Source organism: Mycobacterium colombiense, from assembly GCF_001665835.1.
GTDB classification, from domain to species: Bacteria; Actinomycetota; Actinomycetes; order Mycobacteriales; family Mycobacteriaceae; genus Mycobacterium; species Mycobacterium colombiense_A.
Map to the genome: position 1 here is coordinate 1 of NZ_LZSX01000036.1, position 45838 is coordinate 45838.

Annotated in this window: 56 protein-coding genes; 21 read left to right on the forward strand and 35 right to left on the reverse strand. The window is 68.2% G+C overall.

Annotation, left to right across the window (positions count from 1 at the left end):
- Together A5760_RS09015 and A5760_RS09020 are read left to right on the forward strand one after the other, a co-directional pair.
- Window positions 1–286: DUF350 domain-containing protein (locus tag A5760_RS09015; protein WP_155764269.1), on the forward strand; the 286-nt coding region annotated here is incomplete at its 5' end.
- Window positions 283–1872 carry a polyamine aminopropyltransferase gene (locus A5760_RS09020; RefSeq protein WP_064879821.1) on the forward strand — a complete coding sequence of 530 codons (1590 nt, stop codon included), beginning with the start codon at window positions 283–285 and terminating at the stop codon, window positions 1870–1872. The genes A5760_RS09015 and A5760_RS09020, both read left to right, overlap by 4 nt.
- Here the strand turns inward: A5760_RS09020 and A5760_RS09025 are convergent, their stop codons facing one another.
- From A5760_RS09025 to ygiD, 14 genes are all read right to left on the reverse strand, one after another.
- On the reverse strand, window positions 1873–2628 hold the full coding sequence (locus A5760_RS09025; RefSeq protein ID WP_064879823.1) for a YebC/PmpR family DNA-binding transcriptional regulator: 756 nt from the start codon (window positions 2626–2628) through the stop codon (window positions 1873–1875).
- Window positions 2629–2788: 160 nt separating this feature from the next.
- The gene (pdxT, locus tag A5760_RS09030; protein ID WP_064879825.1) at window positions 2789–3379 is read right to left on the reverse strand and encodes a pyridoxal 5'-phosphate synthase glutaminase subunit PdxT; all 591 of its coding nucleotides are present in this window, start codon (window positions 3377–3379) and stop codon (window positions 2789–2791) included.
- A complete protein-coding gene (gene tesB, locus A5760_RS09035; RefSeq protein ID WP_064879826.1) occupies window positions 3376–4221 on the reverse strand; it encodes an acyl-CoA thioesterase II in 846 nt (281 codons plus the stop codon). Before tesB ends, pdxT begins: the two co-directional genes overlap by 4 nt.
- A gap of 9 nt (window positions 4222–4230) precedes the next feature.
- On the reverse strand, window positions 4231–5142 hold the full coding sequence (pdxS, locus tag A5760_RS09040; protein ID WP_064879828.1) for a pyridoxal 5'-phosphate synthase lyase subunit PdxS: 912 nt from the start codon (window positions 5140–5142) through the stop codon (window positions 4231–4233).
- 69 nt (window positions 5143–5211) lie between these two features.
- Complete coding sequence (locus tag A5760_RS09045) at window positions 5212–6246, reverse strand: NUDIX hydrolase (RefSeq protein WP_064879830.1); 1035 nt, start codon at window positions 6244–6246, stop codon at window positions 5212–5214.
- On the reverse strand, window positions 6246–7370 hold the full coding sequence (locus A5760_RS09050) for a glycosyltransferase family 4 protein (RefSeq protein ID WP_064879832.1): 1125 nt from the start codon (window positions 7368–7370) through the stop codon (window positions 6246–6248). The genes A5760_RS09045 and A5760_RS09050 overlap by 1 nt, the downstream gene beginning before the upstream one ends.
- A complete protein-coding gene (locus A5760_RS09055; RefSeq protein WP_064879834.1) occupies window positions 7370–8308 on the reverse strand; it encodes a phosphatidylinositol mannoside acyltransferase in 939 nt (312 codons plus the stop codon). The genes A5760_RS09050 and A5760_RS09055 overlap by 1 nt, the downstream gene beginning before the upstream one ends.
- 44 nt (window positions 8309–8352) lie before the next feature.
- Window positions 8353–8994 (reverse strand): phosphatidylinositol phosphate synthase, encoded by a 642-nt coding sequence (pgsA, locus tag A5760_RS09060; protein ID WP_064879920.1) that lies wholly within the window; start codon window positions 8992–8994, stop codon window positions 8353–8355.
- Window positions 8991–9566, reverse strand: coding sequence for an HIT family protein (locus A5760_RS09065; RefSeq protein ID WP_064879836.1), 576 nt, complete (start codon window positions 9564–9566; stop codon window positions 8991–8993). The genes pgsA and A5760_RS09065 overlap by 4 nt, the downstream gene beginning before the upstream one ends.
- 2 nt (window positions 9567–9568) lie before the next feature.
- A complete protein-coding gene (thrS, locus tag A5760_RS09070) occupies window positions 9569–11623 on the reverse strand; it encodes a threonine--tRNA ligase (protein WP_064879838.1) in 2055 nt (684 codons plus the stop codon).
- Window positions 11624–11812: 189 nt separating this feature from the next.
- Window positions 11813–12184 (reverse strand): general stress protein, encoded by a 372-nt coding sequence (locus tag A5760_RS09075; protein WP_231122587.1) that lies wholly within the window; start codon window positions 12182–12184, stop codon window positions 11813–11815.
- Between the two features lie 447 nt (window positions 12185–12631).
- Entirely contained in the window at window positions 12632–13201 is a 570-nt protein-coding gene (locus A5760_RS09080) for an NADPH-dependent FMN reductase (protein WP_064879842.1), read from the reverse strand.
- A gap of 153 nt (window positions 13202–13354) precedes the next feature.
- Window positions 13355–14116, reverse strand: a complete 762-nt coding sequence (locus A5760_RS09085) for an SPW repeat domain-containing protein (RefSeq protein WP_064879844.1) — start codon at window positions 14114–14116, stop codon at window positions 13355–13357.
- A gap of 132 nt (window positions 14117–14248) precedes the next feature.
- The gene (gene ygiD / locus A5760_RS09090; RefSeq protein ID WP_064879846.1) at window positions 14249–15103 is read right to left on the reverse strand and encodes a 4,5-DOPA dioxygenase extradiol; all 855 of its coding nucleotides are present in this window, start codon (window positions 15101–15103) and stop codon (window positions 14249–14251) included.
- Between the two features lie 55 nt (window positions 15104–15158).
- Between ygiD and A5760_RS09095 the strand changes: the two genes are divergently transcribed.
- Entirely contained in the window at window positions 15159–16862 is a 1704-nt protein-coding gene (locus A5760_RS09095; protein WP_064879848.1) for a Na+/H+ antiporter, read from the forward strand.
- Between the two features lie 22 nt (window positions 16863–16884).
- Here the strand turns inward: A5760_RS09095 and A5760_RS09100 are convergent, their stop codons facing one another.
- Genes A5760_RS09100 through A5760_RS09115 form a run of 4 tightly spaced genes read right to left on the reverse strand, consistent with a single transcriptional unit; the run spans window position 16885 to window position 20411 of the window.
- A complete protein-coding gene (locus tag A5760_RS09100) occupies window positions 16885–18141 on the reverse strand; it encodes an amidohydrolase (protein ID WP_064879850.1) in 1257 nt (418 codons plus the stop codon).
- Entirely contained in the window at window positions 18131–18841 is a 711-nt protein-coding gene (locus A5760_RS09105; protein ID WP_231122588.1) for a trimeric intracellular cation channel family protein, read from the reverse strand. The genes A5760_RS09100 and A5760_RS09105 overlap by 11 nt, the downstream gene beginning before the upstream one ends.
- Window positions 18842–18854: 13 nt before the next feature.
- Window positions 18855–19478 carry a PaaI family thioesterase gene (locus tag A5760_RS09110; protein ID WP_064879853.1) on the reverse strand — a complete coding sequence of 208 codons (624 nt, stop codon included), beginning with the start codon at window positions 19476–19478 and terminating at the stop codon, window positions 18855–18857.
- A 39-nt stretch (window positions 19479–19517) separates the two neighbouring features.
- The gene (locus A5760_RS09115; RefSeq protein ID WP_064879855.1) at window positions 19518–20411 is read right to left on the reverse strand and encodes an aldo/keto reductase; all 894 of its coding nucleotides are present in this window, start codon (window positions 20409–20411) and stop codon (window positions 19518–19520) included.
- Between the two features lie 57 nt (window positions 20412–20468).
- Between A5760_RS09115 and A5760_RS09120 the strand changes: the two genes are divergently transcribed.
- Window positions 20469–20969, forward strand: a complete 501-nt coding sequence (locus A5760_RS09120) for a DUF1990 family protein (protein WP_064879921.1) — start codon at window positions 20469–20471, stop codon at window positions 20967–20969.
- 9 nt (window positions 20970–20978) lie between these two features.
- Here the strand turns inward: A5760_RS09120 and A5760_RS09125 are convergent, their stop codons facing one another.
- From A5760_RS09125 to fdxA, 5 genes are all read right to left on the reverse strand, one after another.
- Complete coding sequence (locus A5760_RS09125) at window positions 20979–21920, reverse strand: NAD(P)H-dependent flavin oxidoreductase (RefSeq protein WP_064879857.1); 942 nt, start codon at window positions 21918–21920, stop codon at window positions 20979–20981.
- Window positions 21921–21926: 6 nt separating this feature from the next.
- Window positions 21927–22271, reverse strand: a complete 345-nt coding sequence (locus A5760_RS09130) for a cupin domain-containing protein (protein WP_064879859.1) — start codon at window positions 22269–22271, stop codon at window positions 21927–21929.
- A 49-nt stretch (window positions 22272–22320) separates the two neighbouring features.
- Entirely contained in the window at window positions 22321–22746 is a 426-nt protein-coding gene (locus A5760_RS09135; RefSeq protein WP_064879861.1) for a hypothetical protein, read from the reverse strand.
- Entirely contained in the window at window positions 22743–23369 is a 627-nt protein-coding gene (locus tag A5760_RS09140) for a helix-turn-helix transcriptional regulator (RefSeq protein WP_231122591.1), read from the reverse strand. Before A5760_RS09140 ends, A5760_RS09135 begins: the two co-directional genes overlap by 4 nt.
- A 96-nt stretch (window positions 23370–23465) precedes the next feature.
- The gene (fdxA, locus tag A5760_RS09145) at window positions 23466–23822 is read right to left on the reverse strand and encodes a ferredoxin (protein WP_064879865.1); all 357 of its coding nucleotides are present in this window, start codon (window positions 23820–23822) and stop codon (window positions 23466–23468) included.
- Between the two features lie 56 nt (window positions 23823–23878).
- Between fdxA and A5760_RS09150 the strand changes: the two genes are divergently transcribed.
- The 5 genes from A5760_RS09150 to A5760_RS09170 all read left to right on the forward strand — a co-directional run bounded on the left by A5760_RS09150 (window position 23879) and on the right by A5760_RS09170 (window position 26587).
- On the forward strand, window positions 23879–24190 hold the full coding sequence (locus A5760_RS09150) for a DUF2249 domain-containing protein (protein ID WP_064879867.1): 312 nt from the start codon (window positions 23879–23881) through the stop codon (window positions 24188–24190).
- Complete coding sequence (locus A5760_RS09155; protein ID WP_064879869.1) at window positions 24190–25029, forward strand: class I SAM-dependent methyltransferase; 840 nt, start codon at window positions 24190–24192, stop codon at window positions 25027–25029. The genes A5760_RS09150 and A5760_RS09155 overlap by 1 nt, the downstream gene beginning before the upstream one ends.
- Window positions 25030–25193: 164 nt before the next feature.
- Window positions 25194–25403, forward strand: coding sequence for a hypothetical protein (locus tag A5760_RS09160; RefSeq protein WP_196772041.1), 210 nt, complete (start codon window positions 25194–25196; stop codon window positions 25401–25403).
- A 171-nt stretch (window positions 25404–25574) separates the two neighbouring features.
- On the forward strand, window positions 25575–25838 hold the full coding sequence (locus tag A5760_RS09165; protein ID WP_064879873.1) for a hypothetical protein: 264 nt from the start codon (window positions 25575–25577) through the stop codon (window positions 25836–25838).
- A 101-nt stretch (window positions 25839–25939) separates the two neighbouring features.
- Complete coding sequence (locus A5760_RS09170; protein WP_064879875.1) at window positions 25940–26587, forward strand: TetR/AcrR family transcriptional regulator; 648 nt, start codon at window positions 25940–25942, stop codon at window positions 26585–26587.
- Here the strand turns inward: A5760_RS09170 and A5760_RS09175 are convergent.
- The 5 genes from A5760_RS09175 to A5760_RS09195 are packed head-to-tail and all read right to left on the reverse strand — an operon-like array spanning window position 26578 to window position 30639.
- Window positions 26578–27804, reverse strand: a complete 1227-nt coding sequence (locus A5760_RS09175) for a lyase family protein (protein ID WP_064879877.1) — start codon at window positions 27802–27804, stop codon at window positions 26578–26580. The genes A5760_RS09170 and A5760_RS09175 overlap by 10 nt on opposite strands.
- Window positions 27801–28364 carry a protocatechuate 3,4-dioxygenase subunit alpha gene (gene pcaG, locus A5760_RS09180; RefSeq protein ID WP_064879879.1) on the reverse strand — a complete coding sequence of 188 codons (564 nt, stop codon included), beginning with the start codon at window positions 28362–28364 and terminating at the stop codon, window positions 27801–27803. Before pcaG ends, A5760_RS09175 begins: the two co-directional genes overlap by 4 nt.
- Entirely contained in the window at window positions 28357–29127 is a 771-nt protein-coding gene (pcaH, locus tag A5760_RS09185; RefSeq protein WP_064879881.1) for a protocatechuate 3,4-dioxygenase subunit beta, read from the reverse strand. The genes pcaG and pcaH overlap by 8 nt, the downstream gene beginning before the upstream one ends.
- A 58-nt stretch (window positions 29128–29185) precedes the next feature.
- Window positions 29186–29671 carry a hemerythrin domain-containing protein gene (locus A5760_RS09190; RefSeq protein WP_064879883.1) on the reverse strand — a complete coding sequence of 162 codons (486 nt, stop codon included), beginning with the start codon at window positions 29669–29671 and terminating at the stop codon, window positions 29186–29188.
- Window positions 29668–30639 (reverse strand): Rieske 2Fe-2S domain-containing protein, encoded by a 972-nt coding sequence (locus A5760_RS09195; RefSeq protein ID WP_064879885.1) that lies wholly within the window; start codon window positions 30637–30639, stop codon window positions 29668–29670. The genes A5760_RS09190 and A5760_RS09195 overlap by 4 nt, the downstream gene beginning before the upstream one ends.
- 283 nt (window positions 30640–30922) lie before the next feature.
- On the opposite strand from A5760_RS09195, the gene A5760_RS09200 reads away from it, so the two are divergent.
- From A5760_RS09200 to A5760_RS09220, 5 genes are read left to right on the forward strand one after another with little or no spacing between them, the layout of a single operon-like run.
- Window positions 30923–32269 carry an aromatic ring-hydroxylating dioxygenase subunit alpha gene (locus A5760_RS09200; protein ID WP_064879887.1) on the forward strand — a complete coding sequence of 449 codons (1347 nt, stop codon included), beginning with the start codon at window positions 30923–30925 and terminating at the stop codon, window positions 32267–32269.
- Window positions 32266–32805 carry a 3-phenylpropionate/cinnamic acid dioxygenase subunit beta gene (locus tag A5760_RS09205; protein ID WP_064879889.1) on the forward strand — a complete coding sequence of 180 codons (540 nt, stop codon included), beginning with the start codon at window positions 32266–32268 and terminating at the stop codon, window positions 32803–32805. Before A5760_RS09200 ends, A5760_RS09205 begins: the two co-directional genes overlap by 4 nt.
- Entirely contained in the window at window positions 32802–33068 is a 267-nt protein-coding gene (locus A5760_RS09210; protein WP_064879891.1) for a hypothetical protein, read from the forward strand. Before A5760_RS09205 ends, A5760_RS09210 begins: the two co-directional genes overlap by 4 nt.
- Entirely contained in the window at window positions 33065–33856 is a 792-nt protein-coding gene (gene hcaB, locus A5760_RS09215; protein WP_064879893.1) for a 3-(cis-5,6-dihydroxycyclohexa-1,3-dien-1-yl)propanoate dehydrogenase, read from the forward strand. Before A5760_RS09210 ends, hcaB begins: the two co-directional genes overlap by 4 nt.
- Complete coding sequence (locus A5760_RS09220; protein WP_064879895.1) at window positions 33853–34581, forward strand: class II aldolase/adducin family protein; 729 nt, start codon at window positions 33853–33855, stop codon at window positions 34579–34581. Before hcaB ends, A5760_RS09220 begins: the two co-directional genes overlap by 4 nt.
- On the opposite strand, the gene A5760_RS09225 is transcribed toward A5760_RS09220, so the two are convergent.
- Window positions 34569–35384 carry an IclR family transcriptional regulator gene (locus A5760_RS09225; RefSeq protein ID WP_064879897.1) on the reverse strand — a complete coding sequence of 272 codons (816 nt, stop codon included), beginning with the start codon at window positions 35382–35384 and terminating at the stop codon, window positions 34569–34571. The genes A5760_RS09220 and A5760_RS09225 overlap by 13 nt on opposite strands.
- 50 nt (window positions 35385–35434) lie before the next feature.
- Between A5760_RS09225 and A5760_RS09230 the strand changes: the two genes are divergently transcribed.
- Complete coding sequence (locus tag A5760_RS09230) at window positions 35435–36244, forward strand: SGNH/GDSL hydrolase family protein (protein ID WP_064879899.1); 810 nt, start codon at window positions 35435–35437, stop codon at window positions 36242–36244.
- 36 nt (window positions 36245–36280) lie between these two features.
- Window positions 36281–36946, forward strand: a complete 666-nt coding sequence (locus tag A5760_RS09235; protein ID WP_064879901.1) for a DedA family protein — start codon at window positions 36281–36283, stop codon at window positions 36944–36946.
- Here A5760_RS09235 and A5760_RS09240 read toward each other — a convergent pair whose 3' ends face one another.
- Entirely contained in the window at window positions 36947–37564 is a 618-nt protein-coding gene (locus A5760_RS09240; RefSeq protein WP_064879903.1) for a TetR/AcrR family transcriptional regulator, read from the reverse strand.
- Between the two features lie 159 nt (window positions 37565–37723).
- Here A5760_RS09240 and A5760_RS09245 point away from each other — a divergent pair, with 159 nt between their 5' ends.
- Both A5760_RS09245 and A5760_RS09250 read left to right on the forward strand, forming a co-directional pair.
- Window positions 37724–38161, forward strand: a complete 438-nt coding sequence (locus A5760_RS09245; protein ID WP_064879905.1) for an anti-sigma factor antagonist — start codon at window positions 37724–37726, stop codon at window positions 38159–38161.
- Window positions 38162–38183: 22 nt separating this feature from the next.
- A complete protein-coding gene (locus A5760_RS09250) occupies window positions 38184–39269 on the forward strand; it encodes a glutamate--cysteine ligase (protein WP_064879907.1) in 1086 nt (361 codons plus the stop codon).
- Window positions 39270–39311: 42 nt separating this feature from the next.
- Here A5760_RS09250 and A5760_RS09255 read toward each other — a convergent pair whose 3' ends face one another.
- From A5760_RS09255 to A5760_RS09265, 3 genes are all read right to left on the reverse strand, one after another.
- On the reverse strand, window positions 39312–40097 hold the full coding sequence (locus A5760_RS09255) for a sulfite exporter TauE/SafE family protein (protein ID WP_064879909.1): 786 nt from the start codon (window positions 40095–40097) through the stop codon (window positions 39312–39314).
- Window positions 40098–40163: 66 nt separating this feature from the next.
- Entirely contained in the window at window positions 40164–41105 is a 942-nt protein-coding gene (locus tag A5760_RS09260; protein WP_064879911.1) for a catalase family peroxidase, read from the reverse strand.
- A gap of 18 nt (window positions 41106–41123) precedes the next feature.
- Complete coding sequence (locus A5760_RS09265) at window positions 41124–41915, reverse strand: SDR family NAD(P)-dependent oxidoreductase (RefSeq protein ID WP_064879913.1); 792 nt, start codon at window positions 41913–41915, stop codon at window positions 41124–41126.
- Window positions 41916–42167: 252 nt separating this feature from the next.
- Between A5760_RS09265 and A5760_RS09270 the strand changes: the two genes are divergently transcribed.
- Window positions 42168–42725 carry a hypothetical protein gene (locus tag A5760_RS09270; RefSeq protein ID WP_419538231.1) on the forward strand — a complete coding sequence of 186 codons (558 nt, stop codon included), beginning with the start codon at window positions 42168–42170 and terminating at the stop codon, window positions 42723–42725.
- A gap of 93 nt (window positions 42726–42818) precedes the next feature.
- The gene (locus tag A5760_RS09275) at window positions 42819–44378 is read left to right on the forward strand and encodes a long-chain-fatty-acid--CoA ligase (RefSeq protein WP_064879915.1); all 1560 of its coding nucleotides are present in this window, start codon (window positions 42819–42821) and stop codon (window positions 44376–44378) included.
- An 18-nt stretch (window positions 44379–44396) separates the two neighbouring features.
- Here A5760_RS09275 and A5760_RS09280 read toward each other — a convergent pair whose 3' ends face one another.
- Both A5760_RS09280 and A5760_RS09285 read right to left on the reverse strand, forming a co-directional pair.
- The gene (locus tag A5760_RS09280; protein ID WP_064879917.1) at window positions 44397–45227 is read right to left on the reverse strand and encodes an enoyl-CoA hydratase/isomerase family protein; all 831 of its coding nucleotides are present in this window, start codon (window positions 45225–45227) and stop codon (window positions 44397–44399) included.
- 88 nt (window positions 45228–45315) lie between these two features.
- Window positions 45316–45609 (reverse strand): hypothetical protein, encoded by a 294-nt coding sequence (locus A5760_RS09285; RefSeq protein WP_064879919.1) that lies wholly within the window; start codon window positions 45607–45609, stop codon window positions 45316–45318.
- 17 nt (window positions 45610–45626) lie between these two features.
- On the opposite strand from A5760_RS09285, the gene A5760_RS27285 reads away from it, so the two are divergent.
- Window positions 45627–45838: hypothetical protein (locus A5760_RS27285; protein WP_231122589.1), on the forward strand; the 212-nt coding region annotated here is incomplete at its 3' end.

A 45838-nucleotide genomic window follows, 5' to 3' on the forward strand; every position in this document is an offset into this window, starting at 1 on the left:
GCTCAACGCCGTGGTGGTCGCGGGCGCGATGTACATCGCCCTGACCGTCGTCATCATCACGGCCATCGCCAACAGCTACAGCCAGCTGGGCCAGGGACTCGTCGGCGTGGCGGTGTACGGGCTGATGGGCGTGGTCCTGCTGGGCGTCGCGCTGTTGGCGATGCACCTGCTGATCCCGGGCAGTTTTCACGAGCACATCGACGAGCCGGAGCTGCATCCGGGATCGTTCGCGGTGGCGCTGATACTGCTCGCCGTGGGAGGGGTGACCGCCGCGGCGGTGTCATGAGCGTTGTCGGGTCGGCGGGCGAGGTGCGGGCGCCCGAAGCGACGCCGCCCACGGCGGTGTCAGGGCGGTGGCGGGCGCTGTTGCTGGCCGCCGTGGCGGCATGCGCGGCGTGCGGCATCATCTACGAACTCGCGCTGCTGACGCTGTCGGCCAGTTTGGACGGCGGCGGGATCGTCGCAACCTCGCTGATCGTCGCGGGCTACATTGCCGCGCTGGGCGTGGGCGCGCTGGTGGTCAAGCCGCTGCTGGCGCACGCGGCGATCACCTTCATCGCCGTCGAGGCGCTGCTGGGCATCATCGGTGGGCTGTCGGCTGCGGCGCTGTACGTGGTGTTCGCGTTCCTGGACGGGTCCGTCGGGTCGACGTGGGTGCTGGCGGCGAGCACGGCGCTGATCGGTGGCCTGGTCGGTGCCGAGGTTCCGCTGTTGATGACGCTGCTGCAGCAGGGGCGGACGTCGGCAGCCGCCGATGCCGGACGCACGCTGGCTAACCTGAACGCCGCCGATTACCTGGGCGCACTGCTGGGCGGGCTGGTGTGGCCGTTCCTGCTGCTGCCGCAGCTGGGAATGATCCGGGGCGCGGCGGCCACCGGCATGATCAACCTGGCGGCCGCCGCCGTCGTGGCGATTTTCCTGTTGCGCCAAGTGGTTTCGCCTCGGCAGCTGGCGCTGGCGCTGTGCGCGCTGGCCGCCGCCGTCGGGCTGCTCGCCAGCCTGCTGCTGCGTTCGGCCGACGTCGAAACAACAAGCAGGCAAAGGCTTTACGCCGACCCGATCGTCGTCTACCGGCACACGGCCTATCAGGAGATCGTGGTGACCCGCCGCGGCAACGACACCCGGCTGTATCTCGACGGGGGACTGCAGTTCTCTACCCGCGACGAATACCGCTACACCGAAAGCCTCGTCTACCCCGCCCTCGGCAACGGTGCCCATTCGGTGCTGGTGCTCGGCGGCGGCGACGGCCTGGCGGCCCGCGAATTGCTGCGCCAGCCCGGCATTTCCAAGATCGTGCAGGTCGAGCTCGACCCCGCGGTGATCGACATCGCGCGCACCACGCTGCGCGGCGCCAACGGCGGTTCGCTGGACAACCCGCGGGTGGCCGTGCTGACCGAGGACGCGATGAACTGGTTGCGCGGACCGAACGTGGACCGCTTCGACGCGGTCATCGTCGACCTTCCCGATCCCGACACCCCGGTACTGGGGCGGCTGTACTCAACGGAGTTCTACGCGCTGGTCGCCCACGCGCTGGCTCCCGGTGGGTTGATGGTGGTGCAGGCGGGCAGCCCGTTCTCCACCCCGACGGCGTATTGGCGCACGGTTTCGACGATCCGGGCCGCCGGCTACGCGGTCACGCCCTATCACGTGCACGTTCCCACGTTCGGTGACTGGGGATTCGCCCTGGCGCAGCGCGCGGACGCCGCGCCCACCCCGAAGGTGCCCACCGATGCGCCCCCGCTGCGTTACCTCAACCAGCAGGTGCTCGACGCCGCCGGCGTCTTCGGCGGCGACATCGGCCCGCGCCCGGTGGAGCCGTCGACACTGGACAATCCGCGCATCGTCGAGGACATGCGGCGCGGATACGACTAGTTACTCGTCGTCGAGCGCCGCGAGCACCTCGTCGGACAGGTCGACGTTGGTCCAGACGTTCTGCACGTCGTCGCTCTCCTCCAGCGCGTCGACCAGCTTGAACACCTTGCGAGCGCCGTCGACGTCGACCGGCACGCTGACCGACGGCTGGAAGCTGGCCTCGGCCGATTCGTAGTCGATGCCGGCGTCCTGCAGCGCGGTGCGCACCGCCACCAGGTCGGTCGGCTCGGAGATGACCTCGAAGCTCTCACCGAGATCGTTGACGTCCTCGGCGCCCGCGTCCAGCACGGCGGTGAGCACGTCGTCTTCGGTCAGGCCGTTCTTCTCCAGCGTGACGACGCCCTTGCGGGTGAACAGGTAGGAAACCGATCCGGGATCGGCCATGTTGCCGCCGTTGCGGGTCACCGCCACCCGGACCTCGCCGGCCGCGCGGTTGCGGTTGTCGGTGAGGCACTCGATCAGCACTGCCACGCCGTTGGGTCCGTAGCCCTCGTACATGATCGTCTGGTAGTCGGCGCCGCCGGCTTCCTCGCCCGCGCCGCGCTTGCGGGCGCGCTCGATGTTGTCGTTGGGCACCGAGGTCTTCTTCGCCTTCTGGATGGCGTCGTAGAGCGTCGGGTTGCCCGCCGGGTCACCGCCGCCGGTACGGGCGGCGACCTCGATGTTCTTGATCAGCCGGGCAAACTCCTTGCCACGCCGCGCGTCTTTGACGGCCTTCTGGTGCTTGGTGGTGGCCCACTTGGAATGGCCGCTCATCGGTGTCCTATCTGAAAAGTCCTCTTGTTTTTGTGGCCAGACGAGTCTACGTGGGCGGTTGGGGTGGGCCGCCCGGCGACTATCCGGCCGTCTCAGCGGCCCCAGGAGTCACAGCGCGGCGGGGCTATGCGGTGCGGCCGGTGCGCAAACCGGCCGATCGTCAACCGGTGACGATGTCGACGAACAGGTGGTGGATGCGCCGGTCGCCGGTCATCTCCGGATGAAACGCCGTGGCCAGCTTGCGGCCCTGCTTCACCGCGACGACGTGCCCGGCCGCGCTGGCCAGCACCTCCACACCGTCACCGGCGCGCTCGACCCAGGGCGCGCGGATGAACACCGCGCGCACCGGGTCGCTGAGCCCCGCGAACGGAATGTCACCCTCAAACGAATCGACCTGACGTCCAAAAGCGTTGCGCCGCACCGTCATATCGATCGCCCGCAGCGGCAGTGCCTCGCGTCCGCCCGCGCCGGCGTCCAGGATCTCGCTGGCCAGCAGGATCATCCCGGCGCAGGCGCCGTAGGCGGGCAGCCCGTCGGCCAGCAGCCCTCGCAAGGGCTCCAGCAGGCCGAGGTCGAGCAGCAGGTGGCTCATGGTGGTCGATTCCCCACCGGGAATGACCAGCCCGTCGATCGCCTCGAGCTCGCTGCGCCGGCGCACCGGCATCGACTCGGCTCCGGCCTCACGCAGGGCCGCAAGGTGCTCACGGGTGTCGCCCTGCAGCGCCAGGACCCCGATCCGCGGGGCGCTCACTGGCTGGTCGGCTGATGTCCGCGTTTGAAACGGGTCAGCCCCTCCTGCATGACCGCCGCGACCATCTCGCCGGACTGGGTGAAGATCTTGCCCTGGCACAGCGAACGGCCGCCGTGAGCCGACGGCGAGCTCTGGTCGTACAGCAGCCACTCGTCGGCCCGGAACGCCCGCATGAACCACATCGCGTGGTCCAGCGACGCCACCTGCAGGTGCTCCCGCACGTCGAGATGGGTGACCTGCGCCGATCCCAGCAGCGTCAGGTCGCTCATGTAGGCCAGCGCGCAGATGTGCAGGACCGGGTCGTCCGGCAACGGGTCACGGTGGCGGAACCACACCTGCTGCTGGGCTGCCTTGCCCGGCAACAGCTGCAGGCGCTCGCGCGGCACGATGCAGACGTCCCATTCCTCGAACTGTTTGAATCCGGCGTCGTCGAACACCTTGATCGAGTCCAGCCCGGGCAGGCCGTCGGGCGGCGGCGCGGCCGGCATCGGGTCCTGATGGTGGATGCCTTCCTGATCGGTCTGGAAGGACGCACCCATGCTGAAGATGATTTCCCCGTGCTGGATGGCGTTGACCCGACGGGTGGCGAACGAGCCGCCGTCGCGGGTGCGCTCGACGATGAAAACCGTGCGCTCCTTGGCGTCCCCGGGCCGCAGGAAATAGCCGTGCAGCGAATGCACCTGATAGCGCGGGTCGACGGTGCGCACCGCCGACACCAGCGACTGGCCGGCTACATGGCCCCCGAAGGTGCGCTGCAAAAATCCCGACTCTGGGCTGAAGATGCTGCCACGGTAGATGTTGAACTCGAGTTGCTCGAGATCAAGGATCTCTTCGATCGCCACGAACTGTTTTTACCAGCCGCGTTCGGCCAGGCGATGCGGCTGCGCGATCTCCTCCACGTTGATGCCCACCATCGCCTCGCCCAGCCCGCGTGACACCTTGGCCAGCACGTCAGGGTCGTCGTAGAAGGTGGTGGCCTTGACGATCGCGGCGGCGCGGTGCTCGGGGGCGCCGGACTTGAAGATGCCCGAGCCCACGAACACGCCCTCGGCGCCGAGCTGCATCATCATCGCCGCATCGGCCGGGGTGGCGATGCCGCCCGCGGTGAACAGCGTGACCGGCAGCTTGCCCGCCCGGGCCACCTCGACGACGAGGTCGTGGGGAGCCTGCAATTCCTTTGCCGCGACGTACAATTCGTCTTCGGACAGCGAAGCCAGGCGGCGGATCTCGCCGCCGATCGCCCGCATGTGCGTGGTCGCGTTGGAGACGTCGCCGGTCCCGGCTTCACCTTTGGAGCGGATCATGGCCGCGCCCTCGCTGATGCGCCGCAGCGCCTCGCCGAGGTTGGTCGCCCCGCACACGAACGGCACGGTGAACTTCCACTTGTCGATGTGGTGGGTGTAGTCGGCGGGCGTGAGCACCTCGGACTCGTCGACGTAGTCCACGCCGAGGCTTTGCAGGATCTGCGCCTCGACGAAGTGGCCGATGCGGGCTTTGGCCATCACCGGGATGGTCACCGCCGCGATGATGCCCTCGATCATGTCCGGGTCGCTCATCCGCGACACCCCGCCCTGGGCACGGATGTCGGCGGGCACCCGCTCCAGCGCCATGACGGCGACGGCGCCGGCGGCCTCGGCGATCTTGGCCTGCTCGGGGGTGACGACGTCCATGATGACGCCGCCCTTGAGCATCTCGGCCATGCCACGTTTGACGCGCGCCGTTCCGGTTCGCCCGTTGCCGTTCGGTGGGTGGGCGGTACTCACTGCATGATCTCCTTCAACCGTTGTCGACCCAGTCTAATGAGGCGCTTTGGCCCGCGTTGACCGACGGAGTCAGCGGATGGACAGCAGCGGCCCGGGGGTGCGGCCGCTGGCGAGCGCGGCCGCGTCGGTGAGCAGTCCGGATAGTTGCATGGGATACACCGTCTCCCCCGCCGCGACCAGCGCAGCGATGTCAGCAGCGTCACACCAGCGATGGCCGTGGATGTAGCTGCGTTCCAGCTCTGTTCGGCCCGTGCGCGACGGCTCGAACCGCTGGGTGCGGTAGACGAAGTAGAACTCCTCGCTGTCGATCAGCGAGCCGTTGAACTCGAAGACCTCGTCGCGCCGCCACACCGGCCCGACCATCTCGCCCGGCGCGACCCGCAGACCGGTTTCTTCGGCCAGCTCCCGCGCGGCCGCCTCGGCCAGCCGCTCCCCCTGCTGCACCTCGCCGCCCACCGTGAACCACCACTTCGGCGCGTGCTGCTTGGCGAGAGCGGGATCCGACCCGCACAGCAGCAGCACCGCGCCGGTGTCGTCGAGCAGCACGATGCGCGCCGAGGTGCGGTGGTTGAGGACACCTTCAAAGCCCAAGGCGCCGTGGGCCAGCGCGTGCGGCCGCTCGACGATCTCGAAATAGCTGGGCAGCGCGGCGGTTCCGCCGAGGTGGAACAGCCGCACCAAGGGCCGCTCGGCCAGCGCCAGGGTGTCCCGGACCGCGTCGTTGTGGAAGCGTCGGGCCAGCACCACCCGGGCCTCGGCGTCGGCCAGCTCGGCGATCAGCCCGGCCGGCAGCGACGCCGGACCGACGACGGCCAGCGCAGCGGACAGCTCGTTCTCGGCGTTCTCCCGCGCGGACCGGGGCGCCCCCTCAGCGGCGTCGGCCAGCGCCGCCAGCCGCCGCCCTTCGGACGCACCGCCATAGGCGTCGATGGCGACGGCGCGCGACACCACCGCGCGCCGTGCCAGTGCGCCGTCGAGCGCCTGCCACGACAGGTCGTAGCGGACGTGCAGCCGGTCCAGCCGGTTGGCCGTCCGGTACGCCCACGCGCCGAATACCGCCAGGACCGCGACCAAGACCGCGATGGCGACAATCAGCCATGTCATCAACTGGCCACCTCAACCTTGGCGCCTGACGCGGCGACCGTCTCGTACACCCGCATGATCTGGCTGGCCACCACCGACCAGTCGTAGCGCTGGACAGCGGCCGATCCGGCCGTCACATAACGTTCCCGGAGCACATCATCCTCCAGCACCGCGATCAGCGCATCGGCAAGCGCGTCGCCGTCGCCGACGGGCACCAGGCACCCGACGTCGCCGTTGCGCAGCACGCGCCGGAAGGCGTCCAGATCGCTCGCCACCACCGGGGTGCCGGCGCCCAGCGCCTCGACCAGCACGATGCCGAAACTCTCCCCGCCGAGGTTGGGCGCGCAGTACGCGTCGGCGCTGCGCATGGCCGACGCCTTCCCGGCGTCGTCGACCTGGCCGAGGAAGCGGATGTGGTCCACCAATTCGCCTGCCTGAACCCGCAATTGGTCCTCGTCGCCGCGGCCGACGACCAGCAGCTGCACGTCGGGAAAACGCTCGACCAGCCCCGGCAGCGCGTCGAGCAGCACCGACATGCCCTTGCGCGGCTCGTCGTAGCGGCCCAGGAACAGGACCGTCTTGCCGGCGCGCGGGTAGCCGTCCAGGCGCGGCGCGGAGGCGAACGAGGCGACGTCGACGCCGTTGGGGATCTCCACCGCGTCGGTGCCCAGCGCCTCCATCTGCCAGCGGCGGGCCAGGTCGGAAACCGCGATCCGCCCGACGATCTTCTCGTGCATCGGGCGCAGGATGCCCTGAAACACCGTCAGCGTCAGCGATTTGGTGGTCGACGTGTGAAACGTCGCCACGATCGGGCCCTCGGCGATGTTGAGGGCCAGCATGGACAGGCTCGGTGCGTTGGGCTCGTGCAGGTGCAGCACGTCGAAATCGCCTTCGGCGAGCCACTTTTTCACCTTGCGGTGGGTGGCCGGTCCGAACCGCAGCCGGGCCACCGATCCGTTGTAGGGAATCGGGACGGCTTTGCCCGCCGAGACGACGTAGTCGGGCAGCACGGCGTGCGGCGAGGACGGCGCGAGCACGCTGACGTCGTTGCCCCGGGAGCGCATCACCTCGGCCAGCTGCAGGACGTGCGACTGCACCCCACCGGGAACGTCGAACGAGTAGGGACAGACCATCCCGATCCGCATCAGGTTTCCTTCAGCCGGGCCTGCTTGGCTTCGGGAAGGTCGGCCAGCCACTGCGGCTGCATCATATGCCAGTCCTCGGGACGGGCGGCGATGTTCTTCTCGAACTGATCGGCCATCGCCTGGGTGATGGCGCCGACGTCGTCGCTGGTGCAATCCAGGGGCGGTTGTATCCAGACGCCCCAGCCCCGGTCCTCGAACCAGCAGTGCGCCGGCAGCAGAGCCGCGCCGGTCGCGATGGCGAGCTTCGCCGGCCCGGCCGGCAGCCGGGTGGGCTCACCGAAGAAGTCGACCTGGACCCCGGTGCGGGTGAGGTCGCGCTCGGCCATCAGGCATACCACCCGGTTGTCCCGCAGCCGATCGCACAACACATCGAACGGCGGCCGTTCTCCCCCGGACAGGGGCAGCACCTCGAAGCCGAGGCGCTCACGGTAGGCGATGAAGCGCCGGTACAGCGATTCGGGTTTGAGGCGTTCGGCGACGGTGGTGAAGGTGCCGTGTGTCTGCGCCAGCCATACCCCGGCCATGTCCCAGTTGCCGCTGTGCGGCAACGCGATCACCGCGCCGCGGCCGCTGGACAGCGCCGCTTCAATGTTGTCTGACCCGAGGACCGAGTCGTGCAGTTCGCGGCCCAGCTGGGCCAGGTCCATGCCCGGCAGCCGGAACGCCTCGCGCCAGTAGCGGGCGTAGGAGGCCAGCGAGGCCCGCATCAGCGAGTCCGGCACCTGCTCGGGCGGCACACCGATGACGCGAGCCAGGTTCTTGCGCAGCTGGTCGGGGCCGCCGCCGCGGGCGGCGTAGCGCGCCCCGGCCTCAAAGGCGTTGCGCGCGGCGAACTCCGGCATTGCCCGCACCGCCATCCAGCCGGACGCGTAGGCCCAGTCGGCGCCCATCCCGCCCGTCAGGCGGCCCACCGTCCGGCCGGCCAGCTGGCGGGCCATCCGGCGTTGTGCCCCAACCATTTTCCTGCCCGGCGGAGTGGGAATCACGGCTCGCTCACCAACCGATCGGTCGCACCCGGCGAGGTGCGCACCGCGTGCAGTCGCTGCGCGCACGTGACCAGGCTGGCCACCGCCAGCACCCACATCGCAACCGGCAGCGCGGGCGGCCACGCGACGAACGGAAAGTCGGACACGCCCGCGCCGACGAGCACGATGATCAGCCGTTCCGGTCGTTCGATCAGGCCGCCGTCGCCGCGCAGACCGCTGGCTTCGGCGCGGGCCTTGATGTAGGAGATCACCTGCGAGGTGATCAGGCCGATCAGCGTGGCGACCGCCAGCAGCTTGTCGTGCAGGCCGAAGACGATCCACCACAGCAGCCCGCAGAACACCGCGCCGTCGCTGACCCGGTCGCAGGTGGCGTCCAGCACCGCGCCGAATCGGGTGCCGCCGCCGCGTTCGCGGGCCATCGCCCCGTCGAGCATGTCGAAGAGGACGAAGAACGAGACCACCAGCGCGCCGGCGAACAGCTTGCCCATCGGGAACAGCGTGAGCGCCCCGGCCACCGCGACGATGGTGCCCAGGATGGTGACGACGTCGGGGGTCAATCCCAGCCGCAGACATGCCCGTGCGGTCGGAGCGGTCAGCCGCGCGAACGCCGCCCGCGACAGGAACGGCATTTTGCTCATGGTTGCTTTGTCCACTCCGTGGCCAGCAGCTGGCGCGTCTCGCGCAGCAATTGCGGGATCACCTTCGACCCGCCGATGATGGTGATGAAGTTCGCGTCGCCACCCCAGCGCGGCACCACGTGCACGTGCAGGTGTTCGGCCAGCGAACCCCCGGCCGACGTCCCAAGGTTCAGGCCGACGTTGAAACCGTGCGGCCGCGAGACGTTCTTGATGACGCGAATCGCCTTCTGAATGAAGGACATCAGCTCCGCGCTTTCCGGGTCGGTCAGGTCCTCGAGCTCGGAGACCCGCCGGTAGGGCACCACCATCAGGTGTCCGGGGTTGTAGGGGTAGAGGTTGAGCACGGCGTAGACGAGCTCGCCGCGGGCGACCACCAAACCGTCTTCGTCGGCGAGGTGCGGAATGTCGGTGAACGGCTGCTCGGTCTTGCCGTTGTCGCGCTTCATCGGCGCTTCGGCCAAATAGGTCATCCGGTACGGCGTCCACAACCGCTGCAGGTGATCCTCCTCGCCGACCCCCCTGTCCAGGATGGTGTCGTCGGCGCCCTGCTTGGCCGGTTCGCGATCACTCACGGTCACTCACCACTTGACACTTTCACGAGTTCAGCCGTGGGCACGGAATTCTCGCGATCGGCGATCCACTTCACGATCGCATCGACCGCGCTGTCGCGGGGCACGCCGTTGATCTGGCTGCGGTCACCGAAGCGGAAGCTGATCGCGCCGGCCTGCACGTCGCGGTCACCGGCCAGCAACATGAACGGCACCCGCTGGGCGGTGTGGTTGACGATCTTCTTGGCCATCCGGTCGTCGCTGGAGTCGACGTCGACGCGCACCCCATGCGACTTAAGTTGCGCGGCAATGCTTTCCAGGTATTCCACGTGCTCGTCGGCGACCGGAATGCCCACCGCCTGCACCGGCGCCAGCCACGCCGGAAAGGCTCCCGCGTAGTGCTCGGTGAGGATGCCGAAGAACCGCTCGATCGACCCGAACAGCGCCCGGTGGATCAGCACCGGCCGCTGCCGCGACCCGTCGGACGCGGTGTACTCCAGCTCGAAGCGGTCCGGCATGTTGAAGTCGAGCTGAATGGTCGACATCTGCCAGCTGCGGCCCAGCGCATCCTTGACCTGTACCGAGATCTTCGGGCCATAGAACGCCGCCCCACCGGGGTCGGGAACGAAATGCAACCCGGAGGCCTCGGCGACCTCCCGCAGGACCTCGGTGGCCTCGTCCCACATCTCGTCGGAGCCCGAGTACTTCTCCGGGTCCTTGGTGGACAGCTCCAGATAGAAGTCGTTGAGCCCGTAGTCGGCCAGCAGGTCGAGCACGAAGCGCAGCAGCGAGGTCAGCTCGTCGCGCATCTGCTCGCGCGTGCAGTAGATGTGGGCGTCGTCCTGAGTCATGCCGCGCACCCGGGTCAGCCCGTGCACCACGCCCGACTTCTCGTAGCGGTACACACTGCCGAACTCGAAGAGCCGCAACGGAAGTTCGCGATACGACCGACCGCGCGAGCGGTAGATCAGGTGGTGCATCGGGCAGTTCATCGGCTTGAGGTAGTAGTCCTGCCCGGGCTTGCGCACCGTCCCGTCCGCGTTGAACTCTGCGTCCAGATGCATCGGCGGGTACATGCCCTCGGAGTACCACTCGAGGTGGCCCGAGGTGATGTACAGCTGCTCCTTGGTGATGTGCGGGGTATTGACGAACTCGTACCCGGCCTCGATGTGCTTGCGTCGCGAGTACTCCTCCAGCTCGCGACGGATGATGCCGCCCTTGGGATGGAAAACCGCCAGGCCCGAACCAATTTCGTCGGGGAAGCTGAACAGGTCCAGCTCGACGCCCAGCCTGCGGTGGTCGCGGCGCTGCGCCTCCTCGAGCAGCTCCAGGTGCTTGTCCAGCGCCTCCTGCGACTCCCAGGCGGTGCCGTAGATGCGCTGCAGGCTGGCGTTGCTCTGGTCGCCGCGCCAGTAGGCGGCCGAGCTTCTGGTCAGCTTGAACGCCGGGATGTGCTTGGTCGTCGGGATGTGCGGCCCCCGGCACAGGTCGCCCCAAACCCGTTCCCGGGTACGAGGATTCAGGTTGTCGTAGGCGGTGAGCTCGTCACCGCCCACTTCCATCACCGCCGGATCACCGGACTTGTCGTCGACGAGCTCGAGCTTGTAGGGCTCGTCGGCCAGCTCCGCGCGCGCCGCGTCCTTGGACGGGTAGACGCGCCGGTCGAACAGCTGTCCGTCCTTGACGATCTGGCGCATCCGCTTTTCCAGCTTGGTCAGGTCCTCCGGCGTGAACGGTTCGGTCACGTCGAAGTCGTAGTAGAACCCGTCGGTGATCGGCGGCCCGATCCCCAATTTGGCGTGCGGGAACAGGTCCTGGACGGCCTGGGCCAGCACGTGGGCGGCCGAGTGCCGGATGACGCTGCGGCCCTCATCGGTGTTGGCGGCCACCGGGACGACGTCGGCGTCGGCGGCGGGCGTCCAACTCAGGTCGCGCAGTTTGCCGTCAACGTCGCGCACCACCACGATCGCGTCGGGCGTGCCCCGCCGCGGCAGCCCGGCTTCGCCCACCGCGGCGGCCGCGGTGGTCCCGGCAGGCACCCGGATCGGGGCTGCTGGGGCGGGCTGTGCGGCGGCGGTCATGGTGGCGGTCTCTCCAAGGCTCGAGGGTCGACGACCATGCTAATCGGGGCGGTCCGAAGCCGAGCGGGGCCGCCGCGCAGCGCGAGCCAGGCGCGCTCTCGTTAAGAGGTAGCAGCCGCTATCCGGGCTTCCTGGCCGCGCGGCCGCGCCAGGTCACGCGTCCTCGGCACCGCGTCCAGGCATCGCGGCTCACACAGCGTGGACGTAGCGGGCCGCTTCCGCCGCGTAGTCGGCGGTGACGCAGATGTCGTAGCGCTGGGCTTCCAGCGTCTGCACGCTGGAGAAGTCACGGCGCCCACGCGCCGACGCGTGCGCGACGAACCCGAACACCGCCCCCCAGAATGCGCCGATGGCCGTCGCGATGAGCAGTGCCCATATCCAGTACGGCCCGACGGTGAAGATGGCGAAAAGCAAGCCGATCAGCAAACCCCACCAGGCACCGGCGCCGGCGCCGGCCAGCGCTGACCTACCCTTGGTCATGCGATCGGTGACGTGTTCGACCGTGCGTACACCGTCGCCCACGATGTGGACATGTTCCACCGGGAATCCGCCGTCGGACATGCGGTCGACCAGTTCTTGCGCGGCGACGTAATTGTCGAAGGAGGCGACGACCTCCCGCCGAACCGGGGGGCTCAGCGCGAAGTCCCTGCTCGCTGGGACCGGACGGATCGGACGGGTAACTCATTGCCATCTCCTGACGGGTTCTGACGGCTGGGCACCTCTGTGTTGACGTTGATCGCTGAGTGCAAACGGGGAACGTTTCCCGAACTCAACGACAATCCGGATCGAATCGGGCCCGGCGGGGCTGCCGTTCAGCTCCGACGCGACGCAAGCGGCCCAGCGACTTACGATCGAACGGCAATCGACCGCCGACCGCATCGGTTGCGGCTTTCGCCCAGGAATCCGTTGTCCGGAAACCAATTTCGCGGCGTCGGGGCGGGACGATACACAGCGCGGCGATGCCGTCCGGATAGCCGAAGCGGGTGATCGATCGGCCGCTCACTATCGTCAGCCGCCGCGCGGCACCGAGAGGACGTGGTTGATGAAGTCCGCGAACGCGTCCATGAATTTGCTCAGGAACTGCTCGGTGCTTGCGTTCGTGACCGCACCCTCATCGGTGATCAGGTCGGCGGTGAATTCGATGTAAGCCTCGGGGGAGGTCATCTGCGGTGAATCGCAATAGCCGAGCACACTGCGCAGGTGTTGCTGACCCACTGCGGTGCCGATTTTGCCGGGCGAGGTGCCGATCACCGCCGACGGTTTACGGGAAAATGAGTTCGTCCCCCAGGGGCGACTCGCCCAGTCGATGGCGTTCTTCAAGCTGCCCGGGATACTGCGGTTGTACTCCGGTGTCACGAACAGCACCGCGTCCACGGCGGCGATCGCTTCCTTGAGCGCGCGCCCGGCCGGCGGGTAATCGGTGTCGAAGTCGCGGTTGTACACCGGTAGATCCCGGATCGGGATCTCGACAAACGTCAGGCTCTCGGGGGCCAAGCGGATCAACGCCTTGGCCAATGTGCGGTTGATGGACTCCGCCGACAAGCTGCCGACGAGGTAGCCGACCGTATAACTGTTCACTGCATTACCCACTTCCCGGATCGGTATCGACACCGCGGATCACCGCACACTTCGACGGTCCCCCACCGCGTCGTGGCTGCCAAGGCCTTGCCCGAACGGGCGCAAGTCGATAGCGACGCCGCGCGCAGGTATGAAGGCGTCGAGCAACGGTGGTCAGCGGAATCGATTGCGATACCGGGTTGTGCTCTCGTCGCGGACGGTCGCGGCGAAGTCCAGGCGCTCACCCCGCCGGTAACCGGCCACCCCAAGTGCCACGACGAGGGCACCCGACACCCAGGCCGTCCAGGCGGCGGTGTCCCCGGTGAACCCGCCGACCCATGGTGCGAGGAACAGCGCGAATCCTGCGCAGGCAAGCGTCAGAAAGTCGTGTGTGGGATCGACGGCGAGCAGCGACCAGACGGCGAACACGGCCGTCAGCCCTCCCAGGCCAATCGTGACGGCGACCCCGGCTGCGGTCGTGTGCGCCGCGATGCCCAGGAGCACGCAGGCGAGGCCGACGACGAGTGCCGCGCGCCCGATCCAGAAGCTCAGCGCGCTTCGCGGCACTTGGCCGCTGCCGATCTCGTTGACGCCGTACTCGGTTGCCGGCTTGCCGCCCACCCAGCCGATGCCGCCGAGGATCATGGCGACGGCCCCGGCCGCCCAGCACATCCAGGAAGCCCCGAGATCGGCGTTGTAACCGTTGCCGAGGAACGGGACGATGAACATGCCCAGGCCGACGACGAGCAGGCCCCAGTGATCGGGGGTGCGGTTGCGGGCGAGGACGGCCAGCAATCCAAAGAAGGCGATGAACGCGCCGAAGCCGAACCCGAAGCCTTCCCCTACCCTCGTCGAGCTGGCCGCGAACGCCGCCACAACGGCGCAGACGCCGACCGCTACTGCGGCCCAGCCGATCCATGGTCTACCTGGCGTCATAGAACCGGAAGCTCCTTATATGACACCAGTTTCCACGCACCGATCAGCCGCGATCGCAAACCCTCAGCCATCAGCGCCCCAATCGGTTGATGCGATACCGCCTACCCATTACCGCGCATCGATAACGGCGGTTCAGATATTGGACGCGTCGGCGGGAAAGTCCGGCCCCGGTTGTGGCGGGTCGACCGGGACACCAGGGACGGCAGCATTCGTCAATCCGAGGGTGTAGGCGGTCATCGACATGGATCCGTACGCATAGCCGTCGACGAGGATGTCGAGCTGGTCTGAGGCTGCTGTGGGGATGCCGGCCAATCCGGCGAAGTACAGCAACGGTATGAAATGGTCGGGTGTCGGCACCGCGGACCGGTAGTCGGCGTGCTCACGCAGCCGCGCGACGCCGGCGGGGTCAGACAGCATCAGGGCCTTGGCGTCCTCGTCGAACCGTTTGGCCCAGTCGTACCCCTTGTCGCCGAGGCGCCAGTCCATTGCCCGCAGATTGTGCACGACATTGCCGCTGGCGATCACCAGCACGCCACGGGATCGCAGTGGCGCCAGCTTCGCGCCCAACTCAAGGTGGTAGTCGAGCGTCTGGTCGGCGTTGATCGACAGCTGGACCACCGGAATGCCCGCGTCCGGGAAGGCGTGCACCAGCACCGACCATGCGCCGTGATCGATTCCCCAGCTGTCGAGATCAGCGCCCACCCACGTCGGATGTGCCATCTCGGCGATCTCATCGGCGAGGCCGGGCAGGCCGGGCGCCGGGTATTGCACCTTGAACAATTCCGACGGGAACCCGTAGAAATCGTGGATGGTGCGGGGCCGCGCCATGGCGGTGACGGCCGTAGCATTGATGTACCAGTGCGCGCTGACCACCACAATGGCGCGCGGACGCGGTACTGCTTGCCCGAAGGCTTTCCACGCCGATGTGTAACGGTTGACCTCGATCGCGTTCATCGGGCTCCCATGTCCGATGAACGCCGCCGGCATTGCGGGAGCCACACCTCTTTGTACGCCGGCAAGATCCTCTTTGTACTCCGGCAAGATGGGATCGATGGGGGCGCAGACGGCTTTGACGTTGCTGCTCTGTGCCGTCGCGGCCATCGTGCTGGTCAACTGGATCAGCGAGCGCACCGGCCTGCCCAGTGCGACGCTGCTGGTTCTCGTCGGCATCGGTTATGCGCTGATGCCGGGGCCGAACATCAGCCTCGAGCCCGATGTCGTGATGACCTGCATCTTGCCGCCCCTGCTGTTCAACGCGGCGCTGGAATCGTCGCTGGTCGGCATTCGCCGCAATCTGCGCACCGTCATCAGCCTGTCGGTGGTCCTCGTCCTGCTGACCGCGGCGTCGGTCGGCGTGGCGTTCGGCCTGCTCGTCAGTGGCGCGACGCTCGCGGTGGGCATGGTGCTGGGCGCTGCGGTGGCCCCGACCGACCCGGTGGCCGCGCTCGCCGTCGCGCGCAAGGAAGGCCTTCCGCTCAACATCGTCACCCTGATCGAGGGCGAGGGGCTGCTCAACGACGCGACGGCGCTGACCACGCTGTCGGTGGCCATCACGGTAGCGCGCGGCGCTGCGTTCTCGGTGCCCTCGGCGATCCGGGAGTTCGCGCTGGCGGCCGTGGGCGGGCTGCTGGTGGGGGTGGTGTTCGCGTACTGCCGGCGTCTCCTTCGCCGGTGGAGACAGGACGTACTGACGGCCAATGCGATCTCGCTGGCCACCCCGTTTGTCACCTATCTGGTGGCCGAGGAGCTTTCCGCCTCCGGCGTGTTGGCGGTCGTGGTGTGTGGACTGATCGTCGGTCACGATTCGCCGCGGCTGGAGTCGGGGGCGACCCGGTTACAGACCCGGGCGGTCTGGCGGCTGGTCAACTTCCTGCTCGAAGGCCTGGTATTCTTGCTGATCGGCCATCAGCTGCCGGCCATTCTCGACGACCTGGGCGGCTACCAGCTGTCGACGATCGTCGTGGCGGTCAGCGTGACCGTCGCGGTGGTGCTCGTGGTGCGCCCGCTGTGGTTGCTGCTCACGCAGTCGCTTCCGCAACCGTTGCGGACCCGGCTCGGCAACGTCTCCCGCTCCGATGGCGCCGACGCCGAGGCGGCCCGTCGGCGAGACCGCAACTCCGAGCGCCTCAGCGGCCGCGAAGTCTTCGTGTTGAGCTGGGCCGGCACCCGCGGCGTGGTCAGCCTTGCCGCGATTTTCGCGGTTCCCTTCGTGACCGACGGCCACGCGCCGTTCCCAGACCGGGACCTACTGCTGTTTTGCACCCTGGTGGTCGTGCTGGTGACGCTGATCGGGCAGGGCATCACGTTCGGTCCGCTGGTGCGCGCCCTCGGCTTGCGCGCGGACGCCACCGACGAACTGCGGCTGCGCAACCGGGCTCGCGCGGCCGCCGTGCAGGCCGCGCTGGACAGGCTCGACTCGCTGGACCAACAGGACAGCGCCGACGTGGATCCCCGAGTGATCGACAGTGTGCGTCAACAGCTGTCCGCACGCCTCGAGCGATATCGGCACCGGCTCGATCTGTTGTCGGACGCCGAGGAGACGCCCACCTCCCCCGGCTACTACGAGGCCGCCGTCGGGATACGCCGGGCGGCCATCGACGCCCAGCGCGACGAACTCGTGCGCTGGCGTGACGCGGGCATGCTGCCCGACCAGAGCCTGCGCGCGATTGAACGCGAACTCGATCACGAAGAGGGCACGCTGCCGATGCGGCCGCCGCGAGTACGCCGGAATAATCAAAGACCTTGATTTCCAGCCTATTTGACACAACCTAGGATTGCGCCAGCCAGGCCAGCGCGGCGACCGTCAACGCTTGGGTGCCGGTGTCGAGCGTGGGCTGGATGACGGGGGCGAACCGCGGCGAATGGTTGACGGGAATGTCCTCGGCGACGCGGCCCGCCGACTCGGCGTCGTGATAGGTGCCGGGATCGATTCCGCCGATGCCCCAATAGCTGTAGGGGGCGTCGAGTGCGTTGGGGATGTCGCTGAAGTCCTCGCTCGCGGTCTGCGGCGCAAGCTCGCCTGCCCGGTCGCCGAAGTAGCCGTCGAACGCGGCGCGCACCCGCGCGGTGGCCGCGGGATCGTTGTCGGTCGCCGGAAAGTGGTCCATCAGCTCGAATTCGGGCTTCTTCGGGGATCCGGATGCCTGGCATTCGGCGGTGACGATGCGCCGGATCGCGTCGAAGATTCTGCTGCGGGTCTGGTCGTTGTAGGTGCGCAGGTTCAGTTCCAGCACCGCGCGGTCGCCGATCACATTGCTCTTGGTGCCGGACTCGATCCTGCCGATGGTCAACACCGCGGCCTCGGCGGGGGCGATCTCGCGCGAGACGATGGTCTGCAACCGGATCACGATCATGGCGGCCAGCACGACGGGGTCGACGGTCGCCTGCGGCATCGAGCCGTGTCCACCGCGGCCATGCACGGTGATCCGCATGCTGTCGGCGGTCGTCAGGACGGGTCCGGGTCGCGTGGCCACCCGACCCGCCGGGAACGGAAGGACATGCTGGGCCAGGGCGACGTCGACGTGACCGACGAGCGTCGCCAGGCCCGCGTCGACCATGCGTCGTGCGCCATCTCCGACTTCCTCGGCGGGCTGGAATAGCGCGATCACGGTGCCGTGCCAATGCGCACGCGCCCCGGCGAGCAGCGAGGCGGCGCCGAGCAGGCAGGTCACGTGAACGTCGTGCCCGCAGGCGTGCATCACCGCCCGGTCGTTGCCGTCCGCATCGGTGGCGGTGACGGAGCTGGCGTACGGGAGCCCGGTGTCTTCGGCCACCGGCAGCGCGTCCATGTCCGCGCGCATCAGTACCGCCGGACCGCCGCCGTTGCGCAGGATCCCGACGACGCCGGTGCCGCCGATGCCCTCGTGTACGTCGTAGCCGGAGCCGCGCAGCCGTTGGGCCACCGCCGCGGCGGTGTTGTGTTCTCGGTGCGACAGTTCCGGATGCTGATGCAGGTTGCGGTAAAAGTCCTCCTGCCAGCCGCGGACGTCGGCCAGGCCCGCGAGCACCGCCGAGTCACTGTTCATCGAATCGGTCCTCCCTGGTGCGGCGACGATTGACGAAAAGCCTTGCGGGCGACCAGGTGTCGGCGGCGGGCAACATCCAGCCGCGCCGCTGCGAAAGCCAGCACAGCACGGTTCCGGTCAGCGCTCCCACCAATAGCCCTGGCGTCGGATGGTTGTGGTAATTGAAGAGCACCAGCACACCGCTGGCGGCGAGCGCGCAGGTGGCGTACAAGGTGTTGCCGCCGAAGATGCCCGGCACCCGGCGCATCACGATGTCGCGCGTCGCGCCGCCGCCCACCGCCGAGATCGTGCCCAGCAGCAGCGCGGCCAACCAGCCGAGCCCGACGGCGAGCGTCTTGTGCGCACCGGTCGCGGCCCAGCAGCCCAGTGCGAGCGCGTCGACGATCGGCCACACCCCGTTCCACACCCGGCCCTCGACCCCGAACACGAACGCGATCGCCGCTCCGGCCAGCGCGGTCAGCAGGTAGGCGTAGTCGGTGAGGGCGACGGGCGTGCCGTGCTGCAGCAGGGTGTCGCGGATGATGCCGCCGCCCAGCCCCGACAGCACAGCGAGCGCGGCAAAGCCGACGGGATCCAATTTCTCTTTGCGCGCGACCACGCCGCCCAGAAGCGCGTTGCCGAACACACCGGTCAGGTCCACCGCACGGAACAAGTCCGTCATCGTCAGTTCGGAGAGCACCACACCGACCGGTTTACCCACTCGGGGCACTCGCTCAGGGCTGGCCAGGCTTGAGCCGCACGAACAGCGCGTCGGCTTCGGTCAGCAACTGATCGCCGTCGGTCAACCGGCCCGACACGAAGATCTTGCGCCCGTCCACCCGGTCGACGCCCGCGTCGAACTGCAGTTCCTTTTCCACCGGGACGATGTGGCGGTAGTCGATCTTGAGGTATGCGGTGCGTTGCCGCGGGTTGCCGGTGAGCACCGCGGCCGACAACCCGAGAACGGAGTCGAACAGCATGCCCAGCGCCCCGCCGTGCACGGCGCCATTGCGGCCCAGGTGGAACCGGGCGAACCGGGCCCGCCCGTGAATTCGGCCGTCCTCGCCCTTCTGCGCCGACATCGGGATCGTCAGGATGTTGCCGCGCATCGGCAGGTCGATCCGCCGGCCCGACGGCGACGCCCACTCGTCGGCGTCGAACGGCGCCAGCAGCGACGACACCTTCTCCAGCAGGTCAGCGGCCTCGGTGATCACCTCGTCGGGGGCGTCGGCGGCCCGGGCGTGGTCCTGCAACGAGCGCACGGCGTCGATGAACCTGCCGTAGTCGGGCCCGCCCTTGGTCGTCGGCTCCGGCGGGTTGAACCCGCCGCCGGGGTGTCGCTGATGTTCGGCCACCACAACACCGTATTGCCCGGCGGAGGGGCTTTCGCGCGGTGGTTAGACGGGCTGCTGCGCCCCCGCGGCCGACAACGTTTCGAATTCGTCGTCGGACAGCTCGATCTGGGCGGCGGCGACGTTTTCCTCCAGGTGCGCGACCTTGGACGTGCCCGGGATCGGCACCATCACCGGCGAGCGCTTCAGCAACCACGCCAACGCCAACTGCGACGGAGACGCGTCGTGGTCGGCGGCGATGCGCTGCAGCGGCCCGTCGGGGGCGGCCAGCGGCCCGGCGGCCAGCGGGAACCAGGGAATGAACCCGATGCCCTGTTTGGTCGCGGCGTCCAGCAGCGGCTCGGCGCCACGGGCCGTCAGGTTGTACATGTTCTGCACCGACACGATCTCGGTGATGCGCAGGGCCGCGTTCAGCTGGTCGACGTTGATCTCGGACAGGCCGATGTGGCGGATCTTGCCCTCGTTCTTCAGGGTGAGCAGCTCGCCCACCTGATCTTCCAGCGGGAAGTTCGAGTCGATGCGGTGCAGCTGGAACAGATCGATGGTGTCCACCCCCAGCCGGCGCAGGCTCATCTCGCATTCCTGGCGCAGGTAGCTCGGATTGCCCAACGGAATCCAGATATCCGGGCCGGTGCGCAGCAGCCCCGCCTTGGTCGCGATCACCAGACCCCCATGAGACGAGTAGGGGTGCAGCGCCTCGCGGATGATGTCCTCGGACACGTAAGGGCCGTAGGAGTCGGCGGTGTCGATGAAGTTCACCCCGAGTTCGACGGCCCGGCGCAGCACCCGGACGCATTCGGCGCGGTCGTCGGGCGGGCCCCACACGCCCTTCGCCGTCAGGCGCATGGCGCCGAAGCCGAGTCGGTTGACGGTCAGGTCGCCGCCGAAGGTGAAGGTTCCGGAGGCCCCTGCAACAGTTTTCGAGTTTTCTGCGGTCACTTTTACGACCGTACGCGCCGAATGCGGCCGCGCATCCCGGCGTGGCAAGCTGAGCAGGTGGACCTGCGAGCGCTCGAGGAACTCCCGCTGACCTATGCCGAAGTGGGGGCGACGGCTTCCGGTGAACTGCCCGCCGGATACGACCATCAACACGCCGAGCGCCAAATCGGCACGGGCGAACAGCGTTTCGAGCAGGCCGCGGCCGCCGTCATGCGCTGGGGCATGCAGCGCGGGTCCGGGCTGCGGGTGCAGGCCAGTTCGGAGATCGCCGTCGTCGACGCGGTGGTGGTGGTGAAGATGGGCTTTCTGCCGGCGCCCTGTCGCGTCGTCTACGTCGTCGACGAACCCGACATCCGCGGCTTCGGCTACGGCACCCTGCCGGGCCATCCGGAGTCCGGCGAGGAACGCTTCGTGGTTCGTCGCGACCCGGTGACCTCGGCGGTGTACGCGGAGGTGTCCGCCTTCTCCCGGCCCGCGACCTGGTGGAGCAAGGCCGGCGGGCCGGTGGTGAAGGTGGGTCAGCGCCTCATCGCCAAGCGCTACCTGCGCGCGGTCTGACGGCTAACGCTATCCACCCCAGCGGGACAGCAATTCCTCTGCGCCCGTGCACATCTCGTCGATGACGTCGGCCACCGACGCGTCGTTGCGGATCATCCCGACGCCCTGGCCGGCGTCCACGGGCGCGATCCGGCAGTCGCCCGCGTCGATCGCGGCGGCCAGTTCGTCGCAGGCCCCCGCGTCCAGCGCCTCCTCGTGGCCCGTCCAGTGCTCGACGAAGTCGTTGGCCAACACCCGCGACGGGAACCGCGCCGGCCAGGGCAGCCCCTTGGCGACGTCGAAGACCCGGGTGACCGCGGTGTCGGTTTCGGTCGCCGTGACCAGGGCCCGACGGCCGGTGTCACCGGTCAGCGCCTCCGGGCATGCCGACAGCCGGGTGCCCACCCACGCTCCACTGGCACCGGCGGCCAGTACCGCGGCCAGGCTGCGCGCCGAGGCGACACCGCCGCCGGCCAGCACCGGGACGGAGACGGCGCCCAAAACGGCGTCCAGCAGCGGCAGCAGCCCCAGCTTGTCCTCGCCGTGTCCGCCGCCCTCGGAGCCCCGCGCGACCAAAATGTCGACGCCGGCATCGACGGCCTGGCGCGCCCCCGTGCTGTCGTAAACCTGTGTGACGGTGGGGATTCCGGCGTCATGCGCCTTGACGACCCACGACCATTCGGTGCCGAAGCTCACCGATAACAGCGCGGGCCGTGCGGCCAGCGCGTCCTCGAGCAGTCCGGCCTCGTTGCGCATCACCCAGTCGACCATGCCGATGCCGAACCGCCCGTCGACGTGCCGGAGTTGCTCGGCGAGCAGCTCTTTGGTCGCGACGCTGCCCATGCCGACCATGCCGAGGCCACCGGCGGCGGTGACCGCCGCGGCCAGGCGGCCGCCGGCGACCCCGCCCATCGGGGCGTTGACGATGGGGACCCGCAGACCGAAATTCGTTGACCAGTGTGTCGACAGCATCGACAGCTAGTGCGCCGAGGGAATGGTCTTCAGCACGGTCAGCAGGACCACCGAGTCGTCGACCGCGTGCAGGGCGTGACGTTCGGGCGGAATCGCGACGTACTCACCGGCCTTGCCGTCCCAGGCGTCGCCGCCGGTCGTCAGGCGCACGTGGCCCGTCAGCACTTGCAGCGTCGCCTCACCGGGGCTGTCGTGTTCGGACAGGTCGTGACCGGCCAGCAGGGCCAGCACCGTCTGGCGAAGCTCGTGCGTGTGACCGCCGTGAATGGTGTGGGCGGCCCGTCCGCTGTGCGATTGCTTGGCTTCGGCGATCTTTTCGGACGAGAGGTCGGTCAGCGAGATGGATTCCATAGTGGGTCCTTCGGAGTTGCAAGGCCGGCACGGGCCTTGAGGGTTGCCGTTAACCGCTCAGTAGCAGTATCCCCGCCACGACGAGGCCGATGACTTTGACCGTCTCCAGGGCGACATAGGCGTAGTGGGCGCGAGAGCGCGGTCCATCCGATCCGGCGAGCACCTTGTCGGCACGACGCGTCAGTGCGGGACGCACCGCGATCAGCTGGATGGCCAATGCGGCCACGGCGACGGTGATCGCCACCGCGACGCCCCCCGGGGCGGGGCCGGCCACCACGATGGCCCCGACGACGAGGGCGAAGGCCACCTCGACGGTGTTGAGCGCGCGAAAGACCAGCCGCCCGATGCCGAGCCCGACCTGCAACGTCACATTGGGCGCCCGGAATTTCAGCGGGGCTTCCAGGAACGAGATGGCCAGCACCATGCCGAGCCAGATGAAGGTCAGCGCAACGGCAACCGCTGTGCCGGTGCTCATTCGGCCGCCCCTTGCAGCGTCAGGTGAGCCAGACACAGATCCGGCTCGACGAACGGGTCGAGCCGGTCGACCGAGACGGGCGCTCCCCAGGTTTCCATGGCTCCCTGCATGAGGCCCAGGTGCACCGGGCAGACGACGCTCGAGGCGTTTTCGGCCAATTCCAGAAAGGGGCAGTGCCGCAGGCCGACCTGCTGCTCGCCGTTGCTCACCCGGCGCTCGGGCGCGAAGCCGAGTTCGTCGAGCACGTCGATCAGGTGGGCGATGGCCTCTTCGGCGCCGTCGGCGCCGTCGGGCACCGGGTGCAGTTCGGCGTCCATCTTCTGCCCCCAGGCGCGGCCCGCGGCCAGGGCCTTGGGCCCGGGATCGCGCTCGGTGGCGAAGGCCGTGGCCAGGATCTCGGCCAGCAGCCGATAGTGCCGCGGCCCACCGCGATCCATCTGCCGGACCGCGCGAAACATCAACGGCGGACGCCCCGGCCCCTTCCGATCCAGTTCGACATTTTCCACCTGCCCGTCAGCGACCAGGCCGTCGAGGTGGAAGCGGACGGTGTTGGGGTGCACGCGCAGCACGGCGGCGATTCCGGCGATGCTCATCGGATCCGCCTGCGCCCGCAGCAGCCGCATCACGGCGCGCCGCCGGCCGGCCGATTCCCCGGTTGACGAGTCCTGCGACTTCTGGGAATCGTCGGATTTCACAGGGCCCCTCCCGCTTCTAGTCCTTCACGCCCCGTCCGAATGGCTGGCACTGGGCTGGCCCGCCACCAGAGGTGTGTCGACACCGAGCGGCCCGACCTTGCCGGCCCCACCCGGGGATCCCAGGGGGGCGTCGCGACCCGGCAGCGTTTCAGCGAAGAACGCCTCATTGTCGGCCAGATAAGGTTTGAGGTCCTCAGGCAGGTCATCTTCGTAGTAAATCGCTTCCACCGGACATACCGGTTCACACGCGCCGCAATCGACGCATTCGTCGGGATGAATGTAGAGCGCCCGGCCGCCTTCGTAAATGCAATCCACGGGGCATTCGTCGACGCAAGCGCGGTCCATCACATCGATGCATGGCTTCCCGATCACGTAGGTCATACGCTAGAGTTTACACAACATAACTTGTAAAAACTAGAGCACAGGTCGGAGAACCCATGGCCGCCAACGAACTTGACGTACGCCAGCTGCGCAAGCCGGACAAGCACCCGACCATCTTCGCGTCCTACGCCGCGCTGAACGTCGGAGAATCGTTCGTTCTGGTCAACAACCACGACCCCAAGCACCTGCACGACGAATTCGAGGCCGACTATCCGGGCGGCTACGACTGGGAGTATCTGGACAAGGGCCCCACCGAATGGCGGATCCGGATCGGTAAACTCATCGACACCCCACCCCCGGTGCGCCAGCCCGGACGTCTCGAGCTGGCCCTGGAGCCGCTGGAAAGCTCTGCGCGGCAGGAGATCTGATGCCAGGACAACGAGCAGGTTCCGAACTACCGCTACCGTCCTCGAGCCGCGCCGACGACGCGGTCGCCGGCCATTGGCTGCTGGCGCGGCTCGGCAAGCGCGTGCTGCGCCCCGGCGGCGTCGAGCTGACCCGCACCCTGCTGTCGCACGCGAGGCTGAGCGGGGCCGACGTCGTCGAGCTGGCACCCGGCCTGGGCCGCACCGCAACGGAGATCGTGGCCCAAGGGCCGCGGTCGTACGTCGGTGCCGAGGGCGACCCCGACGCGGCCAACGTGGTGCGCCGCGTGCTCAGCGATCTCGGTGCGCAAAACGCGGCCGTCCGGGTCGCGGACGCGGCCGCCACCGGATTGCCGGACGCGAGCAGCGATGTCGTCATCGGCGAGGCGATGCTGAGCATGCAGGGCGACGCGGCCAAAGGGGCCATCGTCGCCGAGGCGGCGCGGGTGCTGCGGCCGGGCGGCCGCTACGCCATCCACGAACTCGCCCTCACCCCGGACAATGTGCCGGAGGAGATCAGCACCGATATCCGGCAGGCGCTCGCCCGGGCGATCAAGGTGAATGCGCGTCCCTTGACGGTCGCGGAGTGGTCGAAACTGCTCGCGGAGCACGGATTGGTGGTCGATCAGGTCGCGACCGCGCCCATGGCACTGCTGCAGCCGCGCAGGCTGGTGTCCGACGAGGGGCTCCTCGGTGCGCTGCGATTCGCCAGGAACGTGCTCGTGCACCGCGGTGCCCGTAAGCGGGTCCTGACTATGCGCCGCACGTTCCACAAACATCGCAAGCAACTGGCCGCCGTCGCCATCGTCGCCCACAAACCGGCGCCGGCGGACACCGCCTGACAACCGCTGCAGCGCTTTGACCTTCGCCTTTGCACCCCTGCCTACTTTGGGCCGGTTCCGCAACCTCTGCGTGACGGTTTAGTTACGTCCCCTGACAAAACTTGGCTGCGGCAGTTGCGGGAGAACAAAGGAGCTTGCCGGTTATGGGTGCTACCCCACCGTTGTTGACGGATTCCGACCTCGATGCGTTGGCGTCGGATTTTCTGCAGTCGCACTACCTCGGGTCCATCTACGCCGATTGGTCACCGGATCGACGGCTCGACATGTTCCTGCGGCGGCGCGGTCTCGACCGGGTGGCCAACGACGGCGACCTGTCGCACCACGTCCTGGAACGCATCATGGCCCGCGGCCGCGCCACGCTGGCGCGGCACTGATCGGCCCGATTTAGACCAGGTAGGCGATCCGATGACCAAAAACCTTAAAAAAGCGGGATTTTGCACGGCGAAAATACCGGCCAACGCATTGGTACAGACGTACTATTGTGCCCTAGAGCGCAACGCACCTCCGGGGCCGGACGAGGCATTGCGGCTAGCGGGGAGGGGACGATGAATTCACCGAAATGGACAGTTCATTGGCCGCAGCGCAGGCCGACGGCCACGATCTACCAGTTGACCGATCGCCTCCACAAAGGACACGTCGCTCGCGTTCCCGCACACCAGATCACGGCGACGGTCGCGGCGTGGCTGGCCGACCTGGGAGCCGACAGCCCGTTGGTGGACGAACTCGAGCGCGCCGTCTGTGGCGGCGACTGGGCGGTCGCACACGCGCTGAGCGAGTGCCTGTCCATCGAGATCGCGGTGGCCGACTAGTCAAGTCGTCGTCCAGCAAAGCGCCGTTCTTAATCGACATTATTGCTGGTTTTCATCAATAGTTTTGTTGACGTATATCGGCGTGCCCAACAGTAGCGGGCGTGTCCGACCTCCCGACACAAACAAAGTATCCGCAGGCCTCGCGGGGCAGGCGGGCGTCGCACTACCCCGGTGACGACCGCGAGCAGGCGATACTCGCCACCGCCGAACGGCTGCTGCAGGAAAGGCCGCTGGCCGACTTTTCCGTCGACGACCTAGCAAAAGGCGCCGGGATATCGCGGCCCACCTTCTACTTTTATTTCCGGTCGAAGAACGCGGTGCTGCTGTCGCTGCTGGACCAGATGAACAACAAGGCCCAGGCGGCGCTGCGGGCGCTGGACGTCGTGTCGTCCGGTGACCCCGAAGCGATCTGGCGGGCGCGTATCGAATCGTTCTTCGAGGTCTCCGGATCGCACCGGGCGGTCGCCGTCGCGGGTGCCGCGGCCAAGGCGACCAACCCCGAGGTGCGGCAGCTGTGGTCCGCACTCATGAACAAGTGGATCGCCTACACCACCATCGCGATCAGGGCCGAACGCGGTCGTGGCGCCGCCCCCGACACCATCCCCGCCGGCGAGCTGTCCGTGGCGCTCAACATGCTGAGCGAGCGGATGATGGCCGCGACGTTCACCGCCGAGGACCAGGCGATCCCCGAAGACCGGGTGATCGACACGCTGCTGCACATCTGGCTGGCCAGCATCTATCAGCGCTGAGACAGCGCCCGTGCCGCGCGGCCCAGGGCCTCGTCGATCAGCCGGTCGGCGGCACCGAAGTACATCGGCGACGGCTCCTTGCCCACCAGGTCGGCGATCGACCGCTGCTCCCCCGAAACGTCTGCCGCATCGAGGTTTTCGGCCATGCGCTGCGCGTGCACGGTCAACCCGGCGAGCAGCTCGCCGCTTTGGGATGCCGCGACGAGGGTGCGGCGGGCCAGGGTGCGCAGCGTGTCCCATTCGGCGTGCCAGGCCCCGTCGGGGCGCTCGTCGTTGGCCAGCGCCGCCGCCGTGTGCATCGTCGCGGCCAACGGCGGCGCGGCGATGGCCGCCCGGCGGATCAGAATGGACAGCACCGGGTTTCGCTTGTGCGGCATCGACGACGAGCCGCCGCGGTTGGCGGCTGCCGGCTCGCCGAGCTCGGCGATCTCCGGGCGGGCCAGGGTGACGACGTCGGAGGCGATGCGGCCCCAGGCGTCGGTGCAGCCGACGAAGGCATCGGCGGCCGCGGTGATGGGTGCGCGGGCGGTGTGCCAGGCCGGCCTGTCCTGCAGACCCAATGTGGTTGCGGCGCTTCGCACCAGCAACAGCGAGACGCCGGCCGGGTCGTCGGTACCGGTGAGCAATGCGGCCAGCTCTGTCGTTGCGGCCAATGTGCCCGCCGCGCCGCCGATTTGGATCGGCGTGGTCAGCGCGGTCGTGCGCTCGAATGCGTCGACGATCCCGGTCAGCCAGCTTGCGGCCTTGACACCGAAGGTGGTGGGCGCGGCGTGCTGGGTGAGGGTGCGGGCCAGCATCGGTGTGTCCCGGTGTCCGGTGGCGAGCTCGGTCAGCGTGGAAATCTGCTGTCTCAGTTCGGTTGTCAGGTCGTCGGCGACCCCGCGCACGGCCAGCATCAGGCTCGTGTCCAGGACGTCCTGGCTGGTGAGGCCGCGGTGGATCCAGGGCGCGATGCCCGGTTCGGCCCGCTGGCGCAGCAGCTTGACCAAGGGGATGACCGGATTGCCGCCGTCCTCGGCGGTGACCGCGAGCGACTCACAGTCGGTGTGCGTGACCAGGTTCCACAGGTCCGCTTCGGCGCACCCGGCGGGCGCGAGACCGGCGGACGCCAGCGCGTCCAGCCACGCGCATTCCGCCGCGATCATCGATCCCAGCAGCGCCTCGTCGGTCATGTGCTCGCCGGCGCGATGGTCTCCCGGCCACAACAGGTTGCTCATCGCGCGCCTTCGGAGTATGCCAGGAACACGGTCTCGGCCGGGCCCTGCAGGTGGATGTCGAAACGGTAAGCAGCGCTGTCGTTTTCGGCGACGCAGAACAATGTGGACCGGCGCTCGGCGTCGGCCGCCGCCAGCAGCGGATCGGCGTGCGGCTCGGCGCCGGGCAGATAGGCCCGGGTGAACAGCCGGTTCAGCAGCCCCCGGGCGAACACGGTGAGCGCGAAGAACGGCGGACGACCGGCGGTCGCCGATCCGGGCGCCAGGGTGGTGAAGGAGTAGCGTCCGGCGGCGTCGGTCGCGCAGCGCCCCCAGCCGGTGAATACCGTGTGGTCGCGGCGCAGCGAACCGGCTTGCCGCGGAACGCCTCCCGCACCGTCGGGCTGCCACAGTTCCACCAGTGCGTCCGGAACGGCGGCGCCGGCCCCGTCGTACACCGCCCCGTGCAGCCGGATGGCCTGCGGATGGCCGTCGTCGACCAGCAGGTTGTCGTCGGGATAAGGCAATCCCAAATCCAGGAAGGGGCCGACGGTTTGCCCTGGCGTGCAGGCTGATTCAGTCATGCTCGGCCTCGGTCGGGGTTCGTGCGCCACCGGCCAACACGATGTCCCAGCGGTACCCGGTCGCGTACTCCGGCTCGGTGACGGCGTGGTCGTAGCGGGCGATCAGCCGTTGCCGCGCGGCGGGATCGAGGATCGACTGGAAGATCGGGTCCAGCTCGAACATCGGGTCGCCCGGGAAGTACATCTGGGTGACCAGGCGCTGGGTGAAAGTCGTTCCGAATACTGAGAAATGGATGTGCGCCGGGCGCCACGCATTGTGGTGGTTTCGCCACGGGTAGGGGCCGGGCTTGATGGTCAGGAAGCGGTAGGTGCCGTCCGGCCCGGTCAGACAGCGGCCCGCCCCGATGAAGTTCGGGTCGAGCGGCGCGGGGTGCTGGTCGCGCTGGTGGCGGTAGCGCCCGCCGGCGTTGGCTTGCCAGATCTCCACCAGCTGGCCCGCCACCGGCCTGCCGGATTCGTCGAGTACGCGCCCGGTCACCACGACGCGCTCCCCGATCGGCTCGCCCGGGTGACCGGCCGTCAGGTCGGCGTCGAGCGGGTCGACGTCCTGGTGGCCGAAGCACGGCGCCCAGCGTTCGACGCCCTCGGGATCGACGACGACCAACGGTTGCTTTGGATGGCGCAGGATCGTGCTGCGGTACGGCGGATAGTCGAGCCGCGGCTGCTGGACATGCCCGACTCCCCCGGCGGCCTGGTATTGCGCTGCGATGCGGGCGATCTCCGCCGTGATGTCACCCTGAGAAGCGACACACTCGGGGCTCATGTGCCGTGAGGCTACTCTCGGTGGCCCACCGAATCCCGCAAGCGGGCGGTGTCGTCGGTCAGAGAGAGCGCACCAGCGCCGCTCGCCCCTTGGTGCGCATCTTGTAGGTGGCCGAGCCGCGGTATTGCTCCATCCTGGCGGCCATCTTGTTGCCCAGCTCCTCGAGCTCCGCGTCGGTGATCCGCACTTCCGGCGGAGCGGGAATCATGTCGCGCTCCTCTTCGTCGGCGTGCGCCTCCAGCACGGTCTTGAACGAGTTCCACTCGTCCTCGTAGCCGGGCGCGCTCTGCGGCGTCCGCAGCAGCACGGAAAGCTGGTCTACCACCTGGCGGTGCTCGGCGTGGGCGACCGCGATCAGCTTGCTGGCATCCTTGAGCGCCGGGTAGTACAGGTCGTCCTCGATGCGAAAGTGGATGTCGAGCTCGATCAGCAGGTCGTCGAAAAGCTCATGCCGCTCTTCGGAATTCACCGGTGCGTCGCTGATCTTGCGGCCGAGGCCCTTGATCACGACGTGGTGTTCCTTGAGCACGTCATAGGCGTTCAATTGGCTCCTCCTTTTGCGATTCCTGCCGCGCCACCGGGAAGGGGCTGCTGCTCGCCACGGACCTCGACCACTCCGTCGACCAACCGGGCCTCGTAGCACGGCAGCGGCGCTGCCGCCGGGCCACGCACAACTTCCCCGGACTCGGCGGCGAACCATGAGCCGTGCCAGGGGCATACCAGCCGGCCGCGGTCCATCCAGCCGTCGGACATCGGCGCGGCCAGGTGGGGGCAGAATTCCCCGTACGCCGCGACCTCGCCGGGCTTGGTCTGGCAGACCACCAGGCCCACCCCATCGACCTCAACACGTACCGGCTTGCCGTTCAACGAACTTGCGGGCAGCACCGGCGTCCAGGTGGAGGTGCGCAACCGCGGGCCGGACTGGTCGATGCCGATCCCGGACTCGAAGACCAGTGCGCCACCGAGGTAGCTACCGGCCACGGTGATGCCATAGCCCAGGGCGGTCAGCAGGATGCCGCGTCCGTGGCGCCCCTTGCGCCGGTCCCACCAGGACTGCATGTACAGGGCGGTGGCGGCCAGGTTCACCAGGCCGTGCACCGCGCCGACCCGGCGGTCCTCCTCGTGGGTGTGCTGCCAGTCGGTGACGCCGGTGACGGCCGAGCCGAGGCTGGCCAGGATGCCCACCCCGAGCGCGCGCGACGCGAATCGCGATGCGTCGACGACCTCGGATGCCGGCTGGCCGGGCAGGATGCTGAGCGCGTCCAGCGCCACCGTCGTCCCGAGCGCGCCACTCGTCAGCGACGCCAGCGGCGGGTGCACCGGGTGACCGAGCCATACCCCGTTGAGCGCGTTGGCGACGGTGTTGCGGGCGCCACCGAGCCCGTTGTAGGCGAAGCTGAGCAGGTGTTCGAACCGATAACTCGGTCGATCAATCCACTCCTGGCGCCCGATAACGGCCAGAACCTTCGATCCGACCTGCTGCAATCGACCCCCTCGTGGCCGACCCACCATGGCACCAGTTCCTTCCTCGGATCAGCGGAAAACGACGGTTTATTACCGCAGAACCGAACGGTTACCCCTTGTTTACGCCGCGCTCACATGCGCGGAATGGCTGTCGTGACCCACCGTAGCCGCGGCCTTCCGTCTTTTAATTGTGTGCAACCTGTGAATTAGCACCAAGCATTCTTGTAGAAACCTGGCGGTGTGGCTTGCCAGGTGATTGACCGGCGCCGAAGACTGCGAGATTCTACTGAGCGGAGAGTAGTTCTGTAAGACAGAGAATCGCTGAGGGACCATGGCAGACCATCGCGGCGCATTGGCCGAGGTCTTCGAGAACGTGCGCCGGGGCATGATCCCCGCACACATCTACAACGACCGGGAACTGTTCGCGCTGGAGAAGCAACGACTGTTCAACCGGGCGTGGACGTTCGTGGGACACGAGTCCGAGATCGGCCAGGACGGCGACTACGTGGTGCGCCGCGTGCTCGACGACTCGTTCATCATCACCCGCGATTCGCAGGGCACCGTGCGGGCGCTGTTCAATATGTGCCTGCATCGCGGAATGCAGGTCTGCCGCGCGGAGATGGGCAACGCCTCCAACTTCCGCTGCCCGTATCACGGCTGGACCTACCGCAACGACGGCCGGCTCACCGGATTGCCGTTTCACCGGGAGGCCTACGGCGGCGACGAGGGATTCGCCAAGGACCAAACCCTGTTGCCCGCACCGAATTTCGCGAGCTACAACGGCCTGCTGTTCATCAGCCTCGATCCGAAAGCCGAACCGCTGGAAGACTTCCTGGGCGACTTCAAGTTCTATCTGGACTACTACACCAAACAAAGCGCCGGCGGTGTCCAGGTGCGGGGGCCGCAGCGCTGGCGGATCAAGGCGAATTGGAAGATCGGCGCGGAGAACTTCGCCGGCGACATGTACCACACCCCGCACACCCATGCGTCGATCGTCGACATCGGGCTCTTCCGCGAGCCGAAAGCCCAGAAGCGCAAGGACGGTGCCACCTATTGGGCGCACCGCGGCGGTGGGACCACCTACAAACTTCCGCCGGGCGGTTTCGAGGAGCGGATGCGCTACGTCGGCTACCCCGACGACATGATCGGCCGGATCAAAGACGTGTGGACGCCCCGACAGCAACGGGTGGTCGGCGAGGACGGATTCATGATCTCGGCAGCGACGTGCTTTCCGAACCTCAGCTTCGTGCACAACTGGCCCAAGGTGCACGACCGCGAGGACCAGGTGCTGCCGTTCATCTCGATCCGGTTATGGCAGCCGATCAGCGAGAACGAGACCGAGGTCTGCTCGTGGTTCGCGGTGGACTCCGCCGCTCCCGCACAGTACAAACAAGACTCGTACAAGGCCTATTTGATGTGCTTCGGGTCGACCGGCATGTTCGAACAAGACGACGTGGAGAACTGGGTGTCGCTGACCACCACCGCGGGCGGTTCCATGGCGCGACGGCTGCTGCTGAACAGCCGGATGGGCCTGCTCGCCGACGACCGCCCCGTTATCGAAGCCTTGTCCCCCAGTGCTTTCCACGGCCCCGGACGCGCCCAGGTCGGCTACAACGAGCACAACCAGCGGGCGCTGCTGAACATGTGGGCCGACTACCTGCAAGGGGTGCCCGCATGAGAAAGCCGTTGCCGTGCCTGCCATTTAGCGACACTCGGCACCTGGAGGCGCATCGGTTCCTGGTGGACGAGGCGTACCTGCTCGACGCCCAGCAGTACGAGGCGTGGCTGGACACGCTGACCGACGACGTCCGCTACGTCATGCCGGTGCGCGTCACGACCGCACGCGGCGCCGGATTCGACGCTTCGCCGGAAAGGGGGCCCCGCATGGACCATTTCGACGAGGACAAATACTCGTTGTCCCAGCGGGTCGCACGGATGGGCACCGAGCACGTGTGGGCCGAGGACCCGCCGTCGCGGCTGCGGCATTTCATCACCAACGTGCGCACCTTCGCCGGTGACGACGAGGCCCACCTGGTGGTCGAATCGGCCGAACTGCTGTTCCGCAGCAGGGGCGACGTCAACGACAGCGCTCTGATGTCGTGCGGGCGCCAGGACGTGTTGCGCCGCTGCGATGATCGGTGGAAGCTGGCCCGCCGCACAATCATCGCCGACGAGTCGGTGCTACGGATGCAGAACCTGGCGGTGTTCCTGTGAACGACGAACTGCAGCAACTGCTCGACGGCGCGGTCGGCGAAGCGATCAGCGTCGCAAACGAATTCACCGAGGTCGTGGTGCGCCGGGTCGACACCCGCAACGGATCGCGCCTGCTGATCAGCGCGCCCAGATCCGGGCAGTGGATCACCCTGGACGCGCTGGAGGTCGAGGCATTGACCTGGCAGAACCCCCGTACGCTGGCCGCCATGGTCGGCAATTCGCATGCGCCACTGCTGCCCGACGAGAGCGACGCCCAGCCGTGACCGGCTGGTTGGAGGGCAGGCGCGCCCTCATCGTGGGCGCCGGTTCGGGGATCGGCCGTGCCGTGGTGGCTGCGTTCGGCGCAGAGGGCGCGAATGTTGCTGTGCTGGAACGTGATCCGAGCAAGTGCGACGCGTTGCGCCAGCAGTTGCCGCAGGTGCCGGTGGTCGAGGGTGACGCAACCACCCACGAGGCCAACGACCGCGCCGTCGCCGCGGCGGTGGACGCCTTCGGCGGGCTGGACACCCTGGTCAACTGTGTCGGGGTCTTCGACTTCTACCGGGGGGTGGGCGACATCGAGGCCGACGCACTCGCCGACGCGTTCGACGAGATGTTTCGCACCAACGTGCTGAGCCATCTGCAGTCGGTGAAGGCCGCTATCCCGGCGCTGCGACGCGCGAGGGGCTCCTCGATCGTGCTGACCGAGTCCGCGTCGTCGTTCTATCCCGGGCGCGGTGGCGTGCTCTACGTGTCGTCGAAATTCGCGGTGCGCGGTCTGGTCTCGGCGTTGGCGCACGAACTGGCACCGGACATCCGGGTCAACGGCGTGGCGCCCGGCGGCACCCTCAATACCGACCTGCGCGGCCTGTCCAGCCTGGGGCTCGACGAGACGCGCCTGGACGACAGCCCGGACCGGGCGCGAGACGTCGCCGCGCGCACACCCCTGCATGTCGCGCTCACCGGCGAGGACCACGCGTGGAGTTATGTGTTCCTGGCGTCCGAGCGGTCCCGCGGGATCACCGGCGAAACCGTCCGGCCCGACGGCGGATTCGGGCTGGGCCCGCGATGACGGACCTGGATCAGCAGCGCGCCCTGGTGGCGCAGGGCTGTCGCGTCGCGGCGGCCCGCGGGCTGGTCGACGGCATCCTCGGCCACCTGAGCCTGCGGGTCGACGACGAGCGCCTGCTGGTGCGCTGCCGAAGCGGGGCCGACACCGGGGTGGCCTTCACCCGGGCCGACGACATCCGGCTGATCAGATTCGACGGCACCGCCGGTGCTCCAGGCGAACTCGACGGGTATCACGTTCCCAACGAGCTGCCGATCCACGTCGAGACCATGCTGGCCGACCCGGGCCACGTCGCAGTCGCGCACCTGCATCCCCCGGACGTGGTCGCCGCCGATCTGGCGGGCATCACGATCCGGCCGATCTACGGCGCCCATGACATTCCCGGCGCCTGGCTGGCGCGCGGCGGTGTGCCCGTCTACGAACGCGCTGTGCTGATCCGGAATTCGCGGCTGGGCAAGGAAATGGTGGCGGCGATGCGCGGCCGGCCGGTGGTGATCTGCCGCGGGCACGGAATCACCAGCGCCGCCGCCACGGTGCCGCAGGCGGTGCTGCAGGCGATCAGCCTCGATGCACTGGCCCGGATGTCGTTGCGGGTGCGCGCGGCCGGCGGCACCCTGCGTGACATCGACGACGCTGACTGGGAGGACCTGCCAGACCTGGGGCCTGCGTTCACCGCCGAGGCGGCCTGGCGCCACGAGGTGGCACGGCTTGCCGATTACGAGAGCTGATCGCCAATCTCCTTGGCTGCGGCCACAAGTGCGGAGGCCACCGCGGGATACCGGGAGGCCGCCAGCCGGTTTTGCGGCGCGGCGGCGTTGAGCGCGAGCCGCAGCCCGGGCGCGCGGGTCGGGATCGGCACGGCGACCGACGCGACGCCTTCCTCACTCTCTTCCCGGTTGGTGGCGTAGCCGCGCTCGCGGATGCCGGCGAGCTCGGCTTCCAATTCGGTACGGCTGCCGATCGAATGCGAGGTGATGCGCTTCAACTGCTCGCGCGGCAGCAGCGCGCGCAGTTCCGGTTGCGGCAACTGGGCCAGCATGACCTTGCCCGTCGAGGTGCAGTGGGCCGGCATGGCGCGGCCCAGCCGCGACGCCACCCGCACCGCCGCGGGCCCCTCCACGGCGGCGACGAAGCGGACACTGGCGCCGTCGAGCATGCCGACGTGCACCGTTTCGCGCAGTTGTTCGCTGAGGCTGCGCATGACGGGCGCGGCGGATCGCGCGATGTCGATGCGACCGAAGATGGCGAACGCCACCCCGGTCAGCGAGGGACCGGGCAGATAGGCCTTGGACACCGGGTCCTGGCGGACGAACCCGCGGTAGGCCAGCATCGCCAGCAAGCGATGCGCGGTCGACGACGCCACGCCCAGGTAGCGGGTCGCCTCGCTCAACCGGATCTGGGGCTGTTCACCCAACAGCAGCAACAGCTTGAGCGCATTGTCGACCGACTCGATCGGATACTGCGGCGCAAGCGAATCGGCGACGGGCGACGCCGCGGCATCCCCGGCGTCCGGCTCACGCTTGTGTGACATGGATCCACGGTAACCAGTTATAGGCGCGGCTTCGTATTATTCTCGGCATCGTGAGCGGGGCTATTCACGCTGGATACCGCCGTTACGTCGCCATCGGTGACAGCCAGACCGAGGGCCTGTGGGACGGCGACGACACCATCGGCCTGCTCGGATTCGCCGACCGGCTCGCGGTGATCGTCGATGCGCTCTATCCAGGCCTGCAGTACGCCAACCTTGCGATCCGCGGAAAGCGGATCGGCCACGTGCTCACCGAGCAGCTTCCGCAGGCGCTGGCGATGCGGCCCGACCTGATCACCGTCTGCGCCGGCATGAACGACGTCATCCAGCCCGGGCGATCCTTTGCGCCCGCCCTGGCCGACCTCGAGCACATCTACGCCGCGCTGGCCGGTTCGGGCGCGACGGTGGTGACGACGACCTTCCCGAACGTCGCCCAGTTCCTGCCGCTGGGCCGACTGGTGGCGGGGCGGCTCGCCCGGATCAACGGGGCCATCAGCGCGGCGGCCCATCGCTACGGGTTCCGGCTCGTCGACCTGTACAACGCGCCGTCGATGCGCGAGTTGGACACCTGGGCCATCGATCGGGTGCACGCGTCCACCAAGGGCCACATGCTGTTCGCCGCCGCGGCCGCCGAGGCACTCAATTTGCCTGACAGCAACCATGATTGGGCGTGGGGCGGCCTCAACCCCACGCAGCGTTCCTTCGCGGCGGGCACATTCGAGCAGTTGCGCTGGGCGCAGGAAAGCTTCGTCCCGTGGATCTGGCGGCGGCTGCGCGGACTGTCGTCGTACGACGGACGCGAACCGAAACGCCCGCGACTGGAGGGGCTGGACACCCCGAGCGAGTTCAAGCGCACACCTTAAGCCACGGATCCGCGACCGGTCAGGCATCCTTGACGCATGAATCTGGAGCCCTTGCTGCACTCGATTCCGCCGCTCGCGGTCTACCTGGTGGTAGGCGGGGTGGTCGGGATCGAAAGCCTGGGCATTCCCTTGCCGGGCGAGATCGTGCTGGTCACGGCGGCGCTGATGTCGTCGCACCATGACCTTGCCGTCAATCCAGTCGGGGTCGGCGTCGCCGCGGTGATCGGCGCGGTGGTCGGCGATTCGATCGGCTACGCGATCGGCCGCCGGTTCGGCATGCCGCTTTTCGACCGGCTCGGCCGGCGGTTCCCGAAACATTTCGGGCCCGGCCACATCGCGCTCGCCGAAAAGTTGTTCGACCGCTGGGGTGTTCGCGCCGTCTTTCTGGGCCGCTTCATCGCGCTGCTACGAATTTTGGCCGGCCCGCTGGCGGGGGCGCTGAAGATGCACTATCCGCGGTTCCTGGCGGCCAACGTCTCGGGTGCCATCTGCTGGGCCGGCGGCACGACCGCGTTGGTTTACTTCGCCGGAATCGCCGCCGAGCGCTGGCTGGAGCGGTTCTCCTGGATCGGCCTGGTGATCGCCGTCGTGGCCGGGCTCACCGCTGCAATCCTGTTGCGGGAACGCACATCCCGGATGATCGCGGAATTGGAGGCCGAACATTACCGCAAGACCGGCACCACCGCGTCCGACACCGTCTGACTAGACGACGTCGCCGGTGTCCGCCACCAACGGCGGCCGGTGTTCTTCGATCAAGGTGCGGGCCATCTTGCGGGCGCGCAGCGCGGCATCCAGGTCACCGACGGCGGCCAGAATGATCGCGCCCTTCATCAAAATGTGCCAGGACGAGGCGAATTCCTCGACGTCGGTCAAGGCGGCCGCAACGGCACGGCCCCGCACGATGTCGCGGACGCGGTCGATGTGTGCGATGCAGGCCTGACCGGCCGGGTGATCGGGCCCCACCTCGAGCAGCACATTGATGAATGAGCAGCCCTCATAGCGGTCGCTGAGCCGGAACCACTCGTGCATGACGTCGAAGATCGCCAGCAACTGTTCCTCGGGAGTGTTACCGCGCCGGCGCGACTGCTCCTCAATCAAACCGCGGGTCCAGAGCTCCTCGCGGCGCTCCAGCACGGCCAGCACCAGATCGCTCTTGGTCGCGAAATGGCGGTACAGCGTCGCCTTGGCGACACCGGCCCGTGCGATCACCTCGTCGGTGCCCACCGCGCGAATGCCACGCCGGCTAAACAGGTCATATGCGGCGGTCAGTACGCGTTCGCGAGGCGACGCGGTGGGTGCTCCGACATCCGGAGTTGTCATACAGGACTTAACGTACTCTTAGGCCCCCACCGGTAGACAGACCGCCCTGTCTCGTTATACAAAAGAGATTCGCATCCGCGAACAGACAGTCTGTCTTCAGACATTAGGACGGGCATCCATCGGGGCGTCTCAGGGCGCTTGTCGATCAGGGGGTCCACCATGAATCTCGCCATTGTTGAAGCGATGCCCACGAGTCATTTGACGCTGAGCACCAAGCTTGTCTACGAACTCGGCGACCCCAACTCCACACTGCGGGCGACCGCGGATCGCAGCGGCCCGTCGGTGGTGATCTACGCCGGGGGCGAGGTCGACGCCTGCAACGAGGACACCTGGCGCCACCTGGTGCGCGAGGCGGCGAGCGGTGTCACCGCGCCCGGCTTCTTCGTCGTCGACGTCACCGGACTCGACTTCATGGGCTGCTGCGCCTTCGCGGTGCTGGCCGACGAGGCGAAGGGCTGCCGCGAACGCGACATCGACCTCCGCCTGGTGAGCCGCGAGCCGATCGTCGAGCGCATCGTCGACGCGTGCGGTCTCGGCAACGTGTTGCCGATCTACCCCACCGTCGACTCCGCGCTGTCTGCGGCCGCTCGCTGGTAGATCCTCGGGCCGTAATCGGCTCATGGGTGACCACCCCACCGTCGGTGCAGAGGAAGAATTCCTCCTCGTCGACCCCCAGACCGGCGCGCCCGCCCCGCACAACGCGGCGGTGGCCGCGGAAGCCGAGCGGCGCGGCGCCGAGCTGCAGCTCGAACTGAGCAGTTGTCAGGTGGAAACCACCTCGCAGGTGGCTTCGACCAGCGCCGAGCTCGGCGATGAGCTGAGCCGGCTCCGGCGCATCGCGGCGCAGGCCGCCGAGGCCGCCGGCGTCCAGCTGCTGGCCTGCGGGCTTCCGCCGACCACACCGCACGAGTTTCCCGTTACCGATACCCCGCGCTACCGCAGGATCGGCGAAGAGTTCGGGATGATCGCCCACGAACAGGGCATCTGCGGATGCCACGTGCATGTGCAGGTGCCCGATCGCGCCGCGGCCATCCATGTCAGCAATTGGCTGCGGCCATGGCTGCCGTCTTTGCTTGCGCTGTCGGCGAATTCGCGCGTGTATCGCAACGCGGACAGCGGCTACGCGAGCTGGCGCAGCGTGCTGTGGCGGCGCTGGCCCGCCGCCGGAGCGCCGCCGTTCTTCGCCTCACCCGACGAGTACGACGACGCGGTGCGCCGGTTGGTGGATACCGGGGTGATCCTGGACAAGGACATGATCTATTGGGACGTACGCGTCTCCACGGACTTCCCGACGGTCGAGGTCCGGGTGGCCGACGTGCCCGCCACCGTCGCCGAGACCGTGCTGCTCGCCACCCTGATCCGGGCGGCGGTGATGACCGCGCTCGACTCGCCCGATGACGCGGGGCGGCTACCGCCCGGTGCGCTGCGCGCGGCGTACTGGAAGGCCGCACACGACGGGTTATCCGGCCGCACACTGGATTTGATCCACGGCCGCGGTGCGGTGCCGGCGGGTGAGCAATTGGGAGCGCTGGTGCAGCGGGTGCGCCCCGCGCTGGAGTCGCTGGGCGAATACGACCGCGTTCGCCACGAACTCGACCGTGTCATCACCGACGGCAACGGGGCGATGCGTCAGCTGCGGGCGTGGCGCAAACGCGGTGAGGTGATGGATGTCATCACCGAAGCCGCCGCGGCCACGCTGAGTTGAGACAAGCCCAATGCGGTCAAAACCGTTGCCGTACCGGGTTTCTCAGGCCACCGCGAGCAGGCGATACAGGCCGATCAGACCCACCACCACGATGATCGCGCGCAGCGCGTTGCCCGACAGCCGGCGTCCGTAGCGCGCCCCGAGCAGCCCGCCGACCAGTGAACCCGCCGCGATCAGGCCGGCGGCCGGCCAGCTGATCCTGTCGAACGCCACCGCCGTATAGGCAACGGCGGCAACCACATTCACCACCAGAGCCAGCAGGTTCTTGGCCGCGTTCATCCGCTGCACCGACTCCGGCAACAGCGCACCCATCAGGCCGACCAGCAGGATGCCTTGCGCGGCGGTGAAATAGCCGCCGTAGACGCCGACGGCGAAGGTGCCGAAAACCAGCGCGGCCATCCGACGGGGGCTGACGTGCTCGGGCGAACGTCCCGCCTCCTGGGCGCGCCGGGCCGTCCACGCCTGGATTCGCGGCCCGATCACCACCAGCACCAGCGCCAGCACCAGCAGCACCGGCACGATCTCGGTGAACACCTTTTCGGGCAAATGCAACAGTAGGTAGGCGCCCACCGCCGCACCGGCCAGCGATGCCGGGAGCTGCCACCGCAGCCGATCCCACTGACCGCGCAGCTCGGCGCGATAGCCCCAGGTGCCCGAGACGCTGCCGGCGACCAGACCCGTCGCGTTCGACATGGTGGCCGTCACCGGCGGATAGCCGAGCGCGACCAGTGTGGGAAAGGTGATCAGGGTGCCGGACCCGACCAGCGCGTTGATCGCCCCAGCACCCAGCCCGGCCAGGCATATGAGAAACATCTGAAGTGGCGACACCGAAGAAAAACCTTAGTCTGCCGCCGATTTCGGCGCGAGGTGACTATCGTCACGGGCGCTCCCCGATCAGGCTGGCGGAGCTTCGGCGCCGCGTTCCACGCCGGTTCGCAGCTTGACCGAGGCCGAATACGCCAGTGTCCTGAAGTGCAGGACCGGATCGTCGGAGGGCTCGATGCCATCGGTGACGCGCATCGGGTCGAACACCACGATGTCGCCGCCGTGCTCACGTTCGGTGTCCAGGCCGGTGATCGCCAGCGTGCCGACCGTAACGATCTGCGTGCTCTGCCAGGCCGCCGACGGGTCCACCGTCGAGTCGGTGGGGCCGGCGATCTGCACCCGGAAGTCGAACCGCACCGGCCCGTCGTCCAGACGCGACTTCAGCTCGTCGGTGAGGAAGTCCGGATCCTTGTCGCCGGCATCCGATCCCGACAGGTATTCCTCGGGTGCGGTCGGAACCAGGTGGTAGCGAACGTATCTGGCGCTGCCGTCGGCGGCTATCCAGCGGAAGGCGTGCAGGCCGTGGTATTCGGTGGTGGCGTAGCTGGCCGGGACGCGGTTCGCCTCGCGCACGATGGGCAGCGCACCGAGCAGCTTCGGATGGAAGAGCAGGTGTTTGGCCAGGCGCAGCGGTGTGGTGAGGCCGGGCCGCATCGCCTTGAGCAGATCGATGAAGCCGTCCGGCGTGCTGGAGACGAACAGGCGGGCGGTCTGCGTCGAGACATCGGTGGTGGAGCCGTCGGACAGGCTGAACTTCACCGCCATCCCCCGCACGCCGGACGCGCCGTCGCGCTGCTCGGGGTTGCCCGATCCGTTGGAGAAGCGAATCAGCGCCGGAACGGTCGAGCCATCGAGATGCTGTGCGCGGGAGAGCATGAGCGCGTCGGGGGTCGCCGTGAACGTGCCCCGATACAGGGTGCCTTTGGCGTGCAATGCGCGACAACCGGGCTGTGCTCCCCCGGCGCCCCGAATCGCCTCGATCGCCTGGTCAGGAGTAAGTCCACCGCTCATGGACGAATCTTAGTCGGATCACCTGGGAAAGCCGAAGAGTTCGACGACACCGTGATCGCGACCGGCGGTGTAGCCGCCGTCGACGGCGAGGGCCTGGCCGCTGACGAACGAGGCGTCGGGAGACAGCAGGAAGGCGGCCATGGCGGCGATCTCTTCGGGCTGCCCCAGCCGCTGCAAGGCGTGTTCCTTGGTGATGGAGGCCAGCGGACCCTCCATCCCGGGGATGCTGAAGACGCTGTGCGCCATGGGCGTTTCGATGAAGCCGGGGCAGATGACGTTGGCCCGGATGCCGCTGGGCCCGTAGTCGAGTGCGATGTTCTTGGTGAGCAGCACGACGCCGCCCTTGGCCGCGTTGTACGAGCTGCCGCCTGCGGTGCCCTCGAGGCCCTCGACGCTGGCAACCGTCACGATCGAGCCCCGTTCGCCGTCGGCCCGTGGTTGTTCGATCATCCTGGCCAGGGCCGCCTTGGCCACCAGGAAGGTACCGGTGAGGTTGATGCCGATCACCCGGTCCCATTCGGCGCGGTCGAGCAGGTGCACCGGGCCGCCCCCCGCGACACCGGCAGCGTGGAAGAGGCCGTCGAGGCGGCCCGGCACCGCGGCCAGCACCGCCGCGATCGCGGCTTCGTCGGTCACATCGGCGGACACGAAGGTGAACTGCGGGCCCAGGTCGTCGGGTGGGGCGCTCAGGTCGGCGCCCACCACGGCGCCGCCCTCGGCCAACAGCCGCCGCGCGGTGGCCAGCCCGATTCCCGAGGAGGCGCCGGTCACGACGAAGCTGCGGGAACGGGCGCGCTCGGGGTTCACCATGTCGGATCCTTGTCTGGGTCGGTCAGGCCGGTCGGCCCAGTCATGGTGACACACCGCCCCGCAGTCGGTTCGCGAATATCGGATTTGGTAGCCAAAGCGGTTCGCGCCGTGGGCTTTACAAAGCATCCCCGATGGTTTGATAGGTGGGCCGTATCAAGCTATGGCAAACCCATCTTGGACATCGCCACAGCCGCTGGAGGACGATGAGCCAACGGGCGAATTTCGCCGCGCCCGACGGCGTTAGGAATGACGATGTCAGTAACTCAGTTTGCGGCCGCCGTGATCGCCGTGGTCGTCCTGGCCTGCACCGCCAACCGAGCCGAACGCACCGCCGCGATAACGCTGGCGTCCGACGACGCGATCGCCATCGCGCAGGGCGTCTCGGTCACCCCCGCGCCCGGCTGGACGGTCGGACACCGCGGGCCGAACTGGGTGGCGCTGAACAACGCCGACACCAGCGCGCAGCTGCGCATCACGGTGAAGCCCGGGGGCGGCACGGATGCCGCCGGGCTGCTGCAGGCCGACATCGACCAATTCACCAGCGGCGCGTCGGCCATCTTGACCGATGTGGACCGCCTGAACCCACCCGACACCAAGCCGCTGCCCGGCGCCAATTTTCAGCAGGAAGCTTCGATCAACTACACGGCCACCGTGGTGGACCCACAGGGCACGATCCCGGTGATCGGCACGTTCACCGAGCTGCTGAACACCTCGAACGGCCGATCGGTGTTCATCGACTTCCGGCAGGACAGCAGCGCGACCACCCAGGCCGCCGGCGACGGCGGAATGATGATCGGCTCCATGCAATAAGGCGCCGGCGACCTGCGCCCGCGAGGGTCGGCGTCGCGCGCGCGGGACCGACCGCGTATTAAAAACTGGAACAAATCGAACGCGGAGGGGTCCATGCCACCAGCCGACACGACGACCAGCACGGCTGAGACGCTCGCCGGCATCGTGCAACGACACGCACAGCAGCGCCCCGACGCGATCGCCATCCGCTTCGGCGAGCGCCAGTGGTCCTGGGCCCAGTGGAGCTCGCGGATTCGTCGCACGGCCGGGGCGCTGCGCGACGCCGGCCTGGAGCGGGGCCAGTGCGTGGCCTTCCTGGACAAGAATCACCCCGCCTGCCTCGAGGTGCTCATCGCCGGCGCCTCCATCGGCGTGGTCACCACCGTGGTCAACTGGCGGGTGATCGGCGACGAACTCGTGCACGTCCTGGCCGACAGCGGCGCCCGTGTGTTGCTGGTCGGCACCGAGCTGCGCGCCGCGGTCGAGGCGGCCGCCGAGCGGGCGCCGGGCGTGGAACGCATCATCGAGATCGGCGACGAGTACGAATCGTTGCTCGCCGCGGCGGCGCCGACGCAGCCCGACCCGAGCGTCGAGGAGAACGAGACCGCGCTGGTGATCTACAGCTCCGGCACCACCGGACGGCCCAAGGGCGTGCTGCTCAGCCAGCGGGCGCTGGTCAATCACGCGTCCAACCTGGCTCCGGCGTTTCCCTTCGCCGACGGCGACGCGAATTTGGTCGCCATGCCGCTGTTCCATGTCGGCGGGATCGGCTACGCCTTGTTCGGAATCCGTTCCGGGGCACCGACGTTCATGACGCGCGAGCCCGACGCCGCGACGCTGATCGGCGCGGTGCGCGCGGGCGCCACCCACGCGTTCTTCGTCCCGCCGGTGATCGCCCGGTTCCTGGACGCGGGTGACGCGGCGACGGCCGCGATCGCCGGCTTGCGCTACATCGTCTACGGCGCCGCACCGATGCCGCTGCCCTTGCTACACCGGGCGCTGTCCACGTGGTCCAACACGAAATTCGTGCAGGTGTACGGGCAGACGGAATTGTGCGGCGCGGTCACCGCGCTGTCCGACGACGATCACCGTGACGCGACGCGGCCCGAGCTGCAGCTGGCCGCCGGAAAGGCGGTGCTGGGCTGCGAGATTCGCGTCGTCGACCAAGAGACCGGAAACCCGTTGCCGCCCGGGGAATCCGGCGAGGTGTGGGTGCGCAGCAACCAGAACATGACCGGCTACCTCAACCGTCCGGACGCGACGGCCGAGACGATCACCACCGACGACTGGGTGCGCACCGGGGACATCGGGCGCCTGGACGCCGACGGCTACGTCTACATCGAAGACCGCATCAAGGACATGATCATCACCGGCGGCGAAAACGTGTACGGCCCCGAGGTGGAGAGCGTGCTCATCGAGCATCCCGCCGTCCAGGACGCGGCGGTGATCGGGGTGCCCGACGACTTCTGGGGCGAATCCGTCAAGGCGATCGTGGTAGCCGACGGCGAGGTCGACGCGAAAGACGTCATCGAGTTCTGCCGACAGCACCTGGCCGGTTTCAAATGCCCGCGCACGGTCGACTTCGTGGCGGAACTTCCCCGCAACGCCAGTGGAAAGATCCTGAAAACTCAGCTGCGCGAACCGTTTTGGCGTGACCGGGCGCGCGGCATATGAGCACTCGCGCGGAACGCGCTACAGCCGTCCCTCGACGCGCAACTCCGGATGCACCCAATCCGGTGAGCGGCGTTCCTTGAACGAGCGGAACCCTTCGATGGCCTCGGCGTCGGACAGGCTGGCGGTCATGCCGATGCGGTCATAGAGGCCCAGGTAGCTGTCGATGCTGGACTTGATGACGCCGCGGGCGCGCGGCGCGCTTCGACAGCATTGCGCGAGAACGTCTTTCGCGGCGTCCAGCAGGCCCTCGTGCGGTACTACCCGGGTGACCAGGCCCCAGTCGAGGGCTTCGACCGCGGTGAGGACCCGTCCGGTGAACATCAGGTCGCGGGTGCGCACCGGCCCGATGACCCGGGTGAGCATCTGGCTGTAGTAGGTGTCGGCGTAGCCGCGGAACAACTCGGGCACCCGGAAGGTCGCCCGATCGCTCACCACCGACAGGTCGCTGCACAGCGCGATCTGGAAACCGCCGCCCTGGCATAGCCCGTTGACCGCGGACACGATCGGCTTGCCCGAGGTGCGCACCGCGTCGAACGGCGTCACGTCCATGCCCAGCGCGGAACCGAAGGTGATCCAGTTGTCCTCGCCTCCCCCGCCGCCCATGTCGCCGCCGGGGGCGAAGACGTCGCCGGTCCCGGTGAGCACCAGCCCGGCCAGATCCTTGTCCTCGTTGAGACGCCCCACCGCATAACGGATCCCGAAGTACATCGCCGGGCTCAGGGCGTTGCGCGCCTCCGGCCGATCGATGGTGCACACGGCGATCGGGCCCTGGCGCTCGAAGCGCAGGTAGGGCGTGCCCAGCCAATCGCCTTCGGGCGGACGGGGACGGTTCTGCGGTGTCTGCGCCACGGGACTCCTCTCGAGTCGGCGTCGCCGCGGATGCGTCGCGCCGCGACGCCGCTACTGTAGCGCTTACGGTATCCGCGCGGCCGGGCGCCTACACGTAGGGCAGCGTGGTCGCCTCGGCGGTCGCCGACGCATCGGCGAGCACCGAGGCCAGTTTGGTTTGCAGGGTGGACGTGGTGTCCCCCACCGGCTTATCGCAGAACCTGCAGCGCGTTGTGAAGTTCGGCTGTTCGTCCTCGTCCGGCCAGAACCGGCGCGGCCCGACCTGGGCCCCGGGGTCGAACTGCACGGCCTGATGCGGCGCGTCCTTGAGGATGCGGCCGACGGGATGACTCTGTGGGCATTCGAGTTTCAGCATGCCGATGCCCTCTTGGTTGCCGACCATGATTCACCGTCCTCTCGGTGTCAGTGCAGGATCTGCGCGAGCTTGCGCCACCGCCGGTGCCGGTGGCGGAACATGACCCGGACGAAAGCGCGGGTGAGCAGCCCATGCACGCCGTCGTCGGTTTCGATCTCGTCGGTGTAGCGGCAGCTGCGGTCGTCGATGGGTTCGAACGTCAGGCGGTGATTCCAGGCTGTCTCTTATACACATCTCCGAGCCCACGAGACTGCAG

Bases quoted from the DNA above. Each gene is read 5' to 3' on its own strand.
- A5760_RS09020 (WP_064879821.1), top strand. From the start codon at position 283: ATGAGCGTTGTCGGGTCGGCGGGCGAGGTGCGGGCGCCCGAAGCGACG.
- A5760_RS09025 (WP_064879823.1), bottom strand. From the start codon at position 2,628: ATGAGCGGCCATTCCAAGTGGGCCACCACCAAGCACCAGAAGGCCGTC.
- A5760_RS09045 (WP_064879830.1), bottom strand. From the start codon at position 6,246: ATGACATGGCTGATTGTCGCCATCGCGGTCTTGGTCGCGGTCCTGGCG.
- A5760_RS09050 (WP_064879832.1), bottom strand. From the start codon at position 7,370: ATGCGGATCGGGATGGTCTGTCCCTACTCGTTCGACGTTCCCGGTGGG.
- A5760_RS09055 (WP_064879834.1), bottom strand. From the start codon at position 8,308: ATGGCCCGCCAGCTGGCCGGCCGGACGGTGGGCCGCCTGACGGGCGGG.
- pgsA (WP_064879920.1), bottom strand. From the start codon at position 8,994: ATGAGCAAAATGCCGTTCCTGTCGCGGGCGGCGTTCGCGCGGCTGACC.
- thrS (WP_064879838.1), bottom strand. From the start codon at position 11,623: ATGACCGCCGCCGCACAGCCCGCCCCAGCAGCCCCGATCCGGGTGCCT.
- A5760_RS09075 (WP_231122587.1), bottom strand. From the start codon at position 12,184: ATGTCCGACGGCGGATTCCCGGTGGAACATGTCCACATCGTGGGCGAC.
- A5760_RS09085 (WP_064879844.1), bottom strand. From the start codon at position 14,116: ATGACGCCAGGTAGACCATGGATCGGCTGGGCCGCAGTAGCGGTCGGC.
- ygiD (WP_064879846.1), bottom strand. From the start codon at position 15,103: ATGCCGGCGGCGTTCATCGGACATGGGAGCCCGATGAACGCGATCGAG.
- A5760_RS09095 (WP_064879848.1), top strand. From the start codon at position 15,159: ATGGGATCGATGGGGGCGCAGACGGCTTTGACGTTGCTGCTCTGTGCC.
- A5760_RS09100 (WP_064879850.1), bottom strand. From the start codon at position 18,141: ATGAACAGTGACTCGGCGGTGCTCGCGGGCCTGGCCGACGTCCGCGGC.
- A5760_RS09125 (WP_064879857.1), bottom strand. From the start codon at position 21,920: ATGCTGTCGACACACTGGTCAACGAATTTCGGTCTGCGGGTCCCCATC.
- A5760_RS09130 (WP_064879859.1), bottom strand. From the start codon at position 22,271: ATGGAATCCATCTCGCTGACCGACCTCTCGTCCGAAAAGATCGCCGAA.
- A5760_RS09135 (WP_064879861.1), bottom strand. From the start codon at position 22,746: ATGAGCACCGGCACAGCGGTTGCCGTTGCGCTGACCTTCATCTGGCTC.
- A5760_RS09140 (WP_231122591.1), bottom strand. From the start codon at position 23,369: ATGCGGCTGCTGCGGGCGCAGGCGGATCCGATGAGCATCGCCGGAATC.
- fdxA (WP_064879865.1), bottom strand. From the start codon at position 23,822: ATGACCTACGTGATCGGGAAGCCATGCATCGATGTGATGGACCGCGCT.
- A5760_RS09150 (WP_064879867.1), top strand. From the start codon at position 23,879: ATGGCCGCCAACGAACTTGACGTACGCCAGCTGCGCAAGCCGGACAAG.
- A5760_RS09155 (WP_064879869.1), top strand. From the start codon at position 24,190: ATGCCAGGACAACGAGCAGGTTCCGAACTACCGCTACCGTCCTCGAGC.
- A5760_RS09165 (WP_064879873.1), top strand. From the start codon at position 25,575: ATGAATTCACCGAAATGGACAGTTCATTGGCCGCAGCGCAGGCCGACG.
- A5760_RS09175 (WP_064879877.1), bottom strand. From the start codon at position 27,804: ATGAGCAACCTGTTGTGGCCGGGAGACCATCGCGCCGGCGAGCACATG.
- pcaG (WP_064879879.1), bottom strand. From the start codon at position 28,364: ATGACTGAATCAGCCTGCACGCCAGGGCAAACCGTCGGCCCCTTCCTG.
- pcaH (WP_064879881.1), bottom strand. From the start codon at position 29,127: ATGAGCCCCGAGTGTGTCGCTTCTCAGGGTGACATCACGGCGGAGATC.
- A5760_RS09195 (WP_064879885.1), bottom strand. From the start codon at position 30,639: ATGGTGGGTCGGCCACGAGGGGGTCGATTGCAGCAGGTCGGATCGAAG.
- A5760_RS09200 (WP_064879887.1), top strand. From the start codon at position 30,923: ATGGCAGACCATCGCGGCGCATTGGCCGAGGTCTTCGAGAACGTGCGC.
- A5760_RS09205 (WP_064879889.1), top strand. From the start codon at position 32,266: ATGAGAAAGCCGTTGCCGTGCCTGCCATTTAGCGACACTCGGCACCTG.
- A5760_RS09220 (WP_064879895.1), top strand. From the start codon at position 33,853: ATGACGGACCTGGATCAGCAGCGCGCCCTGGTGGCGCAGGGCTGTCGC.
- A5760_RS09225 (WP_064879897.1), bottom strand. From the start codon at position 35,384: ATGTCACACAAGCGTGAGCCGGACGCCGGGGATGCCGCGGCGTCGCCC.
- A5760_RS09235 (WP_064879901.1), top strand. From the start codon at position 36,281: ATGAATCTGGAGCCCTTGCTGCACTCGATTCCGCCGCTCGCGGTCTAC.
- A5760_RS09240 (WP_064879903.1), bottom strand. From the start codon at position 37,564: ATGACAACTCCGGATGTCGGAGCACCCACCGCGTCGCCTCGCGAACGC.
- A5760_RS09245 (WP_064879905.1), top strand. From the start codon at position 37,724: ATGAATCTCGCCATTGTTGAAGCGATGCCCACGAGTCATTTGACGCTG.
- A5760_RS09250 (WP_064879907.1), top strand. From the start codon at position 38,184: ATGGGTGACCACCCCACCGTCGGTGCAGAGGAAGAATTCCTCCTCGTC.
- A5760_RS09260 (WP_064879911.1), bottom strand. From the start codon at position 41,105: ATGAGCGGTGGACTTACTCCTGACCAGGCGATCGAGGCGATTCGGGGC.
- A5760_RS09265 (WP_064879913.1), bottom strand. From the start codon at position 41,915: ATGGTGAACCCCGAGCGCGCCCGTTCCCGCAGCTTCGTCGTGACCGGC.
- A5760_RS09270 (WP_419538231.1), top strand. From the start codon at position 42,168: ATGTCAGTAACTCAGTTTGCGGCCGCCGTGATCGCCGTGGTCGTCCTG.
- A5760_RS09275 (WP_064879915.1), top strand. From the start codon at position 42,819: ATGCCACCAGCCGACACGACGACCAGCACGGCTGAGACGCTCGCCGGC.
- A5760_RS09285 (WP_064879919.1), bottom strand. From the start codon at position 45,609: ATGGTCGGCAACCAAGAGGGCATCGGCATGCTGAAACTCGAATGCCCA.